56 protein-coding genes, 1 pseudogene and 1 riboswitch are annotated in these 57,671 nt (G+C 34.7%); of the genes and pseudogenes, 48 read left to right on the forward strand and 9 right to left on the reverse strand.

The genetic code is table 11. The features are described 5' to 3' along the window. Positions 1 to 324 precede the first annotated feature (324 nt). On the reverse strand, positions 325 to 960 hold the full coding sequence (locus tag AC1VAQ_RS10820) for a nitroreductase family protein (protein ID WP_302596809.1): 636 nt from the start codon (positions 958 to 960) through the stop codon (positions 325 to 327). Between the two features lie 231 nt (positions 961 to 1,191). On the opposite strand from AC1VAQ_RS10820, the gene AC1VAQ_RS10825 reads away from it, so the two are divergent. The 17 genes from AC1VAQ_RS10825 to AC1VAQ_RS10905 all read left to right on the forward strand — a co-directional run bounded on the left by AC1VAQ_RS10825 (position 1,192) and on the right by AC1VAQ_RS10905 (position 19,930). Next, positions 1,192 to 2,106 carry an ABC transporter ATP-binding protein gene (locus AC1VAQ_RS10825; RefSeq protein ID WP_479903892.1) on the forward strand — a complete coding sequence of 305 codons (915 nt, stop codon included), beginning with the start codon at positions 1,192 to 1,194 and terminating at the stop codon, positions 2,104 to 2,106. Between the two features lie 39 nt (positions 2,107 to 2,145). After that, entirely contained in the window at positions 2,146 to 3,060 is a 915-nt protein-coding gene (locus AC1VAQ_RS10830) for an ABC transporter permease (protein WP_302596807.1), read from the forward strand. A gap of 8 nt (positions 3,061 to 3,068) precedes the next feature. Beyond that, positions 3,069 to 3,506 (forward strand): LytTR family DNA-binding domain-containing protein, encoded by a 438-nt coding sequence (locus AC1VAQ_RS10835; protein ID WP_302596806.1) that lies wholly within the window; start codon positions 3,069 to 3,071, stop codon positions 3,504 to 3,506. Between the two features lie 15 nt (positions 3,507 to 3,521). Next, positions 3,522 to 3,947 (forward strand): DUF3021 family protein, encoded by a 426-nt coding sequence (locus AC1VAQ_RS10840; RefSeq protein WP_302596805.1) that lies wholly within the window; start codon positions 3,522 to 3,524, stop codon positions 3,945 to 3,947. Positions 3,948 to 4,053: 106 nt separating this feature from the next. Continuing rightward, the gene (locus AC1VAQ_RS10845) at positions 4,054 to 4,950 is read left to right on the forward strand and encodes a DMT family transporter (protein ID WP_479903893.1); all 897 of its coding nucleotides are present in this window, start codon (positions 4,054 to 4,056) and stop codon (positions 4,948 to 4,950) included. A gap of 85 nt (positions 4,951 to 5,035) precedes the next feature. Further along, entirely contained in the window at positions 5,036 to 5,611 is a 576-nt protein-coding gene (locus tag AC1VAQ_RS10850; protein ID WP_302596803.1) for a hypothetical protein, read from the forward strand. Positions 5,612 to 5,770: 159 nt separating this feature from the next. Continuing rightward, positions 5,771 to 7,240: a methyl-accepting chemotaxis protein gene (locus AC1VAQ_RS10855; RefSeq protein ID WP_302596802.1), complete on the forward strand. Its 1,470-nt coding sequence runs from the start codon at positions 5,771 to 5,773 to the stop codon at positions 7,238 to 7,240. A gap of 175 nt (positions 7,241 to 7,415) precedes the next feature. Further along, a riboswitch (THF riboswitch) is annotated at positions 7,416 to 7,512 on the forward strand. A gap of 100 nt (positions 7,513 to 7,612) precedes the next feature. Beyond that, positions 7,613 to 8,383: a folate family ECF transporter S component gene (locus AC1VAQ_RS10860; RefSeq protein WP_302596801.1), complete on the forward strand. Its 771-nt coding sequence runs from the start codon at positions 7,613 to 7,615 to the stop codon at positions 8,381 to 8,383. Positions 8,384 to 8,486: 103 nt separating this feature from the next. Beyond that, complete coding sequence (locus tag AC1VAQ_RS10865; protein ID WP_479903894.1) at positions 8,487 to 9,779, forward strand: bifunctional folylpolyglutamate synthase/dihydrofolate synthase; 1,293 nt, start codon at positions 8,487 to 8,489, stop codon at positions 9,777 to 9,779. 189 nt (positions 9,780 to 9,968) lie between these two features. Further along, a complete protein-coding gene (locus AC1VAQ_RS10870; protein WP_303243801.1) occupies positions 9,969 to 10,874 on the forward strand; it encodes a magnesium transporter CorA family protein in 906 nt (301 codons plus the stop codon). Between the two features lie 588 nt (positions 10,875 to 11,462). Continuing rightward, entirely contained in the window at positions 11,463 to 12,062 is a 600-nt protein-coding gene (locus AC1VAQ_RS10875; RefSeq protein ID WP_479903895.1) for a hypothetical protein, read from the forward strand. Positions 12,063 to 12,088: 26 nt separating this feature from the next. Further along, positions 12,089 to 12,958 (forward strand): NAD(+) diphosphatase, encoded by an 870-nt coding sequence (gene nudC, locus AC1VAQ_RS10880; RefSeq protein ID WP_302598334.1) that lies wholly within the window; start codon positions 12,089 to 12,091, stop codon positions 12,956 to 12,958. A gap of 301 nt (positions 12,959 to 13,259) precedes the next feature. Further along, positions 13,260 to 14,354 carry a BMP family lipoprotein gene (locus tag AC1VAQ_RS10885; RefSeq protein ID WP_302598335.1) on the forward strand — a complete coding sequence of 365 codons (1,095 nt, stop codon included), beginning with the start codon at positions 13,260 to 13,262 and terminating at the stop codon, positions 14,352 to 14,354. Positions 14,355 to 14,562: 208 nt separating this feature from the next. Next, positions 14,563 to 16,017: a glycogen synthase GlgA gene (gene glgA / locus AC1VAQ_RS10890; protein ID WP_302598337.1), complete on the forward strand. Its 1,455-nt coding sequence runs from the start codon at positions 14,563 to 14,565 to the stop codon at positions 16,015 to 16,017. 251 nt (positions 16,018 to 16,268) lie between these two features. Then, complete coding sequence (locus tag AC1VAQ_RS10895; RefSeq protein ID WP_302598338.1) at positions 16,269 to 17,972, forward strand: ABC-ATPase domain-containing protein; 1,704 nt, start codon at positions 16,269 to 16,271, stop codon at positions 17,970 to 17,972. Between the two features lie 28 nt (positions 17,973 to 18,000). After that, a complete protein-coding gene (locus AC1VAQ_RS10900; RefSeq protein ID WP_330697576.1) occupies positions 18,001 to 19,347 on the forward strand; it encodes an MATE family efflux transporter in 1,347 nt (448 codons plus the stop codon). 28 nt (positions 19,348 to 19,375) lie between these two features. Then, positions 19,376 to 19,930: a TetR/AcrR family transcriptional regulator C-terminal domain-containing protein gene (locus AC1VAQ_RS10905; protein ID WP_302598341.1), complete on the forward strand. Its 555-nt coding sequence runs from the start codon at positions 19,376 to 19,378 to the stop codon at positions 19,928 to 19,930. A 23-nt stretch (positions 19,931 to 19,953) separates the two neighbouring features. Here the strand turns inward: AC1VAQ_RS10905 and AC1VAQ_RS10910 are convergent, their stop codons facing one another. Both AC1VAQ_RS10910 and AC1VAQ_RS10915 read right to left on the reverse strand, forming a co-directional pair. Continuing rightward, positions 19,954 to 20,625: a TraX family protein gene (locus tag AC1VAQ_RS10910; protein ID WP_479903896.1), complete on the reverse strand. Its 672-nt coding sequence runs from the start codon at positions 20,623 to 20,625 to the stop codon at positions 19,954 to 19,956. Between the two features lie 69 nt (positions 20,626 to 20,694). Then, positions 20,695 to 21,150 (reverse strand): putative ABC transporter permease, encoded by a 456-nt coding sequence (locus AC1VAQ_RS10915; RefSeq protein ID WP_479903897.1) that lies wholly within the window; start codon positions 21,148 to 21,150, stop codon positions 20,695 to 20,697. Between the two features lie 124 nt (positions 21,151 to 21,274). Between AC1VAQ_RS10915 and AC1VAQ_RS10920 the strand changes: the two genes are divergently transcribed. The 20 genes and pseudogenes from AC1VAQ_RS10920 to AC1VAQ_RS11015 all read left to right on the forward strand — a co-directional run bounded on the left by AC1VAQ_RS10920 (position 21,275) and on the right by AC1VAQ_RS11015 (position 40,144). Continuing rightward, positions 21,275 to 21,901 (forward strand): M23 family metallopeptidase, encoded by a 627-nt coding sequence (locus tag AC1VAQ_RS10920; RefSeq protein ID WP_303243799.1) that lies wholly within the window; start codon positions 21,275 to 21,277, stop codon positions 21,899 to 21,901. A 140-nt stretch (positions 21,902 to 22,041) separates the two neighbouring features. Then, the gene (locus AC1VAQ_RS10925; protein WP_302598349.1) at positions 22,042 to 23,421 is read left to right on the forward strand and encodes a cation:dicarboxylate symporter family transporter; all 1,380 of its coding nucleotides are present in this window, start codon (positions 22,042 to 22,044) and stop codon (positions 23,419 to 23,421) included. Positions 23,422 to 23,505: 84 nt separating this feature from the next. Further along, entirely contained in the window at positions 23,506 to 23,949 is a 444-nt protein-coding gene (locus AC1VAQ_RS10930) for a hypothetical protein (protein ID WP_302598350.1), read from the forward strand. 143 nt (positions 23,950 to 24,092) lie between these two features. Next, positions 24,093 to 25,640 carry a class I adenylate-forming enzyme family protein gene (locus AC1VAQ_RS10935; RefSeq protein WP_302598351.1) on the forward strand — a complete coding sequence of 516 codons (1,548 nt, stop codon included), beginning with the start codon at positions 24,093 to 24,095 and terminating at the stop codon, positions 25,638 to 25,640. Between the two features lie 303 nt (positions 25,641 to 25,943). Beyond that, positions 25,944 to 27,707 carry a phosphoenolpyruvate carboxykinase (GTP) gene (locus AC1VAQ_RS10940; protein ID WP_303243797.1) on the forward strand — a complete coding sequence of 588 codons (1,764 nt, stop codon included), beginning with the start codon at positions 25,944 to 25,946 and terminating at the stop codon, positions 27,705 to 27,707. Between the two features lie 432 nt (positions 27,708 to 28,139). After that, positions 28,140 to 28,475: an ArsR/SmtB family transcription factor gene (locus tag AC1VAQ_RS10945; RefSeq protein ID WP_302598353.1), complete on the forward strand. Its 336-nt coding sequence runs from the start codon at positions 28,140 to 28,142 to the stop codon at positions 28,473 to 28,475. 35 nt (positions 28,476 to 28,510) lie between these two features. Next, a pseudogene (locus AC1VAQ_RS10950) lies at positions 28,511 to 28,894 on the forward strand (NifB/NifX family molybdenum-iron cluster-binding protein); the annotation flags it as partial. Between the two features lie 269 nt (positions 28,895 to 29,163). Further along, a complete protein-coding gene (locus AC1VAQ_RS10955; protein ID WP_302598355.1) occupies positions 29,164 to 29,532 on the forward strand; it encodes a CidA/LrgA family protein in 369 nt (122 codons plus the stop codon). Then, positions 29,525 to 30,205, forward strand: coding sequence for an LrgB family protein (locus AC1VAQ_RS10960; protein ID WP_302598356.1), 681 nt, complete (start codon positions 29,525 to 29,527; stop codon positions 30,203 to 30,205). Before AC1VAQ_RS10955 ends, AC1VAQ_RS10960 begins: the two co-directional genes overlap by 8 nt. Positions 30,206 to 30,403: 198 nt before the next feature. Beyond that, positions 30,404 to 30,712 (forward strand): hypothetical protein, encoded by a 309-nt coding sequence (locus tag AC1VAQ_RS10965; protein WP_303243796.1) that lies wholly within the window; start codon positions 30,404 to 30,406, stop codon positions 30,710 to 30,712. Positions 30,713 to 30,875: 163 nt separating this feature from the next. Beyond that, positions 30,876 to 31,628, forward strand: a complete 753-nt coding sequence (locus tag AC1VAQ_RS10970) for a zinc ribbon domain-containing protein (protein WP_302598358.1) — start codon at positions 30,876 to 30,878, stop codon at positions 31,626 to 31,628. A 19-nt stretch (positions 31,629 to 31,647) separates the two neighbouring features. Beyond that, the gene (locus tag AC1VAQ_RS10975) at positions 31,648 to 32,196 is read left to right on the forward strand and encodes a hypothetical protein (protein ID WP_302598359.1); all 549 of its coding nucleotides are present in this window, start codon (positions 31,648 to 31,650) and stop codon (positions 32,194 to 32,196) included. 109 nt (positions 32,197 to 32,305) lie between these two features. Continuing rightward, entirely contained in the window at positions 32,306 to 33,553 is a 1,248-nt protein-coding gene (locus AC1VAQ_RS10980; protein WP_302598360.1) for a hypothetical protein, read from the forward strand. A gap of 197 nt (positions 33,554 to 33,750) precedes the next feature. Further along, complete coding sequence (locus AC1VAQ_RS10985; RefSeq protein WP_302598361.1) at positions 33,751 to 34,020, forward strand: metal-sensing transcriptional repressor; 270 nt, start codon at positions 33,751 to 33,753, stop codon at positions 34,018 to 34,020. Between the two features lie 25 nt (positions 34,021 to 34,045). Next, on the forward strand, positions 34,046 to 36,490 hold the full coding sequence (locus AC1VAQ_RS10990; RefSeq protein WP_479903898.1) for a heavy metal translocating P-type ATPase: 2,445 nt from the start codon (positions 34,046 to 34,048) through the stop codon (positions 36,488 to 36,490). A gap of 112 nt (positions 36,491 to 36,602) precedes the next feature. Continuing rightward, on the forward strand, positions 36,603 to 36,809 hold the full coding sequence (locus tag AC1VAQ_RS10995) for a heavy-metal-associated domain-containing protein (RefSeq protein ID WP_302598363.1): 207 nt from the start codon (positions 36,603 to 36,605) through the stop codon (positions 36,807 to 36,809). Positions 36,810 to 37,058: 249 nt separating this feature from the next. Continuing rightward, a complete protein-coding gene (locus AC1VAQ_RS11000) occupies positions 37,059 to 37,934 on the forward strand; it encodes a DMT family transporter (RefSeq protein WP_302598364.1) in 876 nt (291 codons plus the stop codon). A 58-nt stretch (positions 37,935 to 37,992) separates the two neighbouring features. Next, complete coding sequence (locus AC1VAQ_RS11005) at positions 37,993 to 38,205, forward strand: hypothetical protein (protein WP_302598365.1); 213 nt, start codon at positions 37,993 to 37,995, stop codon at positions 38,203 to 38,205. Between the two features lie 538 nt (positions 38,206 to 38,743). Continuing rightward, entirely contained in the window at positions 38,744 to 39,340 is a 597-nt protein-coding gene (locus AC1VAQ_RS11010) for a hypothetical protein (protein ID WP_302598366.1), read from the forward strand. A gap of 105 nt (positions 39,341 to 39,445) precedes the next feature. Beyond that, the gene (locus tag AC1VAQ_RS11015; protein WP_303243794.1) at positions 39,446 to 40,144 is read left to right on the forward strand and encodes an HD domain-containing protein; all 699 of its coding nucleotides are present in this window, start codon (positions 39,446 to 39,448) and stop codon (positions 40,142 to 40,144) included. Positions 40,145 to 40,213: 69 nt separating this feature from the next. On the opposite strand, the gene AC1VAQ_RS11020 is transcribed toward AC1VAQ_RS11015, so the two are convergent. Continuing rightward, positions 40,214 to 40,768, reverse strand: a complete 555-nt coding sequence (locus AC1VAQ_RS11020; RefSeq protein WP_302598368.1) for a GNAT family N-acetyltransferase family protein — start codon at positions 40,766 to 40,768, stop codon at positions 40,214 to 40,216. A 498-nt stretch (positions 40,769 to 41,266) separates the two neighbouring features. On the opposite strand from AC1VAQ_RS11020, the gene AC1VAQ_RS11025 reads away from it, so the two are divergent. The 3 genes from AC1VAQ_RS11025 to AC1VAQ_RS11035 all read left to right on the forward strand — a co-directional run bounded on the left by AC1VAQ_RS11025 (position 41,267) and on the right by AC1VAQ_RS11035 (position 43,043). Continuing rightward, positions 41,267 to 41,938, forward strand: coding sequence for a cyclic nucleotide-binding domain-containing protein (locus AC1VAQ_RS11025; RefSeq protein ID WP_479903899.1), 672 nt, complete (start codon positions 41,267 to 41,269; stop codon positions 41,936 to 41,938). 109 nt (positions 41,939 to 42,047) lie between these two features. Further along, positions 42,048 to 42,701: a UbiA family prenyltransferase gene (locus tag AC1VAQ_RS11030; RefSeq protein WP_302598370.1), complete on the forward strand. Its 654-nt coding sequence runs from the start codon at positions 42,048 to 42,050 to the stop codon at positions 42,699 to 42,701. A 39-nt stretch (positions 42,702 to 42,740) separates the two neighbouring features. Then, entirely contained in the window at positions 42,741 to 43,043 is a 303-nt protein-coding gene (locus tag AC1VAQ_RS11035; protein ID WP_302598371.1) for a hypothetical protein, read from the forward strand. Positions 43,044 to 43,072: 29 nt separating this feature from the next. Here AC1VAQ_RS11035 and AC1VAQ_RS11040 read toward each other — a convergent pair whose 3' ends face one another. Beyond that, positions 43,073 to 43,372: a hypothetical protein gene (locus AC1VAQ_RS11040; RefSeq protein WP_330697577.1), complete on the reverse strand. Its 300-nt coding sequence runs from the start codon at positions 43,370 to 43,372 to the stop codon at positions 43,073 to 43,075. Between AC1VAQ_RS11040 and AC1VAQ_RS11045 the strand changes: the two genes are divergently transcribed. Then, a complete protein-coding gene (locus tag AC1VAQ_RS11045; RefSeq protein ID WP_479903900.1) occupies positions 43,361 to 43,954 on the forward strand; it encodes a helix-turn-helix transcriptional regulator in 594 nt (197 codons plus the stop codon). The two genes, AC1VAQ_RS11040 and AC1VAQ_RS11045, sit on opposite strands and share 12 nt — an antisense overlap. Before the next feature lie 97 nt (positions 43,955 to 44,051). Here the strand turns inward: AC1VAQ_RS11045 and AC1VAQ_RS11050 are convergent, their stop codons facing one another. After that, the gene (locus tag AC1VAQ_RS11050) at positions 44,052 to 45,404 is read right to left on the reverse strand and encodes a [Fe-Fe] hydrogenase large subunit C-terminal domain-containing protein (RefSeq protein WP_303243793.1); all 1,353 of its coding nucleotides are present in this window, start codon (positions 45,402 to 45,404) and stop codon (positions 44,052 to 44,054) included. Between the two features lie 146 nt (positions 45,405 to 45,550). Between AC1VAQ_RS11050 and AC1VAQ_RS11055 the strand changes: the two genes are divergently transcribed. Then, positions 45,551 to 46,579 (forward strand): threonine aldolase family protein, encoded by a 1,029-nt coding sequence (locus AC1VAQ_RS11055; RefSeq protein WP_302599420.1) that lies wholly within the window; start codon positions 45,551 to 45,553, stop codon positions 46,577 to 46,579. Between the two features lie 12 nt (positions 46,580 to 46,591). Here AC1VAQ_RS11055 and AC1VAQ_RS11060 read toward each other — a convergent pair whose 3' ends face one another. After that, the gene (locus tag AC1VAQ_RS11060; RefSeq protein WP_479903901.1) at positions 46,592 to 47,107 is read right to left on the reverse strand and encodes a DUF421 domain-containing protein; all 516 of its coding nucleotides are present in this window, start codon (positions 47,105 to 47,107) and stop codon (positions 46,592 to 46,594) included. Between the two features lie 62 nt (positions 47,108 to 47,169). Then, positions 47,170 to 47,298 (reverse strand): hypothetical protein, encoded by a 129-nt coding sequence (locus AC1VAQ_RS11065; protein ID WP_479903902.1) that lies wholly within the window; start codon positions 47,296 to 47,298, stop codon positions 47,170 to 47,172. A 299-nt stretch (positions 47,299 to 47,597) separates the two neighbouring features. Here AC1VAQ_RS11065 and AC1VAQ_RS11070 point away from each other — a divergent pair, with 299 nt between their 5' ends. Genes AC1VAQ_RS11070 through AC1VAQ_RS11085 form a run of 4 tightly spaced genes read left to right on the forward strand, consistent with a single transcriptional unit; the run spans position 47,598 to position 52,963 of the window. After that, the gene (locus AC1VAQ_RS11070) at positions 47,598 to 49,277 is read left to right on the forward strand and encodes a TolC family protein (protein ID WP_479903903.1); all 1,680 of its coding nucleotides are present in this window, start codon (positions 47,598 to 47,600) and stop codon (positions 49,275 to 49,277) included. Positions 49,278 to 49,297: 20 nt separating this feature from the next. Further along, positions 49,298 to 50,647, forward strand: coding sequence for an HlyD family secretion protein (locus AC1VAQ_RS11075; RefSeq protein WP_302599416.1), 1,350 nt, complete (start codon positions 49,298 to 49,300; stop codon positions 50,645 to 50,647). Positions 50,648 to 50,687: 40 nt separating this feature from the next. Further along, positions 50,688 to 51,827 carry an ABC transporter permease gene (locus tag AC1VAQ_RS11080; RefSeq protein WP_479903904.1) on the forward strand — a complete coding sequence of 380 codons (1,140 nt, stop codon included), beginning with the start codon at positions 50,688 to 50,690 and terminating at the stop codon, positions 51,825 to 51,827. Next, positions 51,824 to 52,963, forward strand: a complete 1,140-nt coding sequence (locus AC1VAQ_RS11085) for an ABC transporter permease (RefSeq protein WP_302599412.1) — start codon at positions 51,824 to 51,826, stop codon at positions 52,961 to 52,963. The genes AC1VAQ_RS11080 and AC1VAQ_RS11085 overlap by 4 nt, the downstream gene beginning before the upstream one ends. Positions 52,964 to 52,989: 26 nt before the next feature. Here the strand turns inward: AC1VAQ_RS11085 and AC1VAQ_RS11090 are convergent, their stop codons facing one another. After that, positions 52,990 to 53,880, reverse strand: coding sequence for a LysR family transcriptional regulator (locus AC1VAQ_RS11090; protein ID WP_302599411.1), 891 nt, complete (start codon positions 53,878 to 53,880; stop codon positions 52,990 to 52,992). 172 nt (positions 53,881 to 54,052) lie between these two features. On the opposite strand from AC1VAQ_RS11090, the gene AC1VAQ_RS11095 reads away from it, so the two are divergent. Next, complete coding sequence (locus tag AC1VAQ_RS11095; protein ID WP_302599409.1) at positions 54,053 to 55,816, forward strand: ABC transporter ATP-binding protein; 1,764 nt, start codon at positions 54,053 to 54,055, stop codon at positions 55,814 to 55,816. A gap of 2 nt (positions 55,817 to 55,818) precedes the next feature. Beyond that, complete coding sequence (locus AC1VAQ_RS11100) at positions 55,819 to 57,579, forward strand: ABC transporter ATP-binding protein (protein WP_479903905.1); 1,761 nt, start codon at positions 55,819 to 55,821, stop codon at positions 57,577 to 57,579. Positions 57,580 to 57,671 lie beyond the last annotated feature (92 nt).

The raw sequence follows: 57,671 nt of genomic DNA on the forward strand, positions 1-57,671 counted from the left end.
ACGGTGGTGTGAGAGGTCGGATAATCAATTAATGGTTATCCTCCTACTCGATTTTTTACAAGCAGACTCATTAACTTTTTCTCTTCAGGACTTATATGTCCAACAATATAGCTAGATACTGGGGTGCCGCCAGGCTACCTTCGGAACAATCTGATGATGCTCTTGGTGAAAAAAGTTAAAGAGGTTTTAGGTGTGCTGTTTGAGCGAAGCGAGTTCATACCGTTTCTTTAACTATTTTTGCTTGGAGCATCACAGATTGTGGAGCGTGTAGCCTGGTGACACCTCAGTGTCTAGCGGCCTTATGTTGCGACCCCTCGTCCCTTTTTATATAAAGGTAACGACTTCTTCAAGCGGTTTACGTTTAGGTTGGCTTGGTGTTTCATCTGCTGGGACACCTAGAGCAACCATGGCCATTAAAGAGTAATTTGGTTTATCAAAACCAATGATTTTTTCAATTTCAGCCTTTGCATGTGCTGGCCCTGTCATATAACAACCACCATATCCCATATTAGCAGCAGCTAATAAAAGATTTTCTACAGCAGCTCCAATCCCTTGGGCAGCCGACTGTGGTGATCTTAGAATCTCTAAGACTTCTTCATCTACATTGTTAGCACATAATACTTTTTCTTCAATCATATTATATGGCTTAGAATAAACAACAACTGTAACAGCGCTACGTTCGAAGGCTGTATAGTATGGTAAGAATTTCATATATTTTGTTTGTTCTTCTTCTGTTTCCATAAGAGATGCAATATGCTTATGACTTGTGGTAACAGCTTCGGCAATCTGATGAATTTTTTCTTTATCTTCAATAACGACGAAGTGCCAATTTTGTTGATGTTTAGGAGAAGGAGCAAAGGTAGCAGCTTCTAACATCTTTAAAAGGTCTTCTCTTGGAACAGGGGCATCTTTAAAATCTCTTATACTTTTTCTTTTGTAAATGAAATCTAAATTTGACATAGTAATCTCCTTTGTAATGGGGTGATAAGCTTTTTAACTTAAATTTATTTTATACTAATATACTGGCTTTAACAATTATTCATTTTAATCTAGCAGGTAACTTACCTGCTTTTTTTGCATCTTAGAGAGGCCTTTTTACAACTTGATAGCATAGCCGTTGCTAAAAAAATGAAGGATAGTATAGTGATAAGTGTAAAGAAACAGTAGGGAATCTAGAAAAGGGGAATTTATATGAGTGAGATTATAGAGGTTAATCATTTGAAAAAATATTATAAAAATGTTAAGGCAGTAGATGATATTAGTTTTAAAGTAGAAAAGGGTGAACTTTTTGGTTTCTTAGGGGTAAATGGAGCTGGAAAGTCTACAACAATTAATATGCTTTGTACATTGTTAAGGCCAACAGACGGCGAGGCATATATAGGTGGCTACAAGCTGGGGAAAGAAGATGAAGCAATTAGAAGGTTAATTGGGATAGTCTATCAGGAAAATAGCTTAGACGATGCATTAACAGTAAAAGAAAACCTTATGATTCGAGGCCGTTTATATGAGCCTGATAGTAAGAAATTAAAAAAACAGTTAAGTGAGGTCTCTGAGCGCTTAGGCTTAGAGGAGATATTAAATAGAAGATTCAAAAGACTTTCAGGCGGACAAAAAAGAAGATGTGAGATTGCAAGGGCATTAATGCATCAGCCGGAGGTTTTGTTCTTAGATGAACCGACTACTGGACTTGACCCCGCCACAAGAAAAGATGTGTGGGAATGTGTTGCCAGACTAAGAGAAGAAATGCAGATGACAGTATTTTTGACAACACATTATATGGAGGAGGCAGCTGCGGCTTCACATATAGGCATTATGGACAACGGCAAGTTAAAGCAATATGGCACGCCGTTTTCATTAAAAGAAAGCTTTGCCAGTGATCGGCTGAATGTGATGGCAAAGGATAAAGAAAAGGTGATTGAGATTTTAAGAAATAAGAAGTTGGTATTTAAGGAGGATAATAGGATGCTAAGTATAGAACTGAATAACACACTTGCGGCGCTTACAATATTACCTAGCATCGAGGATGCCATCAGTGGATTCGAAGTCATTCAAGGTTCTATGGATGATGTGTTTTTAAACGTTACAGGAAAAGCATTAGCGCATTAATTTTAAGATGAGCAAGTTAAATTTAGGGGAGGGAATGAGATGAAGACAATTGGAAGTTTAGTAAAAAGAAATGTACTGCTTTATATAAGAGACCGTTCGGCTGTATTCTTTTCACTGCTATCTATGATTATAGTAATTGGGCTGATGGTAGTGTTTTTAGGAAATATGAATAGTGATAATATAATAGATGTTTTAAATGAATATGGTGGGATAAGAGATACCGTAGCAGATCGGGCAAATGCCGTTTATTTGGTGGAAATGTGGACACTTGCTGGCATATTAGTTGTCAATGCGGTTACGGTGACATTGATGATGTTAGGTTTTATGGTAAAAGATGAAGAAGAGCGAAAATTAGCTAGCTTTTATGTGGCACCAGTTAGTAGGTTCAAAGTAATGCTCGGATATATCATAGCGGCTATGCTAGTTGGCATGATAATGTGTATTTTAACTTTGGGTGTTGGCGGTCTTTATATTGGGTTAACAAGTGGTGAGTTTTTAAGTGCCCTAGAAGTTTGCAAGGTTATAAGTCTTATTATACTTAATGTATTTGTAGCAGCATGTAGCATGTTTCTTGTAGCACTTTTTGTGCATAGTATGAGTGCCTGGAATGGGATTAATACAATTATTGGGACGTTAATAGGTTTTGTGGGGGCTATTTATTTACCTATGGGTATGCTACCTGAAGGGGTACAGAATGTACTTAAGTGTTTTCCAGTTTTACATGGCACTACAATGATGCGAGAAATTTGTACGGCAAAGGCTATAGAGAAAACATTTGAAGGATTTCCTGTGGAAGTCGTGGCAGGCGTTAAGAAGGCTATGGGCATTACAATAGAGATGGGGAATCATCAAGTGGGTGCTTGGTGGCAAGTAGCATTTTTATTAGGATGTGGTATAATAACGATAATAATAAGTGTCTTAATATTTAGAAAGTATAAGATGTATGAGGAGTAGAACTATTCGTGAAAATTATTATAGAAGATCCAAAAGCTGATGAAGAAGATGAGATTATCATAAGGTGCAAGACAATTGATGAGGCCGTATTAAAACTTATTTATGGTATCAAAATGGGAAGCCAGAAAGTAATGGCTTTTAAAAATGATGCAATTATAGTGCTGGACCCTAAAGAGATATATTATTTTGAAGCAGTGGATCATAAGGTCTTTGCTTATGCCGAAAAGGAAGTGTATGAAGTCAAAGCAAAGCTTTATGAAATAGAAGAGGACTTTGAGGGGACTGATTTTTTTAGAGCGTCTAAGTCTTCTATTGTTAATCTGGCGCAGATAAAGAGTTTAACGCCAGCTTTTAGTGGCCGATTTGAAGCACTTCTTTATAATGGGGAACGCATCATTATTTCAAGGCAATATGTAAGCGTATTGAAGAAGAAATTAGGATTTTAGGAAGGAGCAGAAAAGGTGAGACGACTTAAAGAATTAGCAGCAATATTTGCATGGGTGACAACAGGTATAGTAATAGCTTCCACCATTTTTATAGGAATTTTCTATAGCTTTGAAGTAGTTACAAGCAATATATTATGGCAGATTTTAATCTGCTCATTGATATGTACTTTGGGAAGTTTAGTTTATCCTAATAAGGAACTTTCTAAAAAACTAACAGCTATTTTAACAATCATTTATTATCTGTATATCAATCTAGTTGTGCTAGGATGTGGCTTGATATTTGAATGGTTTAATATGAATAATTTAGGAATGGTTATCGTAATGCTCATATTAATTGCACTAGTATTTATAAGTGTATGGGGGATTTCAATCTATAAGTCTAAAAGATTAGCTGATGAGATGAATAGAAGATTAGAAATATATCACAACCAGGAAAAATAGACTAGAAGTAAGATTTATAATAAGATATTGAGCAACAAATTTATATATGCTATGATAACAGACAGATTGCGATTTTATTAAGACAATTAAGTGAGGACAGAAAAACATGAAAAAACCAATCGGTTATGGCATCATAGCATCTTTATTTTTTGCATTTACATTCATACTTAATAGCAGTATGAACATATCAGGAGGAAGCTGGCTATGGAGTGCTTCTTTAAGATACATATTTATGTTACCACTACTTTACATTGTAGTTTTAAAGCAAAAGGGTGTAAAAGAAGTACTTCAAAAGATTAAACAAGCACCTCTAGCGTGGTTTGTTTGGAGCAGTATAGGTTTCGGACTATTTTATATTCCGCTAACATGGTCTTCAAAATTTGGGCCATCATGGCTTGTAGCCGGATGCTGGCAGATTACGATTGTTATGGGTATATTACTTACACCATTATTTAAAGAAAAATTGCCTGTGAAAAGTCTGCTTTATAGCTGTGTCATTTTAATTGGTGTAGCTATGATTCAGTATGAACAGGCAACTTCAGTGAATGTGATAAGTTCCATTGTGTGCATTGGACTCATTTTAATTGCAGCCACAGCATATCCTCTTGGAAATCGCAAAATGATGCGCGTATGTAATGGAGAACTTACTACAACGCAGCGTGTATTTGGAATGACATTATGTAGTATGCCTGTTTGGATTACCTTATCACTTGTTGCACTTATGACAAGTGGGATGCCAAGTGGCAATCAGGTGATGCAATCAAGCATAGTCGCTTTATTCTCAGGAGTTATTGCCACTATTTTATTCTTTAAGGCAACGGACTTAACAAAGAGTAATGCGCATAACTTAGCTATAGTTGAGGCAACTCAGGCAGGAGAAGTCCTTTTTACGGTATTAGGAGAAATATTTATTTTAGGTGGGGCCATCCCTTCTATGATAGGAATCATTGGGCTTCTTGTTATTATTATAGGCATGCTTTTAAATAGTTTGATAAAAGCTTAGTAAATTTTAAGACAATAGTGGATAGGTCGTATATTTAAAACATATGATAGCATTAAATAGATGATAATTATTTCTAGGAGGAACTATGTTTAAGGCAATTTGTATTAAAAGCTATAAGGGGATACGAAAAGGTGAACGCATAAATGCATGGTATGGATTCAATGATAATATCTATTACTTTAGAGGATTTAAGATTTATTTAAATATGACACAAAAGGAATTTGAACAGTATTTCATGAATTTCAACAATTACTACATTGTAGAAAAGCCTGAGGTAAAGAGACGATTTAGAAAGCCTAAAAAAGAATATATGCGTGTGGAGTTTAAGCATATTCCGGAGCCATTGCTAGTAGAGTTATATAACTGTGTTTTTTCTTATATAGAGCTTTCAAGACAAATTGACCCTGGACTTATTCAAACATTTAGCTATAGTATCATAACAACCCTAGAAAAACTAGAACATTTATATACGGTACTACCTGGTGACAAATTTCTAGAAGCTATACGAAGTGCTGAACAGGTATTTAAGGGAATGTACAAAACGGCATTAAGCATAGAAATTTCATTGTTACCTCAAGCAGAGGATTACGAACAGTTGCTAAAGCAATTTAAAGAGGATGCTGAAATTGTAGGTGGATTTTTTAAAGAATTGAATAAATAAAGATAAGAAGTTATTACACTAATATTAAAGCTGTAATAACTTTTTTTAGTTGATTAATTAGGTCTGACTTGACACTAAATGGTAAAAAAAGTAAAATTTCAAAGTGGATTTATGTAAAAGTGTCATTAATTAAGAAAATTATAGCTAGGGGGGTAGAATATGGGAGAACAGACCTTAATGAAATTAAATAAATTAATTGTTTCAGTAGGAATTGCATTAGGAAGCTTTTTAAGTTTATTGGTGGGTCTACAGTTTTTAGCATTACGAAATACAGGGACTGCTATTATAAGCATATTATTATACATGGGACCTATGATTATTTGTCTTTTAATATTCAAGCGTAATGCAGCACTTGAAAGTTTTAAATATTATGGGATGATAGCGTATTTAATATTATATGTAAGTGTTGCAAAAGGCTCATTAGGGCAGCAGCTTTTTCCACTTGCTTTTGGCATTATGCTTATATTCTTTTTATATTATGATGTAAAGGTTGAATTATATCTTTTAATAGGGATTTGTAGCATTGACTTAATAATATTATTTATTAAGCTCGTACAGCCAGGTGCTGATGTTACTTTACTAATTGGTAATGAAGTAATTAATGGGATACTTTGTGTAAGCTTTGCAGCAATGTTATGGACAGTTGCTAAATTAGCTAAAGAAGACAATGATATAAAGCTCGCAACTATTGAAAAAGAGAAGGAAATGCAAGAGGTACTCATATCAGACGTACTGCAAGTTGCTAGATTAGTAGATGTTAATTGCGAAAAAGTACATGATATTGTAGATCAAGTAGCAGCCTCATCTGAAAATGTTTCAATAGCAATCGGGCAGATTTCAGAGGGTGCGAATGAAACGGCACAAAGCATAGAAAATCAATTAGAGATTACACGAAACATACATGATCAGATTAATGTAACAGCTCAGTCATTCGGAGAGATAAAAGAGGTCTTTGGAGAGTCAGAACAATACTTTAGAGAGGGAATGAAGATTGTAGGCACATTAGGCCAAAAGGCGAAGGTTACCAATACAATAAGTAACGAAACGAAGGTCGTTATGGCAGACTTTAAAGAAAAATCAATGCAGATTACTGATATAGTTGAAGTTATTACAGCCATTTCGGAACAAACGAACTTATTATCACTTAATGCAGCTATTGAGAGTGCTAGAGCAGGAGAAGCAGGTAAAGGCTTTGCTGTAGTAGCAGGAGAAGTAGGGAAATTAGCATCTCAAAGTAGTGAGTTTACTGCTAATATTGCAAATATCATCAAAGACTTACAAAGACGCACTGAAGATGTAGAAAAAAATGTAGGGCAACTCAGTGAAGTGGCTGAAGAACAAGCACAACTTATTGAAAGAACAAGAGTTATGTTTGATAAAATGATAGAAGCAATTAAAGCAATGTATGTAAAGACAGAAATCATTGATGAAAATATGGAAACTATTGTAAAGAGAAACACAGAAATTGTAGAAAACATCAATGATATTTCTTCGATTAGTGAAGAAACTACTGCAGGTTCTCAGGAGGTTGCAACTATGGCAGTTGCAAATGTAGAGTTAACTGAAGCAGCAAGTACATATGTGAAGGAACTTCTAGAATTAGCAGCAGAAATGAAAAAATATATTTAACTAAGAACACATTTACATAAATCAATTAATTAGATATGAGGTAAATAAAAACCGCTAACAGTCGATTGTTAGCGGTTTTTACATATATGTCAGTAAATTTGTATAAAATTAAAGAAAATTTATATAATATAGATAGGTGATTATGCAGCTTAAGTGTGCTACAATAAAGGTACAGAGCAGGGTAGAGTATTGAGCGTTAAGTGCTATTGTTACGGAATGTTGAACATAGACGAAAACCTAAAGGTTGCGGTTCAATACTTGCATTCACTGCAATATTATTATAAAGGCCTATATCAGTAGGTCGATATTATTATAATAACGTTGTTCCTTGTGAAAACCAGCTCCTTATAAAATTTTTAAGGAGGCATTTTTATGCAAAAAAGTAACAAAACAAACTTATTTCCTATGGCAGCAACAGCCCTTCTTGTTGCAATTAGTATTGTCCTAAGTAGTATGGTGATTTATATTCCGCTATTTGGATTCCCGTCTGTACGATTTTCTGTATCAGGTATTCCCGTATTTTTAGCAGGTAGTTTATTTGGTGGTGTATATGGTGCTATTGCAGGTTTTTTAAGTGATATCATCGGATTCTTATTTACAAGTAATGGGGCACCTTATCATCCAGGGTTTACGATTAACTCCATTTTAGTAGGTTTAATTCCAGGTGTTATTTTTGCACAGATTAAGAAAAGACAGATTACAGCATCTTTCAATAAAATTAACCTAGGCTTAGGGATAGCGGCTGCAATAGGGGCAATTATTTATATTAACTTTATTGGTATTCACGAAATCGAGAACTTAGGAACTGTTATGGGGATGCCAACTCATATTGTATTAAGTATTTTAATGGTTATAATACTTGTAGCATTAGCCGTGGTAACAGCTTTTGTACAAAAACGCTTTAGTGAGAGTGACCACTTATATGCAATTGATAAGATTATCTTTATTACAATTATCAACTTCATTGTGGTACAACTTATTTGTACACCAGTATGGCTTAATCAAATGTACAATATTCCAGTTATGGCATCTATAATGGTACGTATATTTAAATCCCTTATAGATATTCCACTTCAAGTGATGTTTTTATATATTATTTTAAAGGCACTCCCAGTAAGTATAAAAAGCAGATATATTGCATAAGTTAGGCTGTGCTAAGAAATAGAGACTACGTAAAGAAAAAGAAAAGTTAATAAATTACTTTGAAAATATAAAACAGGGTGCCACATTGTGACACCCTCTTTAAATGAAAAGAATAATGAAAGGTAAAGGAAAAATGAAAGAAAAGTTAGCACTAGAATATTTAGAAGTATTTAATGGTGGAGGTATTCGTCTTGGCCTTGAGAATATTACTTTACTTATGGAAAGGCTAGGAAATCCTGAAGATAAATTGCAAATCATTCATATAGGTGGCACAAATGGAAAAGGTTCAACAAGTGCTTTTATCAGCAATGCCCTTAAGGAAAATGGGTATAAAGTAGGGTGTTTTAATTCGCCTTATCTTGTAACACCTAGAGAAAATATTCGTATCAATAATGAAAATATTAATGAAGAGGACTTTTTAGCTTGTGTCATAAAAGTTACAGAATCAGCAAAAGTTTTAAAGGCTGAAGGACATGAACCGTCTTACTTTGAAATTATGGTAGGTGTCGCCTTTACGTATTTCTATGAAAAGCAAGTAGACTTTGTTGTACTAGAAGTTGGCTTAGGAGGGGCGTTAGATGGTACTAATGTGATTAAGAAGTCTTTAATTTCTGTAATAACTAAGATTTCGATTGATCATAAAGATTTCTTAGGCGATACATTAACAAGTATTGCAACTCAAAAAGCAGGTATTATTAAAGAAAACGGATTAGTAGTAACAGGTACACAAGATATAGAAGTAATGACAGTCTTACAAAAGGTGTGTGAGCAGCAGAATGCAAAACTCATTGAGGCAAACTGCAAGGCTGCAAAGGTAGTCAGCATTACACAAGACGGAACATGTTTTGAAATCGCAGGAGAAAGTTATCATTTAGGTCTTATTGGGGCCCATCAAGTGTATAACTGCATGATTGCATTAGAGGTACTAAATGTCCTAAAAGAAAAGGGTGTCCAGTTAGGAAAAACACAAATAAGAAGGGCGCTGAATGAAACGAAATGGGAGGGGCGTTTTGAGAAAATAGGTGAGAAGCCATTATTCTTTATTGATGGGGCGCATAATGTAGATGGCATTATGGCATTAAGAGATACAATTACGGCATTAGAAAAACGCTACACTATTGGTATAGTAGGGATTTTAAAGGATAAAGAAGTAGATGAAATGTTAGAAATTATTGCCCCTTGTTTTGAGACCTTAATAGTAACCACACCTCATAATCCAAGGGCAATGAATGCAGAAACTTTAGCTAATAAAATAAAAAGCTATGGTAAAGAAGTTTATGAAACAGGAAATATTCATGAGGCAAAAGAAAAAGCATTAGAAATTGCAGCGCTTCATGAAAACAGTCAAATTATTGGTTTTGGCTCACTTTATATGATAGGAGAGCTTAGAGGATAAGCTTTGCGCAAGGCGACAAGCCTTCTAATGAGGTGTGGGGTGGCATGGATAAGTTTAAATAATCATTTTCCATCTCCGTCGCTACGCTCCTTTTTAGTTCCTTTTTTGTGGAAAGATTTTGTATTAAGTTTGGGGTTTGGACTTATATTTAAGATGAGAGTGCGACAAAATAAAGTAGGGTGATTAATAATGATTTATGAAATCAAGGAGAGACTTAGGGCGGTTTATGAAAATGAGACAGAAGGACAACAGCCTTATGTAGCGGTGATGTCTTTAGAGGAATGGGAAGGCCAAAAGAATCAAGCGTTTCAAGGGAAAATTAGAAGCTTTGAACAGATTACGTATTGTAAAGTGGAGGAAGAAAGTGAATACCTTTGGGGAACCTTTATCATACCTGTAAAGAATAATATGAAAGAGAAAAGACGTTTCTTTTATGTTATTGAAAAAAAAGGGATTATTTTTATTGATAATACGGGAATGGTACAAAGCTTACTAAATAAAATTGCTGAAAATAAGGTTTGGAAGAAATCTTGCATTGAAAGTTTTTTATATACATTCTTAGAAAGTTTAATTAGTCACGATTTTATTTACTTACAGGAGATGGAAAATAGATTAGCAAAGATAGAAGATAGTGTGCTGAATGGTGGCCTAGATAACTTTAATCATAAAATGATGGCTTTTCGGAAGGAATTATCTATATGGCACAATTATTACTTGCAGCTTTTAGAGATGAGCCGTAAGATGCGAGAAAATGAAAGTGATTTTTTTAAGGAAGATGGTTTAAGACTATTTGAACTCTTTAGTGATCATGTGATAAGCCTTCAAAATAGTACACAGTTTCTAAGGGAATATGCCATTCAAATAAGAGAAGTTTATCAAGCACAAATTGATATTAAGCAAAATAAGATTATGGAAATTTTAACGATTGTAACCACCTTGTTCTTACCCTTAACATTGATTACAGGATGGTATGGTATGAACTTTGAATATATGCCAGAACTTAAGTGGAAATATGGTTATCCCGCAATGATTTTGGTGAGTGTTATTGTAGTTGTTGTGTGCATGTGGTGGTTTAAAAGAAAAAAATTCTTGTAGTATAGGGCTAGGCAAAGTGCTAGAAGCTGTTTGATGAAGATATGGGGGGCCCGATAAGGTTTTTGAGGGCTTCAGGCACTTTGAAGAGATACTGACGAGAGGGAGTAGTGGTGAATGTAGGGTGTGATGAAAAGTAAGGGCTGATATGCGAGGGGAAGCATGAGGCCTTTTTTGTTGTGAGAAAGTATGTACAACTAGAATAGGGAAAGTTTAAAGTATAAAAATATTATAAAAAATATAAAAATGTGTGATACAAAATGGGGATGGGTGTATTTATAGGTGAAATACTTAGCTAAGGGATTTTAGATAAAGAGGTGAATTTATGGTGGAAATAGATATAGGGAGTTATCAGTTAGGGGATAGGATTAAGAGTGAGGAAGATTTGATTTGGATTTTTGAGATGTATCAATGAAGAATTGAAAATAAAGAATTAAGGTGTATGAGATGAGGCGTTAAAAAGGCGTATAAAAGAGGGTGCAGCTAGGAAAAATTTCTGGCTACATCCTTTTTTCATATGAAAGAAGGAGTATAATAAACAATATAACTCAAAATTTTAGCAGGTTTATTAAACAGCAAGGAGTGATTAAGGTGCGTACAAACGTGGGAACATTAGAGAGATTTATCAGCAATTTATGTGGAGAGTTTAATAATGATAGGCAAATAGAGGAAGAAATGAAAGCGGGACAAGTTTCTTCGCCTAAAGCAAAGCACATTAATCAGGTGTGTAATGATAAAATTGAAAACTTACCAGATGGTTTTAAGGGATATTTTGTGATTGAAGAAAGCTATTATGAAGTGGGCGGTAGAAAAAATATTTTGCCACATTTATTTTTATTTGATTTAAATGAAGAAGGTAAGGTAGTGCTCACTTCTTATGAGTTACCAGAAGGAGTTAAAAAAGAAGAATTCAGAAATGATAATGAAGCCCTTAAGATGGATTATAATCACCTGAAAAAATCAGAAAAGTTCAATCCTATGGTATATGAAGCAAAAGAAGAGGCATTTGAAGGCGCGAGTATAAGTGATTTTGGGAATGGGCTTATCTTTACTTTAAAAGAAAAAACAACACCGAGGACTTTGGAAGTAAGTGAGATATTTGAAAGAAATGGCAAGAAAACTTTTGGATTTGATAGTCCTATTATTTACGATAGACAAGATTCATATAAAGAATCAAGAACAAGAATATAAGATGAAAATGGTTATAGGGGGAAAAAATGATACGCGATTATAAAAATTATATAAAATTTTGGCCTGAATTTAAGCAAAAATTATCAAAAGAGGAATTAGAAGAAGCATTATATTTTATTTATCATGATAAAAAGATTTTAGTACAAACTAGAGAAAATAAGTTTCAAATGCCTACTAAAGAGGTGGGAGAGCAACTTGTTAACTCCTTAGAAAATAGCTATTACTTAGGTGAGCTAGAGGGAAGGACATGTATTTGTGGGCAGATGAAAGCTGAACATGAGGTGCCAGAAGAATTTAGCTTTGTTGCCCTTAATGATGAATTATGGGAAATGGATGAGCAGCTATATTTTATTGCCATTAAGGCAATGCAGCTTATGGCATGGGATGAAAACACCAAGTATTGTGGTAGATGTGGCAACATATTTGCACGCAAGACAGATGAAAGGGCAAAGATATGCCCAAATTGTGGGAAGGTAGAATATCCTAGAATTTCACCAGCTGTTATTGTAGGTGTAAAAAAAGGAGAGGATATACTTCTTGCACATAATGCCAACTTCAAAGAAGGATTATATAGTATTATTGCTGGTTTTGTAGAGCAGGGAGAAACACTTGAAGAGGCTGTGAGAAGAGAAGTTTATGAAGAGGTCGGCATTAAGGTGAAAAATATTACTTATGTGAGTAGTAAACCATGGTCTTTGTCAGATTCATTAATGCTAGGGTTTACAGCTGAATATGAAAGTGGAGAAATACAAGTAGATGGAGAAGAACTAGTAGATGCCGGATGGTATAATAAGACGCATTTACCCCCACTACTCCCTATGCCAATTACAACAGCTAGGCAGATTATTAATAAACTTATAGGCATTGATAATACTGTGAAGAGAAGTAATGAGTAAACTAAGAGATGATAGAAATATTGATGAATGAAATTTTAAAATGCACATACGTAAAAAAATTCTTTTAATGCGTTCATCTGCTAGAAATAGGGTCAATAATAAAGCTATATGGATAGGTAAAAGTTGATGTATTTGTTAAAAAGATTGAATAATTTTAGTCCTAATAAGGAAAACTCTTGCTATATAAACATTTAATATTGCCCTTGTGTTTTTTTGAAAAGGCAATTATCATATAGAAGGTTTAGCCAGAAGACGGTAGAATTGACAGCAGGCTAAAGAAATTAGAAGCAGGGAGTAGAATATGAAGAAAAAACTTTTAGCATTAGGACTTAGTAGTATTTTAGCAATGAGCGTATTAGCAGGATGTGGTGGTGCTACAGAGAATAATCAAACAGCAGAGAGCACATCTAAATTTCAAATGTTAGACACAGACCTTAAAGTAGGGATGGTAATAGGTAAAGGATCTATTGATGATCGTTCTTTCAACCAAGGAACTTGGGAAGGTATTACAGGAACTGTTAAAAATAATAAATATTTAAAACCTGCTGGTGAAACAGAAGCAGATTACAGTGTACAAATCGCAAATCTTTATGATGGTGGATTTAAATTTATTATATTACCAGGATACTATTTTGAAACAGCTTTATTCAAAGCACAAGACAAATATCAAGATGCTAACTTTGTAATCTTAGATGGTGCACCAAATGATGGACAAGGTAATACATTAATTGGTGATAACACAGCATCGATTACATTTGCAGAGCATGAAGCTGGTTTCTTAGCAGGTGTTGCAGCAGCACAACAAATTAAAGAAGGTGACTTTGGTTTCTTAGGTGGTATGGCACTTCCAGCAGTACAACGTTTTGAAGCAGGTTTCTCTCAAGGAATTAACTATGCAAACACAAACTTAGGGACAAACGTAACACTTACTGAAGAAAACGTAGTATACCAAGGTACTTTCGATGATAAAGCAGCTGGTCAACAAATTGCAGCACAAATGTATGATCGTGGTGTAAAAGTAATCTTTACAGCAGCAGGTGGGACAGGTATTGGTACAATTACAGAAGCTAAACAAAGAGCTGAACGTGGCGATGAAGCATGGGTTATCGGTGTAGACTCAGACCAATATTTAGATGGTATCTACAACAATGATACAAAAGCATCAGTTATTTTAACATCAGCTGTTAAATATGTAGACCAAGCAGCACATGATATGATTGCAGCTCAAGTAGATGGAAAATTCCCAGGTGGCGAGGCTATTGTATTCTCAGTAGCAACAGATGGTGTAGGCCTTCCAGCTGAAAATCCAAACTTAAGTGAAGAGACAATAAAAGTAGTAAATGATGTTTATAACAAAATTAAAAATGGTGAAGTTACTGTTTCAGAAACTTTATAATAGATAATATAAGAAGATTGCTATAGGGGTCTTAAGCCCCAGATATAGCAATCTTTTTTTTGCTTAAAATTATACTCGTACAAAAGTACCAAGAAATAGTTAGAAAATAGTGTTAATTTATATTGTGGTAAAAATTGAAAATTATAAAATAAATTAGTATAATGGTTAATAGGATAAACTAATGTGTAAAAGGAAATGGGGGAAGAAAATGAAAAAAGTATTGTTTGTAGCTTCAGAATGTGTGCCCTTTATTAAAACGGGAGGTTTAGCAGATGTAGTAGGAACACTGCCTAAGATGTTTGATAAAACAAAGTATGATGTACGTGTAATTATTCCTTATTATACGTGTATTCCTCCTGAATACCGCAATAAATTTAACTATGTGCATCATTTCTATATGGATATTGGTTGGCAAAGGGAAAAATTACATGTAGGGATTATGACAACAGTATATGAAGGTGTTACTTTCTACTTTGTGGATAATGAGTATTATTTTAGTGGTTGGGCGCCTTATAGTACAACCCGCTTTGATATTGAGAAGTTTACATTCTTCTGTAAAGCAGTACTTGCAATTCTACCAGTTATTGATTTTAAACCTGATATCATTCATTGTCATGACTGGCAATCATCATTAGTGCCAGTGTATTTAAAAACGATATTTGCAAGTAATCCATTTTTCTGGGGTATCAAAACAATCATGACAATTCACAATTTAAAATTCCAAGGTATATGGGATTTGAAAACGATAAGGGGAATTAGTGGATTGCCAGCAGAACTTTTTACACCTGATAAGCTAGAATTTCATAAAGATGCCAATATGCTTAAAGGCGGGCTTGTTTATGCCGATTATATTACAACGGTAAGTAATACATATGCGAGGGAAATTCAACAGCAATACTATGGAGAAGGGTTAGATGGATTACTTAGAGCAAGAAATCAATCACTATGTGGCATATTAAATGGTATTGATTATAAAGAATATGATCCAAATAAAGATCCACATCTATATAAGAATTATGACATCACTAATTTTGGAGCATTTAAAGTACATAATAAGTTAGAACTTCAAAAACAATTAGGTTTGCCAGTAGATAGAAATAAATTTATGTTAGCGATTATTTCAAGACTTACAGATCAAAAAGGACTCGACCTTATTGATTGGGTAATGAACCAGATTTGTGATGGCAATACCCAGCTTGTTGTACTTGGTACAGGAGAAGCACAATATGAGAATATGTTTAAACATTATCAGTGGATTAAACCGCGTAATGTATCTGCCAATATTTATTATTCAGATGATCTAGCACATAAACTTTATGCAGCAGCAGATGCTTTCTTGATGCCTTCAAGATTTGAGCCATGTGGGTTATCACAATTAATGGCTTTACGTTATGGTACGGTACCTATTGTTAGAGAAACAGGTGGGCTTAAGGATACTGTTCAGCCTTATAATGAAATTGAAAATACAGGTACAGGATTCTCCTTTAGAAATTACAATGCCCATGAAATGTTAAATATTATTAACTATGCGAAGAGCGTTTACTATGATAGACCAGAAGCTTGGCGTGCGATGATGCGCCGTGGCATGGAAGCTAACTTCTCTTGGTATACATCTGCTAAGAAGTATGAAGACTTATATGAGGGGCTTACTTGCTGGAAATAAAAGATAAGGCATGAAAAATTAAGAAATAAAAATGAGAATTAGAAATGAAAAATAAACAGGGGAAAATTAAAGATAAAGCAAGATGCTTGAAACCTAAGAAGAAAGGGGGAAAGCATCTTGCTTTTTTGTAGCGTAGGGAGGTTTGAAATTTTCATTAATATATATTATCCTTAAAGGAATGGACAATGCGTATTAAAACTGAGTGAAGTGTAAAAAACAATATGGATATAACATGATAAAAGGTGAGGAAAATGAAGGATAATAGAGAATTACAAAAATTGCTGATGAGCTTAGATGGTAAAAGTTATGGTGCTTATAAAGAAATTAAGGGAAGTTATAAATTTGAAGATTATATTATTGAAGTACAGCATGTACAGGGAGACCCTTTTGCAAGTCCATCTAAAATACGTGTGTTTATGGATTTAAATGTAGCAGGCATGCCAAAGGAGCTTGTAGCAACTAAAAATAGACGCATTGCAGTAGCAGATTTCCTAACAAGAAATTTCTCGGATAATATTGAGAAGTATTATGATGGCGTAAGGGGTTCAGGAAAAAGTGGTGTGATTACAATTGCACGTTGCAGTGCACAAATTTTAGAGAGAACAGCAGTTATTATTAATGAGAAGCAGATAGAAGTAAGATGCGAAGTAGGACTGCCAGCGGCTGGTAGAAGGGTACTTGGTAAGTCGGCGACTTATGTTTTATGTGAGGCATTACCTAAGATTGTAGAAGCATCTCTTTATTATAAAAGAATAGAAAGTAGTAAGTTACAACAACAGGTAGAATTAATGGAAGACCAAGCCTTTATTCGTGAAGAGCTTGTAAGAAGAGATTTAGTAGCCTTTGTGGCAAATGGGGCAATATTACCTAGAAAGAGTGGTATTTCTGAAGCACCGCTTAAAAATGGGGTGCCATTTAAAAGCCCAGCTAGTTTAGAGATAGAAATGGTACTTCCTTTTAGAGGCAAGGTAAAGGGACTCGGTATTCCAAAAGGTATTACGCTTATTGTAGGAGGAGGCTATCACGGTAAGTCAACTTTATTACAGGCAATTGAAAAAGGGGTATATAATCATATCCCAGGAGATGGGAGAGAGCTTGTTATTACCCGCGAAGATGCTATGAAAATTCGTGCTGAAGATGGACGCAGTGTAGTGAATGTAAATATTAGTCCATTTATTAATAACTTGCCAAATCATAAGGATACAGTAAGGTTTACAACTGAAAATGCTAGTGGGAGTACATCTCAGGCAACTAATGTCATGGAAGCTTTAGAAGCGGGAAGTAAAGTGTTACTTATAGATGAAGATACATCTGCAACAAACTTTATGATTCGTGATGGCCGCATGCAAAAATTGGTGGCTAAAGAAAAAGAACCTATTACACCATTTATTGATAAGGTAGAGCAGCTCAAGACACAAAAAGATGTTTCAACGATTATGGTTGTAGGTGGTAGTGGTGATTATTTTGATGTAGCCGATCATGTTATTATGTTAGATGAATATTATTTAGAAGATGTGACAGATAAAGCAAAAACGATTGCAAGAGAAATGGGCGAAACAAGAACGCGTCAGTTAGGTGAAAGCTTTGGAGAAATTACAAGTCGTATTCCGCTTAAAAATAGTTTTCCAAAAGGTGAGAGGGATTCTAAGATTAAAACGAGAAGTTTAGAGACTATTACCTATGGCGAGAGTAGCATTGATTTAAGCTATGTGGAACAGCTGGTGGAATATAATCAGACGCATGCATTAGGTGCTATTTTAGAATATATGGCAAAAAATATTATTGATGATAAACATAGTTTAAAAGAATGTACCCAAATACTTTATAAAAAGATTGAAAAAGAAGGGCTTACAGTACTTTCAGGCTGTAGCGGCTATTCTGGTAGTTTAGCGCTTCCAAGGACTTATGAGGTGTGCAGCATGATTAATCGTTATCGAAGACTTAAAACGAAATAAGAAATAAGATATTGAAATGGAGAGACATATGAAGGAAGCTAATAAGTCATTTTATAAGATGGTATTTGCCTTAGTTATGCCTATGGCAATACAGAATTTAATTAATACAGCCATTACTTCAGCAGACGTTATGATGTTAGGGAAGGTAGGAGAGACTGTATTATCAGCCTCTTCTCTGGCTGGACAGGTACAATTTATACTCACACTCTTTTTCTTTGGCATTACTTCAGGTGCCGCTGTTCTAACAGCCCAGTACTGGGGAAAAAGAGATATGCTGACCATTGAGAAAATCATGGGGATAGCTATGCGGTTTGCTATGATTGTAAGTATTGTATTTACCGCCGCTGTACTATTATTTACAAGACCTATCATGCATATTTTTACGAAGGAAGTAAATGTTATAGATGAGGGTGTTAAATACTTAAGAATCATTGCTTTTTCGTATGTACCAATTGCTATAACAATGGTATATCTTAATATTATGCGTAGTGTAGAGAAGGTTGTGATTTCTACTATTGTATATTCTAATTCGTTACTTCTAAATGTTACGCTTAATGCTCTTTTGATATTTGGCGTAGGGCCTTTCCCTAAATTAGGCATTCAAGGGGCAGCTATAGCGACACTTATAACACGTATTGTGGAACTTATTATTGTAATGATTTATGCGAAGAAAATTAATAAAGTTATTACCTTTAGATTTAGAGATTTATTTGTAAGAGATAAATTGCTTATAAAAGACTTTCTCAAATATGCTTCCCCAGTTATTGCAAATGAACTTTTATGGGGGGCAGCTTGTTCAACAAATGCCATTGTCATTGGGCATATTGGTAGCTCAGTTGTAGCAGCAAATTCAGTAGCACAAGTAACAAGGCAGTTAGCGATGGTTGTAGCCTTCGGAATAGCCAATGCAGCAGCTATTGTAATCGGTAAGACGATTGGTGAAAATAATGAGAAACTGGCAGAAGAATATGGCAAGCGATTTTTACGCCTTAGTATTTATGCAGGGATGTTAGGTGCAGTAGTTGTTTTAGGTGTAAGACCTATTGTGATGAATGTATTAACATTATCAGAGGAGGCAAAAGGCTATTTATCTATGATGATGATGATTATGTCTTACTTTACTTTTGCACAGTCTATTAATACAACCCTTGTAGTAGGTGTCTTTAGAGCAGGTGGGGATACTAAGTTCGGGCTTATTATAGATGTAACGACAATGTGGGGTGGTTCTATTTTATTAGGTGCACTTGCTGCCTTTGTTTTAAAATGGCCAGTAACGATTGTATACATATTGTTAATGTGTGATGAAATTATAAAACTACCTCTAACATATTGGCGTTATAAGAGTAAAAAATGGCTTTGCAATGTTACAAGATAAATAAGATGATTAGTGTAAGGAGGAACAAATGAGTAAAAGAGATGCAAAAGACATATTAGTCCAAAGCTTTAAAGCGCTTTTACAGGAACATGCTTTTGATAAAATTACAGTAAAGATGATTACAGACCGTGCAGGTGTCATTCGTTCCACCTTTTATCATCACTTTATAGATAAATATGAAGTAGTAGAATATATTTGTAAAGAAGAAGTGTTTAACTTGGCTGAAAAGCTTATTAGCCAAGGAAAACCTATTGAAGCCATTAGGCTGATGTTTATTCAGATAGAAGCTAATAAGGCGTTCTTTATGAAAATTGTAAAAATAGAAGGACAAAATGATTTTGAAGAAATTTTTTATACTAATTTTTTGAGATTATTTATAAAAAACTTTAAAGTGTTTGGCGATGAGGATAAGCATCATAACAGCATTTTAAAACCCAGTACTGTTGCCATGTATTATGCGAAAGGATTAACCTTTGTTGTAAAAGTATGGTTAGGAACAGGGATGTTAATTGGTGCAGAAGAAGCAGCGCAAAATTATTTAACCCTTGTAACACATTCAATAGAAGATATATTCCATAAATAAAGAGAGTGCCTGAGGCACTCTCTTTATTTATAAACATATTTGAAAAGATAGATAAAATATAAAGTAAGTAAATGCGCTGGATAAAAAATATAAAATATATATTTAAGTGAAATGCCGCGTTTACCATTGTAGAGTGCAATAGGAAGAATTGCTAAAGCACCGAAACATTGTATGCCTTTAGCAAGGAAGTTTAGGAAAACAAATCCTAAGGCAAGAATAAGGAAGTTATGATGTATGCTATAGAGATAAATAAGAACAATCATGGCAACACCGAATACCCCATAATCCACCTGGCATTTTAAAGCTAGAAAAGCACCTACGGCAAATATCATAAGCTGAATAAATGGACGTTCTTGAAAATTTTTAAATCCAATAAGTACTAAGAGTCCTATAAGTAGTGTAAAGAAGACATTTTGATGATAGGGATAAAAGGGAACGTGATAGATTGCTAAATCAAAAGGAACCTCTGAGATAAGTGCAAAGAGACCTAAGCGTAAGGCATAGCTGTACACATTATGAGTATGTAGAAAGCCTTCTACTAATAAAAAACAAAAAATAGGGAAAGCAAGTCTCCCAATAATTCTTAGAAAAACATATTGTGGAAACAAAATTCCCCCGATATGGTCAATCAACATAGTAATAATAGCAATAATCTTGAGTGTACTACCACTTATTCCAATTTTCTGCGATAACATCTCGAACCTCCCATACAAAAGACTAGTAACATGTTTCTAGTATAAGTCATTTCACAAAAAATGGATAGTTTAAAGATGATAGTGAGGTTTTGGTTCATGAAATAATTTCCACCTAATAAAGTCATCTGCGAATATGCCAAGAGGAGATAAAAAGAACCAAATGATAGAGAAAGGCAGACAGACTTGTCCCATAAGGTTAAAAGGAAGATGGCTATAATCCCAAATATTAAGACCTAAGTAAACATTGAGGAGCAGGCCACTTAAAAATTCTAATACTGTGATGATTAATGCAGAAATAAACATTTGAAGAATAAGGGAGGTTTCGAAACCTAAAATATTATTAATAAGTCCCATTAAAACAAAACAAATACCACCTAAAATGCCCATTGTCCAATGTGTATGGCCTCTATAAAGTATTTCAATGAGCAGATAACTAAGGCCACCAGTACAGAAAAGTACAAGATATTTTAAAAGCTGTCTCATAGGTAAATCCTTTCTATAGATTGCTTGAAGTGTCAGTATCATTAGTCCTAGTATGTCTAAAAATACAAACTTTATGTGTCAAAAAACTTATACTAAGAGACAAAAATGCCGATACATTAAAGAAATACTATAAGAAAATATGACGTAAAAAGGAGGATTTACCTATATGACGAGGCGAAGATGGATGAACTGCTTAAGTAGTGCAGTGCTCGTTTTAGCAGCACCAATTATGGCACAAACGACACCGACAATAGCAGATACACAAATCCAAATAACAACAAGCTTAGAATTTCAAAGTAACAATACGTACATAAGACCGATTAATGTAGCGGCAGAAGTAATCTCTCCTTTTGGAGACTTAAGAAATGGCTATACACACCAGGGCACTGACCTAAGATTGCCAATCGGAACACCTATCTACGCTGTAGCCGATGCCACAGTAATTAAAGCAGCCCCAGATTCAAAAGGTGTGGATGCAGGTGGCGGGCATATAATTATGTTAGACCATGGCGGTGGCATTCAGACATGGTATATGCATTTAGATGCCTATGCAGTAAATCTTGGCGACAAAGTAACTAAAGGGCAAATTATAGGATTTTCGGGTAATAGTGGTGAGAGTACAACACCGCATTTACATTTTGAATATCGTGTAAATCAAATACCGATAGACCCAAGTTTTATTTTAAATCAGGAACAAAATGTAAATGATGTAAATAATGTAAATGAAAGTTTAACACAAGTAGAGCAGGAACTTATTAGCTTGAATGAGCCTTTTGTTGTCATACAATCTTAAAAAAAGTTAATTCCCAGTAAAAAAGTAGGAAAAAACGGAATTTGTATCTAGACTTCCTAAGTGAGATGTATTATTATTATGAAATAGCTTTCACAAGAAGCAAATAGACTTAATCATTTTGGCGACATGGAGGACTAGAAATGGGACAAAGTACTTTTTTAACAGAGTTCTTATTACTGAGTAACTTAAAAACAGTAATGTTTATAGCTGTACTTATAGGGTTGTTTGTTGTAATTCATATGATGGAAAAGCGTAAAGTGAAATTTTCTATTCGTATGATTACAGGAACAGTCATTGGTTTAGTATTAGGTGTACTTATTCAGCTTGTAGCGGGATTTCCTGAAGTACCAGGAGATGTACAATGGCTGAAAGAAGTCAGCAGCTGGTATGGCCTTGTAGGAAATGGCTTTATGGATTTACTTAAAATGTTAGTAGTACCGCTTGTATTTTTATCAATCACTCGTGTGATTATGAATATGCAGGGAGATAATTTAGGAAAACTAACAGCAAAATCAATTGGTATGCTTTTAGGAACAACACTTATTGCAGCGTTTATTGGAATCTTTATTGGAAATCTCTTTGATTTTCAAGCAGGAATGCAAATTGTAGGTGAAGAAGCACAAATCCGAGAAATGAGTTCTATTGTAGAAACATTTAGAGGACTTCTGCCTTCTAATCCAGTAAAGGCTATGGCAGATGCCAATATCGTAGCAGTGGTAATATTTGCAAGCTTCATAGGTGTAGCGATTAGACGTATGAGCAAAAAGCATGGTGAAACTATTGAACCATTTGTAAAGTGGATAGAAGCTTTTTATAAAATTATTTTAAGTGTAGCTATGACAATTATTAAATTTATGCCATATGCAGTAATTGCCTTACTCGCAAATACAATTACAGCTAGAGGTATTGGTGCATTAGCTTCTGTATTTAAATTTATAATCGCTATATATATAGCCATAGCTATTATGTTTGTAGTGCATTTAATTATTGCAGCATTAAATGGTATTAATCCAATTGCTTATCTAAAAGCTGTAACGGAACCTTTAGTATTAGCATTTACTTCACGTTCAAGTTTAGGAACATTACCAGTTACTATTGAAACACTTCATCAAAAAGTTGGTGTAGAAGAAGGTGTAGCTAGCTTTGTAGGAAGCTTGGGTGCGAATATGGGTATGAATGGTTGTGCGGGTATTTATCCAGCTATCGTGACAATTATGTTAGCGCAAATAACAGGAACACCGATGGACTTAAGTTTCTACATCATGTTAGTCATTGTAATTACCATTAGTTCATTAGGGATTGCAGGCCTTCCTGGTTCTGCAACGATTGCTGTATCAGTAGTTGTTGCAGGGATGGGAATGGGTGCATACTTCCCACTTATTGGTGGTGTAATTGCTATTGACCCAATTATTGATATGGGAAGAACAATGCTCAACGTAAGCGGAACACTTATTAGTGCAACAACAGTTGCAAATACGAGTGGTCAAATAGATAAAAGCGTTCTGAGAAGAAAGAAGTAATGTAATTTGATTTAATGTCAGTATAATTCAGCTGTGGCGGTCACATACTAGCATATATAAGTTAGAGAAAGGGATATGAAGGCTATGAAATATGTTGTATTATCACCTCATAATAAGCTAATATGTTTTGATCATAGTTCACAAGTTGAAGAATATTGCTTAGAAAAAGATAATCAGGCACTGAATGGATATTGTGATGATCAGGAATTTACTTATGAAACAATGACACCTGTAGAAATAGGCTATACCTATGTTGCTTCTGTAGCGGAACAAGGTGGATGCAAGATTTATGAAACAAGGCAAGTGCTAGATAAGATGAATGAATTGCAAGTAGAGGCAGAACTTATTGATAGAGTAAATAATATATTTAATGATCGTAGATTAAATAATGAAATAGATTGCCCATCTTATTTAGAGGATGTATTGATGGAAGTTACACCTATACCAGCTTCATGTATGACAGATGGCGTATATATTATGGATAATGTAGATTCAGCAAGTGATGAAAGAAATAATTCAGGCGTATAAAAAGGACGTTGACACCCTAGTAGGGATGTCAACGTCCTTTTTATTTTTCTATATTTGACTATGAATATATGGTATGTTAAAGTTTAAAATGTATTTAAAATTTTAAAAAATAAAATATTTTACTATATTCCTGGAGGGAGAAAATGAAGCAAGTATTAGGGGATTTTTTAGATGAGGTGTGTGATAAATATAGTCAAAATGAATGTATATATTTTCCAACAACAGGAGCAACTTATACATATGAAATGTTCCGTCAGTATGTATGTGATGTTGAAAAGGGACTAGTTGCATTAGGCCTCAACAAAGGTGATTTAATCGCCATTAAGTCGAGTAATACTCCAGAGTGGCTTGCTATGCAATGGGCAGGATTTAAGTTAGGAATTATTGTAGTGGGTTTAAATGCTGGATTAACACCAGTAGAAGTAGCACATGCCATGAAGCATACAGGAGCAAGAATATTATTTACAGATGATATGAATTATATAATAGGTAAAGAAAAAGATTATCGTGTAATCATATGGGAATATGCAAACCAATTTATCATTGATTTAGGAAAGACAATTGAAACGGCTACAATTGAAGAACGTAATATGACTGTAACGGCTATGGATCCAGCTTTAATTTTATTTACCTCAGGAACAACTAGTGAACCTAAGGCAGTATTAATGAAGCATAGTGCTATTTTAAGTGCCATTGCGGCCTATAATAAGACTTTATCTTATAAACAGGCAGATGCGAACCAACAAGATAATGCACTCGTTTGTACACCTTTAGCACATATGATGGGGTGTTTATATGGGATTATGCCGGTTCTGGCATTTGGTGGAAAAATTACTTTAGTAGAGAAGTTTAAAACGAATACAGTATTAGAGATTATAGAAAAAGAGCGTTGCACTATTTTTAATGGGGTCCCCACGATGTTTTTATTTTTGCTAGATGAATATAGGGACTATGATATAAGTTCGCTTCGGACAGGATTAATTGCAGGCTCTTATGTAGCGACTAAACTTTATAAGCGTATTACTGAAGAGTTAGGCATGGGGGAACTTTTACAAGCTTTTGGTCAAACAGAAACGTTAGCAGCAACAGGCATTAGTATGAAGGACCCTTGGGAGAAGCGTATGTGTACGACAGGAAAAGCATTAGAAAATGTAGAGATTAAGATAATCAGTCCTGAAAACAAAGACGGAAAAGAAATTATATTAGGGCCTAATGAACGAGGAGAAATTTTAATTCGTAGTCCTTACTGTATGATGGAATATTTAAAGAATGAAACGGCAACCAAGAAAACTATTAATAAAGAAGGCTGGGTACATACAGGTGATTTGGGATATTTAGATGAGGAGGGGTATTTATATATTAAATCAAGATTGAAAGATATCATCATTAAGGGGGGCGAAAATATATGCCCTGCTGAAATAGAAGATGCATTAGTGCAAATGGAAGAAATAAAAGAGGCAGTAGTTGTAGGTGTACCAGATGTTTATAAGACAGAGGAAATATGTGCATTTGTAGTACCTGAAGATGAAGAGCCCTTACATATAGAGCAGATTAAACGCGCATTAAGGAAAGGTTTAGCTAAGTATAAAATTCCTAAGTATATTATTCGTATAGGACGTTTTCCTAAAACAAATAGTGGAAAGGTCAAGAAGGAAGAATTGAAAAGCTTATATAGTATATTAGCGCAATGATTTAAGTGACCTAAAATACTAAAAAAATATTAATTAGAAATGTAGATTAAATAATAAAAAAATAATGGTTAAAAAAGAGATAGAATGATGAGAATGTAGCATTAAGAAGGGCATTACATCAAGAGAATTTGAAGTTGATTATAAATAAAATTCAGAAATTATTATTAAAAATAAAAAATATTTATAATAGTAAAAATACAACAAAAATTTCGTATTTTAAAATGGTTAGGGTTACGCTATAATGATGCGTAGTAAGGCGAATTATTAAAAAAATAGGACGATAGATAGGAAAGGAGTCAAAAAATGTTAACAAGCAATAAAAACGTTCTTAATTGGGTAGAGGAAATGGTAGCCCTAACAAAACCAGACAAAGTAGTATGGATTGATGGCTCAAAAGAGCAGTTAGATGAAATTAGAAAGCAAAGTGTAGAATCAGGAGAAATGATTAAACTTAATGAAGAAAAGTTACCTAACTGTTATTTACATCGTACAGAGCCAAATGATGTAGCCAGAGTTGAACATAGAACATTTATTTGTTCTAGAAACAAAGAAGATGCTGGTCCAACAAATAACTGGGAAGATCCACAAGTTATGTATGCCAAACTTGGCAAAATGTTTGATGGCGTTATGAAAGGCCGCACAATGTATGTTATTCCTTATTCGATGGGACCTATTGGCTCAGAGTTTTCTAAAGTAGGTGTAGAACTTACAGACTCTACTTATGTAGTTCTTAACATGGATATTATGACAAGAATGGGAAAAGATGCTTTCACTCAACTAGGAGAGACATCTAATGACTTCGTAAGAGGGCTCCATTCAAAAGCTGATATCGATGAAGAAAATAGATATATCTGCCACTTCCCAGAAGATAATACAATCTGGTCAATTAACTCAGCTTATGGTGGTAATGTACTTTTAGGTAAAAAATGTTTTGCACTTAGAATTGCATCTTTCCAAGGTAAAAATGAAGGATGGATGGCAGAACATATGCTTATCTTAGGTGTGGAAAATCCACAAGGTGAAGTAAAATATATCTGTGCAGCATTCCCATCAGCATGTGGTAAGACAAATCTTGCAATGCTTATTCCACCAGAAGTATATCAAAAAGCTGGTTACAAAGTATGGTGTGTAGGTGATGATATCTCTTGGCTTAGACAAGGACCAGACGGTAGACTTTGGGCAATTAATCCAGAGAATGGTTTCTTTGGTGTAGCACCTGGAACAAACCTAAAATCTAATCCAAATGCACTTCATACAACAGAAGAAGGTACCATCTTTACAAACGTTGCTTTAAATTTAGATACAAATACAGTTTGGTGGGAAGGACTTGATAAAAATCCTCCAACACATGCACTTGATTGGATGGGTCAGCCATGGGATCCTACAAAAGATACAAAAGCCGCACATCCAAATAGCCGTTTCACAGCACCAGCTAAAAACTGCCCATGTATCAGTAGTGAGTTCAATAATCCACAAGGTGTACCAATTTCTGCAATCGTATTTGGTGGACGCCGTGCAAAAACTGCACCACTTGTATATGAATCAAGAAACTGGAATCATGGTGTATTCGTAGGTTCAATTATGGCATCTGAAACAACAGCTGCAGCAACAGGTGCAGTAGGTGTAGTAAGACGTGATCCTATGGCAATGCTTCCATTCTGTGGTTATCATATGGGTGACTATTTCAAACATTGGATTGAAATGGGTAGCAAACTTGGTGATAAAGCACCTAAAATTTTCAACGTTAACTGGTTTAGAACAGATGATGAAGGCAATTTCATTTGGCCAGGATTTGGCGATAACTTAAGAGTACTTAGCTGGATTTTAGACCGTTGTGAAAACAAAGTTGAAGCAGTAGAAACACCTATTGGATTTGGTCCTAAAGTAGAAGATATCAATATCGAAGGGTTAGATATCGATAAAGATACAGTAGCTAATTTACTTCAAGTAGATAAGGAATTATGGAAAGAAGAAGTTGTTGGTATTCATGAGTTCTATGATAAATTCGGAGATAGATTACCAGTAGAACTTAAAGAAGAATTAAATACATTAGAGAATAATTTATAAAAGTAAAAGTGAAGTAGAAGAAGTAGAAGGGCCGCGAGGCAATCGTCTGCATTCTACCTGCACTCTCCGTATTTTATGTCTCTCTAAGCTTAACCTTTCAAGGAACGGCAGAAAACTCGCTATGCTCAAACACTCTGCCTAAAACCCCTTGAAAGGTCTTCGCTAAGAGAGACATTAAAATACTCCGAAGGCAGGATAGAATACAGGCGATTGTCTCGCTTTTCTTTTTCTACTTTTATTTTTAAAGGAGTGGAGGGAGTAGTGAAGCTAGGTGAAGAGTGGAGATTTTGGGAGTAGCAGTGGATGATGAAGTGAAAAAAGTTATGTGAATGTGTAAATGAGAGATGAAAAAGAAATTTGATTAAGTATTGACTTAATTAAAAATGGGAGTATAATCTAATTAAGTAATTACTTAATTGGATGAGGGATAGTATGGAACTAACGTTAGTGTTAAAGGCAATATCGGATGAGACACGAATGAAGATTATTAAATTTCTTCTGGGTCATGATTATTGTGTGAGGGGACTTGCTAGAAGGCTAGGGCTGAGTGAGAGTGCTGTATCACAGCATGTGAAGGTACTTAAGGAGGCCGGCATTTTAGTAGGTGAAAAAAGAGGGTACTTTGTACATTATGAAGTCAATAAGGAAGTGCTCTTAGAGGCAGCAAGGCAGTTGGAAGCACTTGCAGGTGAAGAAACTTTATCTTGTGTGGCAGCTCATGAAAGTGGATGCCAGAAAGAGCGTTGTCAGTGTCAGTTTAGGAAATAAAATAACTAATATAAAAGCTTTAGGAGGCGTAAAGTATGATTCTTGCAGTAACTTATGAAAATGGAAATGTTTTTGGTCATTTTGGACATACAGAGCAGTTTAAGGTATATGAGATTGAAGGCGGAAATGTTGTTTCACAAAAGGTAGTGGATACTAATGGTAGTGGACATGGCGCTTTAGCAGGATTTCTTAAAGATTTAAATGTAGATACTTTAATTTGTGGCGGCATTGGTGGCGGTGCTAAAAATGCTTTAGCTGAAGCAAATATTAAAGTATATCCAGGGGCACAAGGAAATGCCGATGCACAGGTTACAGCTTTTATTAAAGGTGAATTAAATTATGACCCAAATACAAAGTGTAGCCATCATGACCATGAACATGGCGAAGGTCATACTTGCGGAGAACATGGTTGCAAATAACCATAGTTAGGCAAATTTATGAAATATAAAAGAAGGAGAGTATAGGAAGGAATCATAAGACTTCCTATACTCTCCTTCTTTTATATCTAACGATAGATTTTATCTCTATAAATTTTAGTTATTTAGTGTGTACGGCTATAGTGCATATTCTACATAATGTAAATTGTAAAAAAGCCATTTATAGGGGATTTATGCGATTGACGATTTTGGGGAGGAGATGTAGAATTTTTTAGTAAGAAGAAATGGATGATTAATAAGGAGTGAAGAAAATGAAAATCATAGTACAAATTGCCATTGTATTTGCTATATGTCTACTCGGACAAGTAGTTGTTAGTGTATTGCCATTTCCTTTTCCAGCTAGCGTAATGGGGATGATTATATTATTTTTACTCTTGTTATTTAAGGTGTTGAAGACGGAACATATTCAGGCTAAGACTAACTTCTTGCTTCAGAATATGGCATTTTTCTTTATACCTTCTGGCGTAGCTATTATGGAGAATTATGATTTACTAAAGGGAAGTGTCCTTAAAATTTTTTTAGTATGTATTATTACAATGATTTTAACTTTTGCAGCCACAGCGTATACAGTAACTTTTGTGATAAGATGGCAAAATAGTAGGAGGAAGACAAATGAGTGAAATCACAGCTAGTCCATATTTTGGAATTATTATATCTATATTTGCTTTTGAATTAGGAATTGTGATTAACAAGAAATTAAAGACACCTATTGCAAATCCACTGCTTATAGCTATTTTATTAATTATTGCAGTGCTTCAAGTATGCCGAATTCCTATAGAAAACTATAATATGGGAGGCGAGATTATTACCATGTTTTTAGCACCTGCTACAGCGGCACTGGGTATTTCTATTTATAGTCAATTGGAAATACTTAAGAAAAATTGGCTTCCTATTGTTATAGGAACAGCAGTAGGAGCAGCAGTATCTATGTTGAGTGTATTTATACTTTGTAAGTTATTTAAGTTAGATGAAACTTTGACAGCTTCATTATTACCTAAGTCAGTTACAACGCCAATTGCTATAGAAGTTTCTTCTCAATTAGGAGGGCTTATACCTGTTACAGTAGCAGCTGTTATTATTACAGGAATTGCAGGCGCTATATTGGCACCTGTTATGATAAAAGTATTTCGTATTAAAGAACCTATTGCAGCTGGCGTAGCGATTGGTGCATGTAGCCATGCCATGGGAACAACTAAGGCATTAGAGTTAGGACAAATACAAGGGGCAATGAGTGGGATTTCTATAGGGATTACTGGAGTCATGACAGTAATCTATGCATTATTTTTAACTTAAGGGGTAAAAGGATAAATTTATATAATGTTAAGGGAGAAAAGGACTATTTAAGCAGTTTAATGAGAGGACAAACTGTTTAGATAGTCTTTTTTTTAATAGAAGTCTAAAAAATGCATTAAATTGGTAACTATAACGTATACTAAAACTATATCAAATAGAGAATGAGAAAATATTAACAAAAAGAAAGAGGTGTTTCACATGAATACAGTAACAATTGCATGTCTTCCGGCCTCACAAACGGATGGTGAACGTGTTAGTTTTAACTTTTCTACCGTACAGCTTCCCAAGGAAAAATATTTAGTTTGGCACGTTATAAGTCAAATTGAGGAAGATAAAAACATTCATTTTAAGGTAAAGCAAGAGGGCAGTAATGGCGATCATCCTATAATATTTGAGGATATACATGATGGTTTTATGATGCCCTATGAAGCAATGAGAAATCTATATATTGCAAGTCCTAAAAATGTAACAGGACATTTTATGGTAGAGGTAGAAGCAAAATCATAAGGTAATCGTAAAAAGGCTAAAGGCTAAAGGCTAAAGGTGGTATCACTTTTAGTTCTTTAGCTTTTTTTGTTCAAATCAAATGCTAATAAAGTCGGAAATGTGCTAAAATAAAGACAAATAAAATAGGATATATTATAAATTTTATAAGCAGGAGGAAGATTGAGTGAGTAGAGCATGTATAAATTGTGGAGAGGCGCTAGCAGATGAGGATAAGTATTGTCCTTTATGCGGGACATTTAATCCACTCCAGGAAATGAAAGCTACAAATCAATATAATGGGGGGCCATATCAAGAAGCACAGTATGATCCCTTTAAGGCAGGAATGGTTCATCAAGCAATTAAGGAAAAGAAGTCACATAATAAGGCGTGGATAATTTTAACATTGGGTGTTATTGCTATAATGGCTTTTTATCGCATAAATGAAAGAAAGATAGAAATTAAGAGGGCGAATGTCCCACCAGCACAAATTAATCTAGTAACAGGTGAGGTAGGAAAAATCATAGAAACTGAAGATTTTGATTTTATAATAAAAGAGGCTGTAGACATTCAGAATGAAAGTATAAATAATATATTACCAGAAGGTAAGAAAATTGTAGTGGTTAAGGCCAGTGCAGATAATTTAAAGGATAGTAAAATCTTTGAGGAAAGTCCTGATATTTATGGGATATACGATGGGGATCATTATGTAGAACCACTTTCTGATTATGAGGTAACAGATATACTAGAGAAGATTGGCTATAAAATGTTTTATTTAAGAGATCTTAAATATGATGGGAACACTTCAGGGTACTTAATGTATGTAGTAAATGAAGATGTAGCGGAAATAACACTCGCATATTCAGAGCTAAATATAAGTTCAACAAGAGGAAATACAATAGGTAAGACATATGAAGTGACAGTACCTATTGGGGACTAATCAGAAAGGAGATACATAGATGAACGATAATGGGATAGGAATGGTTTTAAAACTGTTAGGGAAAATTACACTTTTTATTATAGTCATTGCAATGAGTGATGTTATTATGGAAGATATCATTGATAACAATCGATATCAGTCTATTGATAGAACATATGAGATGCGTGAAACTGTGACAGGTACTAAGTATACTGTAGTTGTAAAAAAAGCTGAGCCTTTTACAGGAGATGCCTCAATTTATAAAGTAAAAAGAGATCAAAAACTTATGGATATAGAGATTGAGTTGACTAATAATCAGGCATTGGCAGAATATATGGATGAAGGTGGTTATTTCTTTAGATTTAATACTATAGATGGTGCTGAGTGTACATATTATGGTAAAGGGGAGCAAGAAGTTGATAATAGAGAGGCAGAAACATTAACTGATGAAATTTATTTACCAGCAGGACGCACAAAAACAATTCATTATGTAGTAGGGGTACCAGATATTGCAGAGCGTATAGAAGTTGAATATAGTGAATACACACCAACGGGCAGTATATATAATACTATTTTAGTAGACTTATAGGAGGCAAAGATGAAGCATATTGTCTGCTTTTATACTATACAAAAATAATATAGACTTTTAACCTAGAGATAGGTTAGTATACAATAAAGAAACAAAGGAGGAGCTAGGGGTGGAAATATTAACAATACTTAATGCCTACTTAGAAAAACAAAAAACTTTTGCTTATGCTATAGAAGAACATCCACTGGGGAGATGCGAAGTAAATATAAAAAAAATCTATATTCAACTTTTAAAATTAGTTTTAAGTGATAGTAAGGCAGTAAATGAAAAACAACTTGATTTTCTAGAGCGACTAATAAAAGGCATTGATTTAGATGATGAGATAAAGTTAGAAATTACTTTAGAGGAAGCAGATAAGAAATTTATAGAAGTTTTAGGCGAATGCTTTTTTAAGTATTTTAAGGGCAGTATTTTAAAATACAATTTTATATTAGATACAATCTTAATATTGATGCAGGCAAGTAAGGAACAAAAGGCATTTATACGTTTAATCTGTGAAACTTTAGGACTTCAAGAGGGGGAAGTTAGATTCTTAATGAATCTTGCAACTTGTATTTTAGAAGAAGATAGTATGAGTTATATGCAAATTATAGAGCGCGTTCCTAAAGGGATAAAGATGCAGAACTTTGTCGGTTATGTAAAACCTTTTTTAATAGGTAGACTAATAGATAATGATGAATTGGTGATGTATTATGGGAATGAAAGAAAAAATCTATATGAAAAGCCTAGCTTTAATGAGATTTTTAAAAGTGAAGAAATGTCATTAGAACGCTGGGTATTTAAGCAAGATGTTTTAGTTTTTGAGAATTGGGCAATTGATTTAACGCATAAGAAGTGGCAGTTTAGAAATAACCAGAAGGTAATTTTTAGAGGCTGTGAAATTATAGGAGATGATACGCCGATATGTTTTGACGGGGTAAGCGAGATTATAATAGAAGACTGCACTTTTACATATTTTAATAATCGTGTGTTTCTAATTAATGATTGTCTAAGTTTAAATATTAAGGAAAGCCTTTTTAAAGAATGTGTTTATCTATATGATGTCTATCAAAATAGTAATGGATGTATTTATTTCATTGCAGATAAGGGAACAACGCTTGCTAGTGGGGAACGTGAAATTAGGGTAGAAGATAGTAAATTTATAGATTGCAGTGTATGGAATAAAGAGGGACATTATTATAGTGATTATAGTCTAGGGTATAGTATGAGTATCCCTCAAAAGATAATAGGTTGTGACTTTAAAAACTGTTTATCGTATATGGGCATGCCTAAAAGGCTTTGTAATGGAGGCAGTGTGTTATTTAATCAGGTAGAAGCAGAGCGATGTAATTTAGCTGCAAGTCACCCTATAAATTAATGAATGAGAATATAAAAACTTTAAGTTAAGATTAATAGATTAATAAGACCAGGGAAGTACTTAGAATAAAAGTGTTTCTCTGGCTTTTTTTGTATGCTTAAAAAAGTGCATATAAAAAAATAGGTGTTGACAAACTAGAGTTAGTTGATTAAGATGTGAAATATAGCACCCCCCAGGAGGGGAGAGGAGGTACAAGCGTGAACGAAGAAAAGAAAAAAGCAATGCAATCCCTAAAAACAGCTAAAGGGCAAATTGAAGGGATTATTAGAATGATAGAAGAAGAGCGTTACTGCGTAGATATTTCAAATCAGATTTTAGCAGCACAATCTTTATTAAAGCGTGCAAACTTACTTATTTTAGAACAACATATGAATCATTGTGTGAAAGAGGCTTGTGAAAATAAGGATCATGCTGAAGAAAAAATTGATGAGATTATTCGTATATTAGAAAAGGTAATGACAAAATAAAAGAGGAGTTAGAAGGAGAATCTATATGAAACAAAATACAAGCAAAATAGAAGGTATGACCTGCTCTGCTTGTGCTAGCCGTATTGAAAGAGTGGTGAAAAAGCTAGAGGGGGTGGAAAGTGCTAATGTTAACTTTGCATCAGAGACATTAAATGTGACTTATGATGAAGAGAAGGTTGATAAAGAGAAAATAACTGCAGCTATTGAGAAAGCTGGTTATAAGGTAAAAACACAAAGTAAATCCTATACATTTAATATTGAAGGGATGACCTGTTCAGCTTGTGCTAATCGTATTGAACGTGTTGTAGGAAAGATTCAAGGGGTAGAGCAAGGAAATGTTAACTTTGCCAGTGAGAAACTAAATGTAACAATAGATGAAAGTACAACAAATATTGGTCAGATTAAAGCAGCAGTTGGTAAGGCTGGATTTAAACTGGTTAGTACGGAGGAAAAGAAGGAAGAGGTCAAAAAGTATAGTGAAGACCAATTATTATTTTATCGCTTTATAGCTTCAATTGGTTTTACAGTACCACTTTTGATTATCAGCATGGGGCATATGATGGGAATGCCATTACCTCATATCATAGAACCAATGATGAATCCATTTAACTTTGCATTAGTACAACTTATTTTAACTGTGCCAGTTATGGTAGTAGGTTATAAATTTTACAAAGTTGGGTTTAAAAATCTTTTCCAGCTTAGTCCCAATATGGATTCATTAATTGCTATTGGTACATCAGCTGCTTTCTTATATAGCATTTATGGTATGGTACAAATTGCTAGAGGTGATGGCAGTTATGCAATGCATCTTTATTTTGAATCAGCAGCAACGATTCTAGCACTTATTACATTAGGTAAATATTTAGAAGCAAGATCAAAAGGCAAGACATCTGATGCTATTAAAAAGCTTATGGGCCTTGCACCTAAGGTAGCAACTGTTGTAAGAGAAGGCAAGGAACAAGTTATTCCAATTGAAGAGGTTTTAGTAGGCGATATTATCCTTGTAAAACCAGGCGAAAAACTTCCTGTAGATGGTGAAATTATAGAAGGAAGTACAGCTATTGATGAAGCCATGATTACAGGTGAAAGTATTCCAGTAGAAAAAACAGTAGGAAGCCAGGTAGTAGGTGCAAGTATTAATAAAACCGGATTTATTAAATACAAAGCCACTAAGGTCGGTAAAGATACAGCTTTAGCACAGATTGTAAAGCTTGTAGAAGAAGCACAAGGTACAAAGGCGCCTATTGCAAAGATGGCAGATGTCATTGCAGCATACTTTGTACCAACGGTTATAGGTCTTGCCATACTTGCAGCAGTATTTTGGCTTATTATGGGGGAAACACCAGTCTTCGCACTAACCATTTTTATTGCAGTATTAGTCATTGCCTGCCCATGTGCTTTAGGGCTTGCTACACCAACGGCTATTATGGTTGGAACAGGTAAAGGCGCTGAAAATGGCGTGCTGATAAAAGGCGGTGAAGCTTTAGAGACAGCTCATAAAATTGATACAATAGTATTTGATAAAACAGGAACTTTAACAGAAGGTAAACCTAAAGTGACGGATATTGTCCTAGCAAAAAATGGAGTGAATACGCATACAGAAGATGATATTTTATTACTGGCTGCAAGTAGTGAAAAAGGCTCTGAGCATCCACTTGGAGAAGCTATTATAAAAGCAGCAGAAGATAAAGGATTAGTACTTAAAAAACTAGAACACTTTAATGCCATCCCAGGACATGGAATTGAAGTGCAAATTGAGGGTAAAATAGTTTTACTTGGAAATAAAAAATTAATGGTTGAAAAACATATAAATCTTACAGAACTTGAAGAAGTTAGTGACAAATTAGCAGCAGAGGGTAAGACATCAATGTATATTGCAATGGGCACAGAGCTTCTAGGGATTGTAGCAGTAGCAGATACTTTAAAGGCAAGCAGCAAAGAAGCGATTGAGACACTTCATGAGATGGGTATCAAAGTAGCCATGATTACAGGTGATAATAAAAGAACAGCAGATGCGATTGCTAAACAGGTAGGTATCGATATTGTACTAGCAGAAGTGCTTCCAGAAGATAAAGCAAATGAAGTAAAACGTCTTCAGGATGAAGGCAAGAAGGTAGCTATGGTCGGGGATGGAATCAATGATGCACCCGCACTATCAAGAGCAGATATTGGTATTGCCATTGGCTCTGGGACAGATGTAGCTATTGAATCAGCAGATATCGTTTTAATGCGTAGTGATTTAAAAGATGTGCCTACAGCCATCAAGCTTAGTAAAGCAACGATTAGAAATATTAAGCAAAATTTATTCTGGGCATTTGGTTATAATGTATTAGGTATTCCAGTAGCTATGGGCGTGCTTCATCTCTTTGGCGGGCCACTCTTAAATCCAATGATTGCAGCAGCGGCTATGAGTTTAAGTTCAGTATCTGTACTTGCAAATGCATTGCGCCTTAGAAACTTTCGTGGTTAAATCAAAGAATGATGTATAGGGTATGCCTAGTTTATAGTGAAATTTAGTAGGTACTAATGTGACGTACTATATGTTAATAAGTATTTTAGATGAATAAAAGGAGGAATTGATAATGAAAAAGAAAATTATGATTGAAGGTATGAGTTGTGGACACTGCACAGGGAATGTAAAAGAAACGTTAACTGCATTTGCAACAGGTGAAGTGGAAGTAAGTTTAGAAGGGAAGTATGCGGTTGTAGAGACTGAGGCTACAGATGAAACTTTAAGAGAAGCTATTGATGATATTGGATTTGATGTAGTGGAAATTCTTAATTTATAAGAAGCAAGCGAATAAAGGACTTAAAATATTGTGAGTGAAAATAGGTATTTAGACTAAGAGATAAAAAGTCTAAATACCTATTTTTAAAGTTATTTTTTATTAAGTGGAAAGATAATGTAGAAATAAAGATTGAATGGCAAATATAATTTATACAAAATAAAGTATAGAATTAAAGGCTATAGTTGTTTATGATAGAAGAGGATGCTTACATTTGAGCATACAAATATAAGAGTTAAGGTGAGGAGAAAAATGAATCAGAAATATAAAGGAATACTTTGTATTTTAGGTGCAGCATTTTGTTTTGCACTTATGAATGCTTTTGTAAGACTTTCAGGTGACTTGCCATCTATACAAAAGAGCTTTTTCCGTAATGTAGTTGCAATGATTTTTGCTTATATTATTTTAAGAAAGAATCATCAAGGATTTAGACCGACTAAGGGAAATTTAGGGCTACTTATTTTACGTTCAACCTGTGGAACTATTGGTATATTATGTAATTTTTATGCAGTAGATCATTTAGTTCTTTCAGATGCATCTATGTTAAATAAGATGTCACCATTCTTTGCAATTATTTTTAGTTATTTATTTTTAAAGGAAAAAATCAACTTAGTACAAGGATTAGGTGTTATCGTTGCCTTTGTTGGCAGCTTATTTATCATTAAACCAAGTTTTAGTAATATGGCACTCGTACCTTCTATTATAGGATTGATTGGTGGAATAGGTGCAGGGGCTGCATATACAGCTGTTAGAAGATTAGGGCAAAAAGGTGAAAAAGGACCGTTTATTGTATTCTTCTTTTCAGCCTTTTCGTGTCTAGTTACACTGCCTTATTTAATCTTTAATTTCCATCCAATGACGATGCTACAGTTTGGATTTTTAATGTTGGCAGGACTTTCAGCAGCAGGCGGTCAATTTGCTATTACAGCAGCATATTGTTATGCACCGGCTAAGGAAATTTCTGTTTATGATTATTCACAAGTCGTATTTTCAGCTGTTCTTGGATTCTTTTTATTTGCACAGATTCCAGACGGATTTAGCATTTTAGGATATATTTTAATTTGTGGCATGGCAGTGCTTATGTTTTTATACAATACTGGCAAGCTAAAAACAAGAAAACACACATAAAAATCACTAAAATCCTCATAATAATAAGTAGAGGACTATTTATTTTTTGGAGGAAACTATGTCACAATTCGATGAAGCAGAAGATTTACCATTAGGCTTAATGATGCAACTTGGGCAAGATATGGATGCTATGAACTATTTTGCCACACTATCCGATGAGCAGAAAGAATACCTTGTAAGTTTTATAAGGGGAGCTGAGTCAGGTCCAGATGCAAGGGCTAGAGTTGAACAAGTAATGAATCAGCTTCATAATCACGAGGGGTTCTTCTAAAAAAGAAAAAGAAAAAGAATTGGTCGCAAAATAAGTCGCTGGAGTACCCAGAGCCTACTAGCTACACTCTCCATAATCTGTGATGCGCTAAGTTTGTACTTTAAAGCAACGGTGGAAAACACACTTCGTTTGGACGTTCTATCTAAAAACGCTTTGAAGTACTTCCCTAAGAGTCTCAACAGATTATTCCGAAGGTAGCTTAATAGACTCTGGGTACTCCAGCTAGATTTTGGACAAGTCAGCGGGTAGAAAAGAAAAAGTTAATGAATTGATTTTGGCAAAGTTAATGAGTTACTTTGAAGGAGGTAACTTGTTAGGTGAGGTTATTGAATATAATTTTAGGAGGTATTATGAGATGAAAATTTCATGATACCTCTTTATTAATTGAGATAACAGATAAATCATTTATAGATGTAAAGTATGCTTATGGATAAATAAAATAGTTAATTAACATTGCAAATTATTCTCATTTAAACTATAATAGCCCTAAATGGGCATGCCCTACTAGAATGATGAGACAAAATGGAGATATAATTCGATGCGCATATATAAAAAATTATTATTAATGAGTGTATTATGCTTAGCAATTACTGGGTGCGGTAATAATGAAACAAGTAATAATGAAACAAGTAAAAAAGAAGAAATCGCACAAGATACTGTGATACAAGAAGAAGTAAGCACAGAAGAGAGTATAGATGAGGCAGTAGCAGATAATGCAGACAAACAGGTAGCGGACATAACTACAGAGGCGACGGATAAGGAATATGTTCATGATGCGGGCTATACAGAACTTATTCATGATGGATTTGCTATGTATTTTCAGGAGCTTATGGAGACGATTTATAGCCGCGTCAATTATAGTGAACTGGGCACCCCAGTAGAAGAGATTACCCCTATGAATGAACAGGTGATGATTCAGGTAGAAGAAATGACAACGGGACTTAATCCTATTCAGGATGGAGAAATTTTAGGAATCATTAAAGAAGCACGCGAATTATTTGATCAAACCAATAATATAGTGAAAGAAAAGAAATATGAACGCTTAAGCAGTTTAGATGAAGTAGGTCAAGAGATTTATAATGAATATTATGAGTGGCTTATAGAAGCAGCAGCACATCATAAGCATGACCATTGATAGCTTTAAGATTAATTTAAGGTAAGTGTAGTAGGCTAGGTAGATAAAAAAAAACTGACGATTCTTAGGTAATCTACAGGAAGTTAGCTTAAAGAGGAGGGCGTAATGAAAAAGGGTATAATTGCAGGAGGACTTTTAGTCATTATAGTGGCAGTATTGATTTTTCATAATAAGCTTACATCTTCTGTAACAACGCAGGAAATATCTATGGATGGACATAGCGTTGTTTCACTTATGGCAAGTCGTTATGAATTAGACGAAGCAAAGACAAGGGAATTAGAAAATATATTAAGCCAATTAGATTTATTAATTCAGCAAAGCTTTGATGAAGCAGTCGCTAATAATGAAGCAAGTTTGGCACTCGTAAAGACGCGTATGGCACATATGCAACGCGTTAGCACTCTGGCATTTCAGTTGATGGTGGCTTATGAACAGTCATCAGGGACAAGCTTTACCTTGGAGCAAGCTGAGGACTTAGTACTTGCAGGATACTTACATGATATTCGCAAATATGCAGAAGGCAATCATGCTAAACAAGGTGAAAAATATGTAGTAGCTAATGTTCCTTCGTATATTACGATAGCTGAAGATAGGTTGACACGCATAGGGAAGCTTATTAAATATCATAGTGATGCTTTAAGCGATAAACAGCGTGCTAAATTAGGTGAGGATGCTATTTTAGAAGAGCTTTTACAAGATGCAGATACGGCAGATAAAATTCTAAATCGCGGGCAAGATGCGGAAGAGAATATTACAACGCTAAATCTACAAAGCTCTGTAGATTTAGTAGAACAGTATCAATAAATAAAAAAGTTACTTTGAAAACACAAAAGCTGCTATGGAACTAATCAAATAGTTTCATAGCAGCTTCTTTTATTTTAGAGACTTAGCAAGGACATAGCGCCTTAGTCCACCATATTTAAGCTTATCCGCCTTTATTTCATAGCCTAACTTTAAAAAGTTATTAACGCTAAAGGGGTTAAAAGGAGAAGCTGTAGCACATAACATAGAAGTATTTGTTTCTCGTGCAATATCTTCAATCAAATGACACATGATATATTGCAGGTTATTACCTCTATAATCCGGTTTCACAAGGACTGTATCAATTTGTCCTATATTTAGAAGTGATTCACCTTCAATACCTATGTCATAACCATAGTTAGAGTCGTTATAGCCTTCTTTTAAATAAATGACTAAAGAAATAAGTTCCTGAGAAGGTGTAACATAGCCTAAGATAACACTACCATTTTTAAAGTGATGTAGAAGATCGTCTCTCGTTGAAGCTAGATAAATCTGTTTATCTTCTATAAGATTTATAACTTCATTTTGTAAGTTTAAAATCTCATCAATATTTTCAGCTGTTAATACCTGCAATGTAAGTGTTACTAAAGAGCCATCCTTTTTGCGTGCTTCTAATGTATGCTGCATAGGTTATCCTCCTGTTTATGTTTTTACTTTTTCATTATAAACAGGAGTGCTAAGAGAGGCAATGTTAATTTGAAACAGATGAATCTTACTGCTTTAGGTTTTTCATAAAGTCTCTTAAATGAAAAATATGATAGAAATTTAAAAGAAGGACCTAAGAAATAGTTATCTTAGATCCTTCTTTTATTTGGTGGTTGGTTGTTATGAAATGACTAAGTCATTTGGTTGGTGGTTGAATGACTATAATCATTATGTTTTAAATATTATGAATATCTATAATATCAGCTTGAAAGCTGTAGAGATGTCGCAATATCTTTTGCTCGAGTAATAGGATATTACAAAATGGATGGAAATAAATATGACAAATGTCATGTTCTAGAAAAAATATGAGATATAAAATAATAAAGTAACAAAAATTACATAGATAAAGTGTATAATTAATATTTAAAAATGGTCACGCTATCAAAGAAGGTAAAATAAAAAAGGATGAGTATATAAAAGATGATACAAATAGAAGATAAAGCCCTAGTAGAAATGAAGGGGAAACAAATAGAAGGGCTTCCTAGATTTGCATTAGAAAATGCTAAATATATACAATTTAAAAAAGGAGAATATCTATGTAGAGAGGAAGAGAAAATAGAATATTTATTATTTATTCTTTCAGGAAAAGCCAAAATAAGCATTACGGCAGCTAATGGTAAAACACTACTTCTTAACTTTTATAGAAAAGGCCAAGTTTTAGGTGATGTAGAAATTATGCTCGTTGAAAGTTTAGGAACAGCCAATGTCATAGCTGTTACAGAAGTTGAATGTATAGGGGTACCCGCAGCATATTGCAAAGACGTTTTAAGCACTAATATTGAATTTATGAATTTTATCGCAGCGACACTAGCCAAGAAGTTAGACCGCAGCTCTAGATATAGTGCAATGAATATACTTTATACTTTAGAAAATCGTTTGTGTGCCTATATTGTTTCAACACATGAAAATGGTGAGTTTCAAGAAAATCTAACAGAATTAGCGGAGCTGCTAGGAACAAGCTATCGCCACCTTCTTAGAACAATGCAAGAACTTTGTGAAGAGGGGATTTTAGAAAGATGTTCTAGAACAAAATATAAAATTCAAGATTTAACTGCACTTAGAGATAAGGCAGAAGATTGCTTTGTGATTTAATAGAAGGAAGAAGTGTAAATACTTGAATTCATAAGTTAAAAAGCTTATCATAGAAATAAATATGAGTTATAAATGTGAAGTCTAAATAGAATAATAAGGGAGTGAATAAATGGGACGAAATAGACAGGAATATAGTTATATGCCAGAGACTAGTGGGCCTTCATGGATTGCTATTATTATCATGATGTGTGTTTTTTGGCCTATAGGGGTGTATTTGCTATACAAGAGATTAAAGGTAGATCGTAAGGCAGCCATGAGATCTGGGAAAGCCTTAAATATTTGGGGAATTATTTTAATTGTAATAGGTGGTTGTGCATTTTTAGGAGGCATAGCAGATGTTGATAGTGAAACAGTAGTTGGTGCAGTATTTTTCTTAATACTAGGTATAGTTTTAAAGAGGATGGCAACTAAAAATAAAAAACAAGCCATGCGCGTGAGACAATATATTGCCTTAATTATTAATCAACATATTACTTCTTTAGATGAACTTTCACGTGCTACAGGATGTACATATAATGTGGTATGTGATGATTTAAATATGATGATTGAAAAAGGTTACTTGCCAGGGGCATATTTAAATCTATCTCTTAGAAGAATTATGTTACCAGGTCAGCAAGCACCAGTATATAGACAAAATAATATGGGACAAAGGGCCCAAGCTAGAACAAAGGTGATAAAATGTAAAGGCTGTGGTGCAGAAATGATTGTAGCAGAAGGTACTATTCGAAAATGCGAGTATTGTGGTACACCGCTTCAAGGATAAATTGTATTACTAGACTATAATAAGCAGGAGTGAGAAGAAATGACATTAGAGAAACAATTTGAAGCAGAACTTATAAATAATTGTGAAAAAGCAGCAAAAGAATGTAAAGGTTATAGACCTACTCGTTTTCTCCAAACAATTGAAAAGTTCGGTGGAGTAAAAACAGCAAAAGAAATACTAAGAAAAGGCAGAACATCAGATGATTTCGAGAAGCTTCAAGAAGCAGGATTACTTAAGCTTACAATGGAAGCCCTTATGATTGATAAAAAATACGCTGAGCTCTTTACAGATGATGAAGTAAATAGTTGCTATGAACTTCTTTGTGAGTACGGCTATTACTAAAAAAGGTTACGCATAATGCGTAACCTTTTTTAGTAGGTTCTAGCTAGTTCAGCAGCATATTTAGCTTTTACATGCTGGATGACAAAGAAGGCAATAGTACTAGACATGATTGCCACACAGATATTACTTACGCCCATAACGATGCCGACACTTTCACTGCCTAAATTAGTGAAGTTTTGAAGTGCCCACAATACAGGAATTCTAAAAAGAAAGACACGACTAAAATTAATAGCTAGTGTGAGCTTAGTATAGCCGAAGCCAAAGAGTAGTGCCATAACGGCGCCATTAATGCCTAGCGGTAGGCAACTTCCAAGAGAATGTTTATTCACATACCTAATATTTATATAGAAGAAATTTATACCCTTTATGATAAAGAAGAAATACAAAAGATATTGATGCAACCTGTTTTAACAATCCCATCACATAAAAGAGGGTATATAGAAGAGCTACTTCAAAAATTGGAGGAAGAATATACGACCCCTGATACATATTCAAAGATACTTATTAAGAATTATTTATTGGAGTTAATTATTTTTAGCATGCGTATTTATAAGACTAGGGCAAATAATACATTAGCCCATATTAGCGAAGAAGATGAACGTATACAAAAGGCAGCTAAATATATGTTGTTACATTATCAAGAAGAACTTACGCTAGAACAAGTAGCAACCTCTATTAATTTAAGTCCTACCTATTTTTCAAAGCAGTTTAAGCATGCAACAGGATTTGGATTTAAAGAATATCTCACAAGCATTCGTATCCAAAAAGCTGTCAATCTTTTAGAAGAAACCCAAAAACCCATCACAGAAATCGCCTACCTATGCGGTTTCAACGATAGCAACTACTTTGGAGACGTTTTCAAAAAACTAAGAGGCATCTCCCCTCTAAAATACCGCAATAAGAAGAGGTAATATAAAATGGATAGGAATAAAGAGGTCCGTTTTGAAAGGGGACAGTACCACCCTCTCAAAACGGACCTCTTTAATAGCAGACCTCTATTTTATACCTTTACTTAAAGGTTCGCTCAAACATCGAATGCCCATGTTTAAGCTCATCAAAATCAGTAATGCCCAATCTTTCAAGCAGTGCTAGTAAAACTTGCCCATGAACAGGAATTTTGACAGCAGAATCATAAGCAACATCATTTACACATTCTTTACCTTCGGAAGCAGGAATAATGGCTTTAGGTCCGCCTACACAGCCGCCCTTGCAGCCCATACCTTCTATAAAGCTAGCATGTAGCTTCCCTTCGCCAAGTTCTGTTAATAGCTTTTTACAGTCTATCATGCCATCTGCTTGGATAGAGGTGAAGAGTTTACGTTTTTCAGGGAAGAGTTGGTCGATAATATCCCAAACAGCTTCTGAAACGCCGCCAGTACGTGCATAAAGTCTGCCACCAGTAGAGGCATAATCTACAGAAGGCACGCCTTTAAGTTCCTTTGGAACGATGCCAAATACATCAAAGATGAGTTTGACTTCTTCAAATGTAAGAACAAAGTCTACATCGCCAGCAAGGTCAGGTTCCTTAGCTTCCGCTTTTTTTGCAATACAAGGCCCTATGAAGACGACTTTGGCATCTGGAGTAAGTGCTTTAATGATTCTAGCCATAGCAATCATTGGAGAAACAGAAGGCGAAACATCTGGGATAAGCTGATGATAAACTTTGCGAAGTGCAGCCACCCACATAGGACAGCAACAAGAGCTAATCATGAAGTCACCTTTTTTATGAACATGTTCATTGAACTCAAGTGCTTCTTTTAAACTAAGTACATCAGCAGCCATAGCCACTTCAACCATATCTACGAAACCTAATTTGATAAATGCCTCGCGAAGCTGGTCGAGAGTCACATCTTTGCCATATTGCCCGGCGATGGCAGGTGCAACCATAGCAACGACTTTTTCATGATTTTTAAGAAGCTCGGCTAAAGGTAAAAATTGAGGAACTTCCATATAGTTACCCTGATTACAAACAGTAACACAACGCCCGCAGTTCATACAAAGGGTTTCATCAATAACCTTATCTTCACTTAAGGTAGGTTTAATAATAGCGTCAAAAGGGCAGACACTCTGACATTTACTCTTGCCATCTACTGTTTCACAATCAGAACTACAAGCACGAACCTTGGCAATGACTTTTTCTTTGACTTTGTTTTGGGTAATTGCATCAATAAGTTTTTGGGTAAAGGCATGGTCATCTAAGTTTAAATCAATATCTACACCGCAGAGTGTTGAAAGAATACTTTTAGCTTCTTGTTTGTCTTCGAATTCTTCAGTTAGAAGCTTTTCAAAGGTTTTTTCGAATTCTTTGTTATAATAAGCATCTATAAGCTGCCCATATAATACTTTATATTTTTCTTTCATTATAAATCTCCTTATTTTCATTTTAGCTAGTTTATAGTTTTGGCAAATTAAGTTTTTTTATACTTTTTATGCTTATAATAAGGAAATATGCTACACTACATATAATTAAAAATATTATTAAGTGAATAGACAAAGGAGAAAACAGAATGTATAGCTTTAAGAATGACTATAGTGAAGGGGCACATCCTAATATTATAGAAGCCCTTGTAAGAACAAATTTAGAACAGACAGATGGGTATGGTGAAGACTTTTATACAAAAGAAGCGAGCAGGTTAATTAAAGAAAAGATTAAAAGAGAAGATGTAGAGGTACATCTTTTAGTAGGCGGAACGCAAACTAACTTGACTGCTATTTCAGCCTTCTTAAGACCACATGAAGCGGTTATTGCTGCAATCAGCGGACATATCTTTGTACATGAAACAGGTGCTATAGAGGCAACAGGCCACAAAGTAATTCCTGTTGCAAGCGAAGATGGCAAAATTCAGGTTTCACAAATAGCTAAAGTGTTAGAAGCACATACAGATGAACATATGGTCAAACCTAAAATGGTTTATATTTCAGATTCTACTGAAGTTGGGACAATTTATAATAAAGCGGAATTAGAAGCAATTAGTAGTTTCTGTAAGGCAAATGGCTTATATCTCTTCGTGGATGGTGCCCGTATGGGGTCTGCATTAATGTGTGAAGAAAATGATTTAACATTAGAGGACTTTGGAAAATTAACAGATGCCTTTTATATCGGAGGGACTAAAAATGGGGCTTTAATGGGTGAGGCACTTGTCATTTGTAATGACTATTTAAAGTCAGATTTTAGATATCATATTAAACAAAAAGGCGGTTTACTTGCTAAAGGAAGACTTTTAGGTATCCAGTTTGTAGAACTTTTCAAAGATGATTTATTTTTTGAGTTAGGTGCACATGCTAATAAGATGGCAAATCGCTTAAGAGAAGGAATTCAAGCAGCAGGTTATGCGTTCTTCGTTGACTCACCTTCAAATCAATTATTTGTAATTTTTCCAAATGAAGTGATGGAAAAGTTAAGTACTGAGTTTAACTTTTCTACATGGGAAAAGATAGATGAAGAACGTACGGCTATTCGCCTAGTTACTTCATGGGCAACCAAAGAAGAGGGCGTTGAAGCATTTATTGCAGCATTAAATAAATATACGAAATAAGGCCAATAAGGCTTAGGCTAAAATGTCCTTTTTCATATCATTGGTAACTTTTTTATAGACGCGCAAGATATTATTAGAATCACAGGTGGCTAAGAGCACATCTTTGAGATTTGTAATATCTTGCGCTTTTAATTGTTTATAAAGCCAGGTTTCATTATGACCTGTATGTTCTAAATTCTTTTGCATAATGTTGCCATCAATGATGACATTAGCTACGAGATAATCTTGACTAGGGGTAAGGTTAAGGTCTTTACCTATTACAGGACGCATAGCAGCTACTGGTAAAAAGCTAATTTGTCCATTGGGTTCTAGAATAGCTGTTTCAATATTGGCAAGATCAAAGTAACCGCTCATACGGCATTGTACTAAAAATTCATTAATGTCAATTTTAGCCTTGGATAGATTTTTAAAATAGAGAGTACCATGATCGTATAAAATAGAAGGTTTACCTGTAATAAAGCGGCGTGCTTTGATAGATTTATTAGTTAAAAGTGCGAGTAAAATACTAATTAAAGCATAAGTAATCATAGCAATAAATGGCTTTATAGTATCTTGAGAAGGCGCAATAATTGTTTCTGCGGCAATAGAACCTATAGTAATACTATTATATAGTCAAATAAGCTAATTTCTGACATAGAACGATGGCCCATAAGCCTTGTTAGGATAAATAAAATAATGATTGAAGCAATACTTGTAATGATGGCATCAAGAACTTCCATATAATCACCTCTAGAAATATATTTAGTTATAGTATAACTTATTTAAAACCATTTAATGAATCTTTCTTCATATGGCAATCCGTTAAAAATGTATTTTTTACATGCAAAAAACATATCTATTCATAAAGAAGATGATTTATATAATAAAATATGATTTTGTCTAATCTTCAAATAAAAATCATAATAAATATTGACCATTATTCATTTTTGTTGTATAACAATAAATGAACAATGGTCATTTTGAACGAGTATTTGGAATATAATAACTAAATAAATTGCAAGTAAAGAGAGGGAAAATGATGAGTAAAAAATTAATAGCGTCCCTAATGGTAGCTACGTTGCTTGTAAGTAATACAAGTTACGCACAATCTCAAACTACAACGAGTAATATAAAGGCACAAACAACACAATCTACTAAAGTGGCAGAAGCTGATGCGCAGCAAGATACATACAAAAAAATAGAAGAGATTAAGGGCGCACCTCTAACATTAGATGAAGCAATTAGTCAAGGGCTTACAAATAGCTTGGTATTGAAGCAAGTACAAAATCAAGCAGATATTGCCAAACTTGTGGGGAGCAATGGTGAAAGTGTTAGAAATTCATTGAATGAAAACAGCATGGCACTATCACATGCTGGATATTTAATTGAAGATGGGCGTGATAAGGTTTATGCAGGGCAAATAGCTTATGATACAGCACAAGCCTACTTGAAAAATAATCTTTCGCCTATAGAAAAAACAATTCCTGTTACAATTGAACAACTTAATATATCAACTTCAGTTACAATTAAACCTGGTGATGATATATCAGTAGTCATTGCAAGTGAGCTAGAGAAATTTGGCGTACCTGAAAGTGTGGCAAGTTCAGTGGGTGAAAAGTATGAAACACAAATTCTAGCAGCTGCTAAAGAACAGCTTAGTGCAACAGGGGATACACTTTTAGAAAGTCAGAAGAAGTTAGAGTCTAGTACACAAGAATATTTATCAAGTAAATCACAATACGATGCAGCCGTACAATTTGCGATGGCAAATGTTGCAAATAAGCTTTCAACCAGTACGATTACATCCCTAAGAACAGAACCTCTTGGGGAGCTTATTATTAAAATGGTGACAACTCAAGACAAAGTAACAGCTTATTCTGTGAACATCTATAAAAATCAAGTTGCGTTACTTATTGAAAATAGTTACTTTGAGGCTTTAAAACAACAAAAGCTTTTAGAAGTAAAAGATAAAGCTATGGAAAGAGGGCTCGTACAATATGAACTTGCTAAGGCCGCATATGAAGTAGGGGGAAAATCTAAGGATGATATGCTACTTGCGAAGTCTTATTATGATTCTACAGTAATGGCAAGAGAATTACAGGTAAAAGACTATAATGCAGCACTTATTGATCTTAAAAAGAATATGAATATTGATTTAAGCAAAGAAATTCAGCTTGTAGAAGTAGCAGCAAGCCCAGAGGAAGAATACGACTTAGAAAAAGGTATTCAAAGTGGCTTAACTTATCAGTTAAATATTAAAATGGCTGAGGCTCAAGTAGAACTTTATGATGAATTAATGGAAGCTGTAGATGCATCCAACTATTCATCTAGTGATAACCAACATAAAGAAGTTGTTCTTTTACAGCAAAAAGCTAAAATTGCCTTAGACCAAGCCAAACTTCAAGCTGAAAGTGATATTCGTACATCTTATAGCACGGTTCAATCTATGCAAAAGATTGTGAAGACAGCGGCCGAGCTTCGTCAAAGTGCCACTGAAAATGTGGAGATTGCAAAGGTTAAATATGAGGTAGGCTATGGTTATGATAATGCCCTTCTCAAACAACTTAACTTACAAGATATGTCAGGAACTATTGTAGAAGTTATTGCAGCAGAAGAAAATCTAACCAACATAGAAGAAAAAGAGATTGAAGCAATTAATGGCTACAATTTAGCAAGGCTTAAATATCAAAATGACATCGGTATTTTGCCATATAAATAAAAACTAGAGGAGGAAATAACATGAGTATAAAAGAGAGTTTAAAATCAAAAAAGATATTAAATGCAGTAGTTGTCATTGCAGCACTTGTAGCCGTACTTGCCATCTTACACTTTGGATTTAATGGAAATAAAGATACAGAGGCTATGGCAGTTAGTCAATTCTTTGATACAAAAGATGGATTCGTAGCACAGGGGGTGCTTGAAACCCAAGAAGTAAGTGTAAATAGTAAAGTGCCAGGTAGAATTAAAACAATCTTCGTACAAGAAGGGCAAGAAGTAAAAGCAGGGGACCCTCTTGTAGAGATTTCTAGTGATGAACTTCAAGCAAAGAAACAACAAGCAGAAGCAGCATTAAAACAAGCAGAAGCAGGTTTAAAAGCAGCTAAAGAATTATATGAACAAGCAAAAGCTGGGCTTGATGCATCTAATGGTCTTGTCGAACAAGCACAAGCAGGGGTAACAGCAGCGGCAGGTAAAGTAAATGAAGCAAAAGCTGGTGTAGCAGCTTCTGAAAAACAATATGCAGCAGCAACAGCTGTTAAAGAAAAAGCTGATAATGGTGCAAGAACACAAGAAGTTATTCAAGCTCAGGCTGCTTATGACTTAATGAAAACATCTTATGATAGAGTAGCAGCTCTTGTAGAAAAAGGTGCAGTATCACAACAAAAATTAGATGAAATTAAAACACAACTTGATGTGGCAGCTCAAACATTAAGCATGGCAAAAGAAGGCGCGAGAGCTGAAGATAAAGCGGCCGCTACAGCAACAAGTGAACAAGCAGCAGCTGGCGTTGAAGCAAGTAAAACAAGAGTAGACCAAGCAGAAGCGGGACTTACAGCAGCAAAAGCGCAACTTACACAAGCTATGGCTGGTGTAGATTCATCTAAAGCCCTTCTTTCACAAGCGCAAGCAGGCGTAGAAGCTAAGGAAGGTTTAATCGAGCAAGCAAAAGGTGCGATTGCAGAAGTTGAAGCATATTTAAATGAAGTTGTTATCAAAGCGCCTATGGACGGAGTGGTAACAGGTATCAGTTCTGAAGAAGGAGAACTTGCTTCAACAGGTACACAAATAGCTACAGTAAGTAACTTAAAAGGCACTTGGGTAGAAGTAAGTATAAAAGAAACAGATCTTGATAAAGTAAAACAAGGTCAAAAAGTAACTGTTAAGGTACCAGCTTATAAAGATCAAACATTTACAGGGACAGTAACAACAATTAATGCACAACCAGACTTTGCTATTAAAAGAGCAACAAATGAAAATGGGGATTTTGATATCGTATCATTTGGTGTAAAAATAGAGATTGAAAATGCAGATGAAATTTTAAGACCAGGCATGAGTGCTTATATTCAATTTAATAATGAGGCTCAGTAGTGATGCGCCCTAGTAGAAACTCTGCGAAGAAGGTGATTGGATGTTAGAGAGTATAAGGGAAGAACTACAGAAGTTAAAAACAGATAGAATTATGCTTGTAGCGTGTTTAATTATCCCAATAGTTGTCAACCTTCTCGTAGGTTGGCAGCTGGGTAAAGGGGTTATGGATAAAGTCCCTATGGCAATTGTAGACTATGATAATTCTCAACTGAGTAGACAGATTATTAGTTACTTTGTAACAAACGATGCTTACGATGTAAAATATCAAATTAAGAGTCAATCTGAGCTAGAAGAATTAATTAATTCGAGCGAAATAAGAGCTGGAATGGTAATTCCACAGAATTTCTCAGATGATGTAGTAGCACTTAAGGCACCTACTATTATGATGTTATATGATGGAAGTCATATGAGTCTTACAAGTGTTTCAAAAGCTAAGGCAAGTGAGATACTTATTAGCATGAGGGTAGGGGCAAGTATTAAGCAGCTTCAAGCTAGAATGGGTAAAAGCTATGATGAAGCATATAATATGGCAATGCCAGTAAGCTTTGTAAATAGAACACTTTATAATCCTACAAAGAACTTTAGCTATTTCATGACACCTGGTTATGGGACTATTATATGTCAGTTAGGAATAGGTTTAACAGCAGTACTTTGCGTAAGGCTTAGACGTGAAGAAGAAAAGAAACGCAGCGAATTAGGTTACATAGCAGGAAAAGTACTTTTCTATGGTTTATTAGGTAGTTTATCAATTATTATCAATGTCTTTGTGCAAGTTTATCTTTTCAAGATTCCTTGTAGGGGATCATTACCTACAGCCTATGCATTAAGTATATTGTATATGTTTGCAGTGGCATCTTTAGCAGTAGCCATATCAGCTTGCCTCCGCAATCGTGTACTAGGGATGGCTATTTCAGGATTACTACTTATTCCAAACTCAATACTTGCTGGTTATACATGGCCAGTTATCTCTATGCTCCCATTTTATAAATGGTTTGCAAACCTGATTCCATTTACACACTATGGGGATAACCTGCGAGATATTTATCTTAAAGGAAATACAGTTGATATATGGTCTGATATTAGATTTTTAGTCTTATATATTGTGATTATGCTCCTTGTAGCGACAGCTGGTATGTATATACGTAAGATGGGTAAACCAAAGGAGGAGGATAATCGATGATGACATATTTAAAAAGCTTATGGGCTGAACTTGGTTTTACCTCTAAAAAGTTAGGTTTACTCATTATATTCTTCATAGGGATGCCATTCTTATCTATGTGGATAGGTGGTGCTTATTATAACGATTATGTCAATGATGTAACAATTGCTGTTTTAGATGAAGATAATAGTAATTTAAGTAGAAAGATTATTAGATATTTCGATGATAATGAACGTTTTAATGTGGCTTATTATGCAAGCAGTAAGTCAGAGTTAGAAGCACTCATTGATGAGAGAAAGGTTTATATGGGTCTTTATATTCCTAAAGACCTAAATACTAATATTACAGCAGGCAATCAGTCGCAGGTACTTGTTTTAACGGATGGAACCAATGTAATAGTAGGAAATAACATTTATGCAGGAGCCGCAACAATCATTCAAAGTGTTTCAGGTGGTGCAGCAATACAAGTTATTGAAGGCAAAGGCGGTTTCACAGAAAATGAAGCGACAAGTATAGCATTGCCAATTACTTTCCAAGAACGTATGCTATATGATTCCAAGATGACATATTTAAATTATCTCATGTATGGGATTGTAGCAGTATTCTTACAGCAACTTTTCCTATCAAGTATGGCAACATTTATGTCAAGAAATCCAGGAGAAGTGGCTAGGGAAAAAACGTTTATAAGATTACTGGCTAAAATGACTGTTTCAGCAACGCTTCTTATTGCATCAGGTGCCTTTTCGATTTACCTTATGCATAAGAAATTTGGGCTTATTATCAATGCCAATATACCTGTAGCAATACTCATAAGTGTTTTATTTACGCTTGCTGTAAGCTGCCCTGGTATTATGATTTATAGTTGGGCAGGCAAGAAAACAAGATTTACACAGATTGTATATATGTTATCATTGCCAACCTTCTTAACCTGTGGTTATGTATGGCCAGCAGACCAAATGCCTAAGCTATTAGCAACAGGTGTGCGAATGGTTTGGCCACTTATGAATTATGCAAGAAGCTTTGATGAGCTGATGATTAAACACTTATCTTTTGCAGATGTTAAGCAAAATATATTAGGGCTTATGCTGTATATTGTTATTATGATGCCAATTGCAGTCTGGTGCTTTAAAAAGCATTTTAAAGAAGCAGAAGAATAAAGTAGTATTAAGAAACTGCCACGAATTTATTTCGTGGCAGTTTTTTGTGTAGATGAAGCTAAAAAGTCATAAAAAAGTTCTACAACAGTAGAAAGATAGCTATTGGGATTTCTAAGGACACAAATACTTGATTCTAAGTCTGAATCATAAATGACCTTTTTTACAATATGAGGATTTGTGAGTAAGGAAAGGGCAGATTCGGGAATGATGCCTATGCCAAGTCCGGCGTTTGTCATGCTGGCAGTCGTTCTGGCATCATCATTCATGCAAAAAATATGAGGTGTTAAGTTTTCCGCCTGACAAATATGCCAAATGACCTTTTCCCAACGGCGGTATAAAATAAGCGGTTTATGGCACAGTTCTTTTAGCGTTGTAGTAGAAGAGGTTAAATCCTCAAAGTATTCTTTAGTCCCTACGGCAAAGACATTTTCCTTTCTAAGCACCTTACACTCTAAGTCAAGGGCAGAAAAAGGTGTGCGGACTATGGCAAGTTCAATAAGGTTGTTGCGCAGTTTATCTAGCTGCTCATAGGTATTGCCTTCGAAGATATTAAAACGTATTTCAGGATAAAGCTGATGAAACTCATGGAACCAGCTATTAATTAAAGTACTGCTGATAGAAGAGATGATACCGATGCGTAAGGTGCCGATTTTACCTTGTTTATAGTCATCTAATTCCTTGGTAGCTACATCCATAAGTTCCAATATAGAAGTAGCGCGTGCATAAAAGATACGTCCTGCTTGGGTAAGTTCTATTTTACGAGAACCGCGTTCAAAGAGGATAACACCTAGTTCAGCTTCTAATTCTTTAAGTTTAGTGCTAAGAGGGGGCTGAGAGATATGTAATCTTTGAGCGGCCCTTGAAATGTTACCTTCTTGTACCGTAGTTACGAAGTAGGTGAGTTGTTTAAAGTCCATAAAGTCCTCCTATATGAAAATCATATAGTTAGTATATCATATTAATAATTTTCGTATAGGAAATAATATGGTATGATAATAGTCGGAAATTTTAAACATATGAGTTGTTAAATTTATTTAAAGATGAAAAGTAAGAATCAAAAGTAAGAATCAAAAGGAGAGGAATGAGAAGGTGAAAAAGCTATTAATTTACCTGAAGGACTACAAGAAAGAATGCGTCTTTGCACCTTTATTTAAGATGTTAGAGGCGTCTTTTGAACTTTTTGTACCGTTAGTAGTTGCAGCCATTATTGATAAAGGGATTGCAAATGGGGATGTTGGGTACATAGTAAAGATGTGTTTAATGCTTGTACTGCTTGCACTTATTGGACTGGTATGCTCAGTTACCGCACAGTACTTTTCTGCTAAAGCAGCAGTAGGATTTGGAACAGGACTTAGACATGATTTATTTAAACATTTATTAGGTCTTTCTTTTACAGAGATTGATACATTAGGAACATCTACTATGATTACGAGGATGACAAGTGATGTCAATCAAGCACAAAATGGCGTAAACATGGTGCTTCGCCTATTTTTACGTTCACCATTTGTTGTAGTCGGTGCCACAGTGATGGCATTTACTATTGATGCGAAGTCAGCTTTAATTTTTGTGATTGCTATTATTTTATTATCAATTGTTGTATTTGGGATTATGCTTATGAATATTCCTATGCTCAAAGCAGTGCAACAACGACTTGATAAAGTGCTTGGAAGTACGAGAGAAAACTTAGCAGGGGTACGTGTCATTCGTGCTTTTTGTAAGGAAGAAGAAGAAATTAAAACATTTACACGCAGAAATGAAGCACTGACTAGAGTGCAGAAAAGAGCAGGAACCATTTCAGCTTTAATGAATCCTTTAACCTATGTCATTATCAATGTAGCTATTGTAAGACTTATTTGGGTAGGTGCCCTTCAAGTAGATAGTGGTATTTTAACACAGGGACAAGTGGTGGCACTTTATAATTATATGTCACAGATTTTAGTAGAGCTTATTAAACTGGCTAGCTTAATTATTACAATTAATAAATCAATTGCTTGTGGTAATCGTATATCAGATGTTTTTGAGATTAAATCAAGTATGAAAGATGGGACACAAGTGGTAGAGCAAGCGATACATAATATTTATAGGGATGAAGTAGCTGCAATAGTTGAAGATGCAGTGCCTATCGTGAGCTTTAGAAATGTTTCATTAACTTACAAAGGTGCTGGAGAAGAATCTTTGACAGCTATAGACTTTGAGGTGAAGAAAGGTGAGACAGTAGGGATTATAGGCGGAACAGGCTCAGGAAAAACGTCTCTTGTTCATATGATTCCTAGATTTTATGATGCCACAAAAGGCGAGGTACTTGTAAATGGCATCAATGTAAAAGATTATTCTCAAAAAGCTTTACTTGATAAAGTAGCCATAGTTATGCAAAAAGCCGTTTTATTTAAAGGCAATATCGAGGAAAACCTAAGATGGGGTAAAAAAGAAGCCACAGTAGAAGAAATGAATGAAGCCATAGCCCTTGCACAAGGCAGTGACGTAGTTGCTGGAAAGGGTGGACTAAAAGGAAAGATTGAACAAGGTGGCAAAAACTTATCAGGCGGTCAAAGACAACGTATGAGCATAGCAAGAGCGTTAGTGAAAAAGCCTGAGATTCTTATTTTAGATGATAGTACATCAGCTCTAGACTTTGCCACCGATGCTAAGCTGCGTAAGGCAATTAAGGATTTAGATTACAAACCAACTGTGTTCATTGTGTCACAACGTGCTTCATCTATTCAGTATGCAGACCAAATCATTGTTATGGATGATGGGAATATGGTAGGTAAAGGAACACATGAAAGCTTACTTGAAAGCTGTGAAGTGTATCGCGAAATTTACTATTCTCAATTTAAAAGAGAGGAGGCCTAAAAATGAGTCAGAAAAAGATTAAAGATAAAGGCACGCAAAAAGAGACACTTAAAAAAGTTTTAACATATATCAAAAGGTATAGAGGGCATATGATGCTTTCTATAGTTCTTGCCACTTTAATTGTTGTACTTACTTTATATGTGCCGATTTTAATTGGGAAGGCCATAGATGGCATTGTATATGGTCATGTTAACTTTGAAATGATTTTAAGAGAGTTAGGCCTAGTGGTAGGGTTTGTCATAGTAACAGCTTTAGCCCAATGGTTTATGAATATGATTAATAACAAGGTGACTTATAACGTGGTACGTGATATTCGTAATGAAGCCTTTGAAAAAATTGAAATTTTACCCCTTAAATATTTAGATGGCAAATCTCAAGGGGAAATTGTAAGTCGCGTCATTACAGATGTGGATCAATTTGCAGATGGACTTTTGATGGGGTTTACACAGCTCTTTACAGGGATTGTCACAATCCTTGGAACATTAGGTTTTATGCTAAGCATTAATGTGGGAATTACATTTGTCGTTGTACTAGTTACACCGCTTTCTTTATTTGTTGCCAGCTTTATTGCTAAGAAAACCTATAGTATGTTTAAACTACAATCCGAAACAAGAGGAGAGCAAACAGCTTTTATCGATGAAATCATAGGTAATCAAAAAATAGTAAAGGCTTATGGGCATGAAGAAGAAGCAATCAAACAATTTGATGATATTAATAAAAGACTTCAGAAGTACTCACTACGTGCCACATTTTTCTCTTCTTTAACAAATCCTTGCACTCGTTTTGTAAACAGTATTGTATATGCAGGTGTTGCTATTACGGGAGCCCTTACCGTGCTTACGGGACGCATGAGCGTTGGGGCATTATCATGTTTCTTAAGTTATGCGAATCAATATACAAAGCCATTTAATGAGATTTCCGGGGTTGTAACAGAACTTCAAAATGCCATTGCATGTGCAGGCAGAATCTTTGAGCTTATTGAAGAAGAGTCACAAGTACCAGAAATGGAAGGGGCGCCGGACTTAGAAAATGTAAAAGGTGAAGTGGTTTGCAGTAATGTAGCATTTTCTTATACGCCAGATAAGAAGCTTATTGAAAATTTCAATATTCATATTAAACCAGGGCAAAAAGTTGCCATAGTAGGGCCTACTGGCTGTGGGAAAACAACCCTTATTAACTTACTCATGCGTTTCTATGATGTGGATGAGGGGGCAATTTCAGTAGAGAATATGGATCTCCGAGAAGTAACTAGAAAGAGCCTGCGTTCAAATTATGGGATGGTACTTCAAGACACATGGCTTAAAAAAGGAACCATTAAAGAAAATATTATTATGGGCAGGCCAGATGCCACAGATGAAGAAGTGATTGCAGCGGCTAAGGCAGCGCATTCTCATTCATTTATTAAACGTTTGCCAAAAGGCTATGATACAGTCATTGGTGAAGATGGTGGTATGCTTTCACAAGGCCAAAAGCAGCTTTTATGTATTACAAGGGTTATGCTCTGTAAGCCGCCGATGCTTATCTTGGATGAAGCTACATCTTCTATTGATACACGTACAGAAATTAGAATTCAAAAAGCCTTTAGTAAGCTGATGGAAGGCAGAACAAGCTTCATTGTAGCTCATCGTCTTTCAACGATTCAAAATGCAGATATTATCTTAGTTATGAAAGATGGTAAGATTATTGAACAGGGTAATCATGAAACTTTACTTGAAGAAAATGGTTTCTATGCCAACTTATATAATAGTCAATTTGCTATTTAAGAATAAAAAGATGTTGACATAATGTATGAACTATGGAATAATAACTCTAACAAAATAATGAGTACCTTTAAGTGAGTCCAGAGAGGCTCATA

Source organism: Cellulosilyticum sp. (genome assembly GCF_982396655.1).

Bases quoted from the DNA above. Each gene is read 5' to 3' on its own strand.
- AC1VAQ_RS10820 (WP_302596809.1), bottom strand. From the start codon at position 960: ATGTCAAATTTAGATTTCATTTACAAAAGAAAAAGTATAAGAGATTTT.
- AC1VAQ_RS10825 (WP_479903892.1), top strand. From the start codon at position 1,192: ATGAGTGAGATTATAGAGGTTAATCATTTGAAAAAATATTATAAAAAT.
- AC1VAQ_RS10830 (WP_302596807.1), top strand. From the start codon at position 2,146: ATGAAGACAATTGGAAGTTTAGTAAAAAGAAATGTACTGCTTTATATA.
- AC1VAQ_RS10845 (WP_479903893.1), top strand. From the start codon at position 4,054: ATGAAAAAACCAATCGGTTATGGCATCATAGCATCTTTATTTTTTGCA.
- AC1VAQ_RS10850 (WP_302596803.1), top strand. From the start codon at position 5,036: ATGTTTAAGGCAATTTGTATTAAAAGCTATAAGGGGATACGAAAAGGT.
- AC1VAQ_RS10855 (WP_302596802.1), top strand. From the start codon at position 5,771: ATGGGAGAACAGACCTTAATGAAATTAAATAAATTAATTGTTTCAGTA.
- AC1VAQ_RS10860 (WP_302596801.1), top strand. From the start codon at position 7,613: ATGCAAAAAAGTAACAAAACAAACTTATTTCCTATGGCAGCAACAGCC.
- AC1VAQ_RS10865 (WP_479903894.1), top strand. From the start codon at position 8,487: ATGAAAAGAATAATGAAAGGTAAAGGAAAAATGAAAGAAAAGTTAGCA.
- AC1VAQ_RS10870 (WP_303243801.1), top strand. From the start codon at position 9,969: ATGATTTATGAAATCAAGGAGAGACTTAGGGCGGTTTATGAAAATGAG.
- nudC (WP_302598334.1), top strand. From the start codon at position 12,089: ATGATACGCGATTATAAAAATTATATAAAATTTTGGCCTGAATTTAAG.
- AC1VAQ_RS10885 (WP_302598335.1), top strand. From the start codon at position 13,260: ATGAAGAAAAAACTTTTAGCATTAGGACTTAGTAGTATTTTAGCAATG.
- glgA (WP_302598337.1), top strand. From the start codon at position 14,563: ATGAAAAAAGTATTGTTTGTAGCTTCAGAATGTGTGCCCTTTATTAAA.
- AC1VAQ_RS10895 (WP_302598338.1), top strand. From the start codon at position 16,269: ATGAAGGATAATAGAGAATTACAAAAATTGCTGATGAGCTTAGATGGT.
- AC1VAQ_RS10900 (WP_330697576.1), top strand. From the start codon at position 18,001: ATGAAGGAAGCTAATAAGTCATTTTATAAGATGGTATTTGCCTTAGTT.
- AC1VAQ_RS10905 (WP_302598341.1), top strand. From the start codon at position 19,376: ATGAGTAAAAGAGATGCAAAAGACATATTAGTCCAAAGCTTTAAAGCG.
- AC1VAQ_RS10910 (WP_479903896.1), bottom strand. From the start codon at position 20,625: ATGTTATCGCAGAAAATTGGAATAAGTGGTAGTACACTCAAGATTATT.
- AC1VAQ_RS10915 (WP_479903897.1), bottom strand. From the start codon at position 21,150: ATGATACTGACACTTCAAGCAATCTATAGAAAGGATTTACCTATGAGA.
- AC1VAQ_RS10920 (WP_303243799.1), top strand. From the start codon at position 21,275: ATGACGAGGCGAAGATGGATGAACTGCTTAAGTAGTGCAGTGCTCGTT.
- AC1VAQ_RS10925 (WP_302598349.1), top strand. From the start codon at position 22,042: ATGGGACAAAGTACTTTTTTAACAGAGTTCTTATTACTGAGTAACTTA.
- AC1VAQ_RS10930 (WP_302598350.1), top strand. From the start codon at position 23,506: ATGAAATATGTTGTATTATCACCTCATAATAAGCTAATATGTTTTGAT.
- AC1VAQ_RS10935 (WP_302598351.1), top strand. From the start codon at position 24,093: ATGAAGCAAGTATTAGGGGATTTTTTAGATGAGGTGTGTGATAAATAT.
- AC1VAQ_RS10940 (WP_303243797.1), top strand. From the start codon at position 25,944: ATGTTAACAAGCAATAAAAACGTTCTTAATTGGGTAGAGGAAATGGTA.
- AC1VAQ_RS10945 (WP_302598353.1), top strand. From the start codon at position 28,140: ATGGAACTAACGTTAGTGTTAAAGGCAATATCGGATGAGACACGAATG.
- AC1VAQ_RS10955 (WP_302598355.1), top strand. From the start codon at position 29,164: ATGAAAATCATAGTACAAATTGCCATTGTATTTGCTATATGTCTACTC.
- AC1VAQ_RS10960 (WP_302598356.1), top strand. From the start codon at position 29,525: ATGAGTGAAATCACAGCTAGTCCATATTTTGGAATTATTATATCTATA.
- AC1VAQ_RS10965 (WP_303243796.1), top strand. From the start codon at position 30,404: ATGAATACAGTAACAATTGCATGTCTTCCGGCCTCACAAACGGATGGT.
- AC1VAQ_RS10975 (WP_302598359.1), top strand. From the start codon at position 31,648: ATGAACGATAATGGGATAGGAATGGTTTTAAAACTGTTAGGGAAAATT.
- AC1VAQ_RS10990 (WP_479903898.1), top strand. From the start codon at position 34,046: ATGAAACAAAATACAAGCAAAATAGAAGGTATGACCTGCTCTGCTTGT.
- AC1VAQ_RS10995 (WP_302598363.1), top strand. From the start codon at position 36,603: ATGAAAAAGAAAATTATGATTGAAGGTATGAGTTGTGGACACTGCACA.
- AC1VAQ_RS11000 (WP_302598364.1), top strand. From the start codon at position 37,059: ATGAATCAGAAATATAAAGGAATACTTTGTATTTTAGGTGCAGCATTT.
- AC1VAQ_RS11005 (WP_302598365.1), top strand. From the start codon at position 37,993: ATGTCACAATTCGATGAAGCAGAAGATTTACCATTAGGCTTAATGATG.
- AC1VAQ_RS11010 (WP_302598366.1), top strand. From the start codon at position 38,744: ATGCGCATATATAAAAAATTATTATTAATGAGTGTATTATGCTTAGCA.
- AC1VAQ_RS11015 (WP_303243794.1), top strand. From the start codon at position 39,446: ATGAAAAAGGGTATAATTGCAGGAGGACTTTTAGTCATTATAGTGGCA.
- AC1VAQ_RS11020 (WP_302598368.1), bottom strand. From the start codon at position 40,768: ATGCAGCATACATTAGAAGCACGCAAAAAGGATGGCTCTTTAGTAACA.
- AC1VAQ_RS11025 (WP_479903899.1), top strand. From the start codon at position 41,267: ATGATACAAATAGAAGATAAAGCCCTAGTAGAAATGAAGGGGAAACAA.
- AC1VAQ_RS11030 (WP_302598370.1), top strand. From the start codon at position 42,048: ATGGGACGAAATAGACAGGAATATAGTTATATGCCAGAGACTAGTGGG.
- AC1VAQ_RS11035 (WP_302598371.1), top strand. From the start codon at position 42,741: ATGACATTAGAGAAACAATTTGAAGCAGAACTTATAAATAATTGTGAA.
- AC1VAQ_RS11045 (WP_479903900.1), top strand. From the start codon at position 43,361: ATGTTTATTCACATACCTAATATTTATATAGAAGAAATTTATACCCTT.
- AC1VAQ_RS11050 (WP_303243793.1), bottom strand. From the start codon at position 45,404: ATGAAAGAAAAATATAAAGTATTATATGGGCAGCTTATAGATGCTTAT.
- AC1VAQ_RS11055 (WP_302599420.1), top strand. From the start codon at position 45,551: ATGTATAGCTTTAAGAATGACTATAGTGAAGGGGCACATCCTAATATT.
- AC1VAQ_RS11060 (WP_479903901.1), bottom strand. From the start codon at position 47,107: ATGATTACTTATGCTTTAATTAGTATTTTACTCGCACTTTTAACTAAT.
- AC1VAQ_RS11065 (WP_479903902.1), bottom strand. From the start codon at position 47,298: ATGGAAGTTCTTGATGCCATCATTACAAGTATTGCTTCAATCATTATT.
- AC1VAQ_RS11070 (WP_479903903.1), top strand. From the start codon at position 47,598: ATGAGTAAAAAATTAATAGCGTCCCTAATGGTAGCTACGTTGCTTGTA.
- AC1VAQ_RS11075 (WP_302599416.1), top strand. From the start codon at position 49,298: ATGAGTATAAAAGAGAGTTTAAAATCAAAAAAGATATTAAATGCAGTA.
- AC1VAQ_RS11080 (WP_479903904.1), top strand. From the start codon at position 50,688: ATGTTAGAGAGTATAAGGGAAGAACTACAGAAGTTAAAAACAGATAGA.
- AC1VAQ_RS11085 (WP_302599412.1), top strand. From the start codon at position 51,824: ATGATGACATATTTAAAAAGCTTATGGGCTGAACTTGGTTTTACCTCT.
- AC1VAQ_RS11090 (WP_302599411.1), bottom strand. From the start codon at position 53,880: ATGGACTTTAAACAACTCACCTACTTCGTAACTACGGTACAAGAAGGT.
- AC1VAQ_RS11100 (WP_479903905.1), top strand. From the start codon at position 55,819: ATGAGTCAGAAAAAGATTAAAGATAAAGGCACGCAAAAAGAGACACTT.